This window comes from Sutterella massiliensis, from assembly GCF_016899755.1.
GTDB lineage: Bacteria > Pseudomonadota > Gammaproteobacteria > Burkholderiales > Burkholderiaceae_F > Sutterella > Sutterella massiliensis.
In genome coordinates this window covers 57,672-115,342 of the sequence record NZ_JACJJC010000002.1, presented here as the reverse complement: position 1 = coordinate 115,342, position 57,671 = coordinate 57,672, and the positions used below count along the sequence as shown (strand labels likewise).

The following is a 57,671-nucleotide window of genomic DNA, read 5'->3' as shown; positions in this document are numbered from 1 at the left end:
GCAAGAGCGCTTGAAGATCTGATGTCGCCCGAAGCACTCGGGGCGCTTGCCGCGCAGCGTGCGGTGAGGCGTCTGAATGCGGGCGCCGTGTCGCCCGGGCGCTACAACGTGCTCTTTGAGCCGCAGGCTGCCGTGGGGCTACTCGATATTCTCGAAGCGCTCCTTTCCGGTTCGGCTCTCTACAGAAAGGCGTCGTGCCTCGGCGACAAGTTCGGCGAGCGAATTCTGCCCGAGCATGTTTCGGTGGAAGAAAATCCCTTCGTCGCCCGCGCAATCGGGTCCGGCGCCTTTGACGACGAGGGCTGTGCCGGCCGCAGGCGCCTCATCGTCGATTCGGGGCGCCTTGAAGGCCGCTTCCTTTCGAGCTACAGCGCGCGAAAGCTTGGGCTGCGAACGACGGGCAACGCCGGCGGCGCTTACAACCTGACGCTTTCAAGTTCGCAAACGCGAACCTCGGACGACTTCACCGCGATGTTGAAAAAGCTCGACCGAGGCATTCTCGTTACGGAATTGATCGGGCAGGGCTTTAACCCTGTGACGGGCGACTATTCGCGCGGTGCATTCGGTTTCTGGGTGGAAAACGGCCGGATCGATCATGCGATCGAAGGGTTTTCGATTGCGGGAAACATTCTCGAAATGATGATGCAGCTCGAGGCGGTGGGTGCGGACCGCTTGACGGCAAGCGAGCGCTCGTGCGGAAGTCTGCTCTTTTCCGACTTGTGTGCGGCAGGCGTCGACTTTGACGACGAAGCGGCGGCGGACGAATAAGTCGAACGTTTTTCTGGGGTACGGTCTTTCTGCAGCCCGCTCGACGAAACGGTAGAATGCCGTTCTTTTTCATACAGATTGGCCGGTCAAGCCATGCAGGAACAGTACCTTTCCGATTTCGATTTCGAACTGCCGCAGGAACTCATTGCGCAGTATCCCCTCGCAGACCGCACCGCTTCGCGTCTGCTTCACATCACCGACACCGTTCTTGAGGACGGTCACTTCACCGATATCGAGCGTTTTCTTCGTCCGGGCGACCTTTTGGTGGCCAACAACACGCGCGTGATCAAGGCGCGTCTTTTGGGCAAGAAGGAAACGGGCGGCGCCATTGAAGCGCTCATCGAGCGCGTGACGGGGGAAGACAGCGCCATCGCCATGGTGCGCGCGAGCAAGTCCCCGAAACCCGGCACGAAGCTCTACTTCGAGGCCGAGGGCCGCACGGCCGCGGCGACCGTTGAAGGCCGCGAGGGTGAATTTTTTGTGCTTCGCTTTGAGGCGCCCGTTCTCGATGTGCTCGAGGCGTTCGGCAAAGTGCCGCTGCCGCCCTACATCGAACACGCGGCGGACAAAACCGACGAAGGACGCTACCAGACGGTCTACGCGAAGTACCCGGGCGCCGTGGCGGCGCCGACGGCAGGACTGCACTTCAACGAAGCGCTCCTGAAGCGCTTGGCCGAGAAGGGCGTCGACATCGAATATGTGACGCTGCACGTGGGCGCGGGGACGTTCCAGCCCGTTCGCGTTGAAAAGCTCTCCGAGCACCACATGCACTCGGAGTGGTACTCCATGCCCGAAGACGTGGCCCGCCGCATCAACGCCGCGAAGGCCGAAGGCCGCCGCGTGATTGCCGTCGGCACGACGTCGCTGCGCACCATCGAGTCTGCGGCCGATCGTCCCGGTCACGTTCAGGCGGGCGCGCGCGACACGTCGCTCTTCATCATGCCGGGCTACGAATTCCGCATCATCGACGCGCTCATCACGAACTTCCATCTGCCGAAGTCGACACTCGTGATGCTCGTCTCCGCGCTTGTCGGTCGCGAACGCATTCTCGAAGCCTATGCGCACGCCGTTCAGGAACGCTACCGCTTCTTCAGCTACGGCGACGCGTGCTTCATCGAGCGCAAGCCCGGCGTGACGCCCTGAGCCGCGCGAGAACGCGCCCCAGCAACAGAACATCAGGATTAAACAGCAATGGCGTTTTCCTTCAAAGTCAAAGCAACCTGCGGCAAAGCGCGCCGCGGCGAGCTTACGCTCAATCACGGCGTTGTTCAGACGCCGATCTTCATGCCGGTCGGCACTTACGGCGCCGTCAAGTCGATGGCGCCCTACGAGCTCGAAGAAGTGGGCTCGCAGATCATTCTCGGCAACACTTTCCATCTGTGGCTGCGCCCCGGGCTTGACGTGATCGGTGCGCACGGCGGCCTTCACGGGTTCGGTCAGTGGCATAAGCCCATCCTGACCGACTCGGGCGGCTTTCAGGTTTTCAGCCTCGGAGAACTCAGAAAGATCACCGAAGAGGGCGTTCGCTTCAGCAACCCCATCAACGGCGACAAGCTTTTTCTGACGCCCGAGATCTCGATGCAGATTCAGAAGACGCTCAATTCCGACATCACGATGGTGCTCGATGAGTGCACGCCCTACAAGATCAACGGGCGTCCTGCGACAGAAGTCGAAGCCGCGAAGTCGATGCGCATGAGTCTGCGCTGGGCCAAGCGCTCGAAGGACGAGTTCGATCGACTCGAAAATCCTAATACGCTTTTCGGGATTGTTCAGGGCGGCATGTTCAAGCACCTGCGTGAAGAGTCGCTCGCGGGCCTCAAGGAAATCGGCTTCCACGGCTATGCGCTCGGCGGCCTCTCGGTGGGCGAACCCAAGGAAGAGATGCTTCGCGTGCTCGACGAAATTGCCTATCAGCTCCCCGAAGATCGTCCGCGCTATCTGATGGGTGTTGGTACGCCCGAGGATCTGGTTGACGGCGTCTCGAACGGCATCGATATGTTCGACTGCGTCATGCCGACGCGAAATGCCCGAAACGGTTGGCTCTTTACGCGCTTTGGCGACATCAAGCTTAAGAACAGCCGCTACCGCAACGACCTGCGCCCGCTCGATCCGACGTGCAACTGCTATACGTGCCGCAACTTCAGCCGCTCGTACCTGCATCACCTGCACAAGGTCGGTGAAATCTTGGGCGCCCGCCTCAATACGATTCACAACCTGCACTACTACCTCACGCTCATGCAGGAAATCCGCGATTCGCTCGAAGCGGGTACCTTCGAAGCGTGGAAGCAGACCTTTAAGGAAAATCGGGCCCGAGGCATTGAATAATTGGTAAAAGCGGTGAAGTCTCGACGGGCTTCCCTCTTTTATAATGATCCGATTGTCCCGCACGGCCTCGCTTAAGCCGAGGAACGGACCGTTCGGGCCGGTCGAACATTTTTTCCAGTACGGAGTTCACATGTTTTTTATCAATGACGCCTGGGCGGCCGGCGAAGCTGCCGCGCCCGGCGGAATGGAAGGCTTTCTCATCCAGGTCGTGCCGCTGATCGTCATTTTCGCGGTCTTCTGGTTCTTCCTGATTCGTCCGCAGCAGAAGCGCCAGAAGGAACACATGAAGATGTGTGACGCGCTTGCCAAGGGCGACGAAGTGATGACGCTCGGCGGTCTCAACGGGCGCATCGACTTTGTGGAAGATCAGACGATCGGCCTGCAGGTTGCGTCCGTCGACGGCAAGCCCGTCGTTGTCCGCATGCAGCGCAACGCCGTTCAGATGGTTCTCCCGAAGGGCTCCATCAAGTTCTGATCCGAACTCGAATAAAGGGATGCGAAGTGCCCCAACAGGCCTCGCATCCCTTCCTTCGCTTATGCGTCCGACAGGGCTTCGAAAGGCTTCGACTACGCTTTTCGAAGCCCTTGTCCGACCGAAACAACCGGGAAAAAAGGGCTTGATCGCCCTTTTTTCGCTCGTTTGAAAACGGAGAGAGCGATGAATCGCTATCCTCTTTGGAAGTACATTCTGATCGGCATCGTGCTCCTTATCGGGGTGATCTACACGCTGCCGAATTTTTACGGGGAATCGCCCGCGGTACAGATTTCGGCCGCCAAGGCGACTGCGAAAGTCACGCAGGAGACCCTCGAAAAGGTTCAGAAGGCGCTCGCCGATGCGAACCTCAGCCCCAACGGCGTCTTCTTCGAGCAGGGGGCTCAGCAGAACACGATCCGCGTTCGCTTTGACCCGACACAGACCGAAGAGCAGCTCGAAGCACGCGAAGTCGTCGACCGCGCACTCAATGCCGATCCGAAGGATCCGAGCTACATTGCAGCGCTCAACCTGACGCCCAATACTCCCAATTGGCTCTTGGCGCTCCACGGTCAGCCGATGTATCTCGGACTTGACCTTCGCGGCGGCGTTCACTTCCTGCTGCAGGTTGATATGCGTGCTGCAATCACCAAGCGCGCAGAAGCGACCGCTTCCGACCTGCGCTCGCAGTTCCGCGACAAGCGCATTCGCCACACGGGCATCAATCGTGTCGGCAACGACATCGAAATCAGCTTTGCGACCGAAGAGGAACGTGCGCGCGCGAACGACTTGATGCGAAACACGCAGCCCGACCTCGTCCTCGAGCTGCCCGAAACGACCGCTGCGCCCTACATGATTCGCGCTACGCTCTCGCAGAAGGCGATTCAGAATGTCCAGAACAACGCGCTCAAGCAGAACATCTCGACGCTGCACAACCGAATCAACGAACTCGGCGTTGCCGAACCGGTGATCGCGCAGCAGGGTGCGGACCGCATCGTCGTGCAGCTGCCGGGCGTGCAGGATACGGCCAAGGCGAAGGACATTCTCGGCCGTACGGCTACGCTTGAAGTGCGCCTTGTCGACGACAGTCCCGAAGCGCTTGCGCAGCTCGCGCAGGGCAACGTTCCCTTCGGCGACGAGAAGTTCACCGATCGCGACGGCCGTCCGATTTTGGTCAAGCGCCGCGTGATCCTCACGGGCGACAACCTCAACGACGCGCAGCCGGGCTTCGACAGCCAGACGCAGGAGCCGACCGTCAACCTCGAGCTTGACAATCGCGGCGCACGCCTCTTCCAGGAAGTGACGCGCGAAAACGTCGGTAAGCGCATGGCGATCCTGCTCTTTGAAAAGGGCAAGGGCGAGGTCGTGACTGCGCCGGTAATCCGTCAGGAGATCGGCGGCGGCCGCGTTCAGATTTCGGGCAACATGACGACCGTCGAAGCGACCGATACCGCGCTCGTGCTGCGTGCGGGTTCTCTCGCTGCGCCGATGGAAATCGTCGAAGAACGCCTGATTGGCCCGAGCTTGGGTGAAGCGAATATTGAAGCGGGCTTCCGCTCGACGCTCTACGGCTTTGTCGTGATTGCCATCTTTATGGCGGTTTACTACCAAGTCTTCGGCGTTGTGTCGGCTATCTCGCTTATCTGCAACGTGATGATGCTCTGCGCGATTCTCTCGCTCCTGCAGGCGACGCTCACGCTGCCGGGCATTGCCGCTATCGCTCTCACGCTTGGTATGGCCGTTGACTCGAACGTGCTGATCAACGAACGCGTACGTGAAGAGCTTCGCATCGGACGTCCCCCGCAGACGGCCATCAGCGAGGGTTACGAACACGCGTTTGCGACGATTCTTGACTCGAATGTCACGAGCTTGATCGCAGGTCTCGCGCTGCTCATCTTCGGTTCCGGTCCCGTGCGCGGCTTTGCTGTTGTTCACTGTATCGGCATCGGTACCTCGATCTTTACCTCCGTCGTGGTTTCTCGCGGCCTCATCAACCTCATCTACGGTCGTCAGAAGAAGCTCACGAGCGTTCATATCGGGCAGATCTGGCGTCCGGATCCTCAGAAGGCTGCCGGCAAGTGAGATCAAGGGAGTAAGAAAAAATGGAGTTTTTCCGAATTCATCGCACCATCCCGTTCATGCACTACCGTCATGTGCTGAACGCGATCTCGCTGGCTAGCTTTATCGTTGCGGTTTATTGGATCTTCACCCACGGGCTGTCGCTCTCGATTGAGTTCACGGGCGGCACGCAGATGGAAGTGGCTTACCCGACGGCGGCCAACACCGAGCAGATTCGTGAGGATCTCTCGACCGTCTCGAAGGAAGTGCTCGTACAGAACTTCGGCACGTCGCGCGACGTCGTGATCCGTGTTCCGACGAAGGAAGGCCAGACTTCCGGTCAGGTGGCAGCCGAGGTCATGAAGGTCCTTCAGGCCAAAGACCCCGATGTGACCTTGAAGAGTACGGAGTTTGTGGGGCCGCAGGTCGGTGACGAACTCGCTCGAGACGGCGGTACGGCGCTTGCGCTCGTTGTCTTCGGCATCATGGTCTACCTCGCGCTTCGCTTCGAATGGAAGTTCGCGGTTTCGGCCATCATCGCCAACCTGCACGACGTGGTGATCGTGATCGGCATCTTCTCGGTGATGAAGTGGGAGTTCACGCTCCCGGTGCTCGCCGCCATTCTCGCCGTGCTCGGGTATTCCGTGAACGAATCGGTGATTATTTTCGACCGCGTACGCGAACACTTCCGCAAGATGCGCCGCGTCGACACGATCGAAATCATCAATTCGGCCATTACCGCGACGATTTCGAGAACGGTGATCACGCATACGTCGACGCTCTGCATGACGCTCTCGATGTTCTTCTTCGGTGGTCCGGCGCTGCATTACTTCTCGCTCGCGCTCACGATCGGCATTCTCTTGAGCGTGTACTCGTCCGTCTTCGTGGCGGCTGCAATCGCGATCTATCTGCACGTCAAGCGTGAAGACCTCGTGAAGCCCATGAAGAAGGAAGAAATCGGCGATATGGTGCCGTAAAACCGAGTGGTCGGCGCGCGCACGTACCACACATGTGATGCGCGCCGTTGTCGGCTTGCTTCAGAAAAGGAAGGGCTGTCCGTTGCAGCGGTGCAACGGACAGCCCTTCCCTTATTTGTGTTTATCGCGATTGGCTCGCGAGACGGGGACAGCTGTCTCAGCAGTGGACCGCCTCAAACGGATAGACCGTAGAGGCGCACGAAAATCGTTCGAATGAGCGAATCGATGGTGAGAACGAGCCGGCCCTCCATGGCGTCCTGATCGAGGAGCCGGATTTTTTTGAGATCGTCCGAACGCTCTTTGAGCGCCTCGAGTGCCGCTTCCTTCCAGAAGGCGGGGCTTTCGCTTTCGGCCCATTCGCCGCGGCCGCGGCCGAAATGCGCGACAGCGAGATAGAGGAGTACGGCTTCAAGAATGAAGCTCGAGACAGCCTTGTCGCTCCAAGCGAGTTCCGTACCCTTCTTGTCGGAACGGAGGTTGTAAGCGGCAGCCGCACCGAGCCCGCCGATGGCGCCGATAAGGCCGCCCAGAAGCGTGCCGAGTCCGAGCGACAGGCCGCCCGTAGCTGCATCGACCGTGAGGCCCGCAGCGGCGGCACCCGATGCGGCGCCCAGTCCCGTGCCGATTGCGGCAGCGCTTGCTGCATCGACCGAATAGGTCGCGAGATGCCAGTCGGTCTTCATGCGTCGCAGGATCTCCTTGGAGACGCCTTTGCCTTTGAGGCCGTTGATGTCGATGAGCTTATTCGTGAGCGCACAAAAGCTGTCGGCCGCTTCGGAAGCGAGCGCAGTCTGCGCATCGGCCAAGGCATCGCGTGCGTCGCGTTCGGGGGTTTTAAGACCAAGGCGCTTGGCGACAGTAAGCGCTCGCTCTTTTAGTGAAACGGCCGGGAGCGTTTCCGCGGCGGTCACGAGAAGTCGTATGTGGCGCGCGATGGCTTCGACCGAACTCGCATAGATGGCGCGACGTCCGCGCAGCCAAACGGTACGAAGTTCGGAAAAGGCTGCCTGCAGTTCGTTCGGGATGGCGCGGCCGATCGAATCGAAGAGCTTAGACTCCTGCACCCAGCAACGTGCAAAAGCGTCCATCGGCAGAACGTCGACAACGAAGCTGTAGGGGGCAAGCGAACGTTTCCAGCCGGCAATTTCAGCCTCTTCGAGATGCGCTTCCCGGGGCGGCCCCATCTGATTGAGGAGCACGATGACGGGCTTGCCGATCCACGAGAGAATCTTCATTTCTGCCGGCACGTAGGGCGAGCGTTCGGGTACCTCTTCAGCGTTGACTAGGTAGAGCACGACGCTCGACGTATCGCGGATATGGCGCACGGCCCGCTGGTCGAGCCAAAAGGCCTTGTTGGTGAGCCGATCCCAGACTTCCGAGAGGAACCAGCCGACGGGATTCGCACGGCCTTCGAGGCGCTTGGCAAGCTGAACGGAATTGCCGAAGCCCGGAGTATCCCATAGCACGAGTTCGCTGCCGTCAACGGCACGTGCGAGCACGTAATCGTCCGTCGTTTCGGTGACGTGCGCGCGGTCGGCAATTTCGCCCACATCCCGCATGAGAAGCGTGCGGGCAAGCGTGGTCTTGCCGATATTGGTGTGGCTCACAAGGCTCAGGTGAATGCGAAGCGGGTCCGTCATGAAGGATCGGCCGATAGAGTGAATGGGTTTCAGATGCCGAGAACGACGACATCAACGCCGAACGATTCGGCAAAACGCGTCCAAAGCGCGCGGCGCATCCCTACATTATCCGCCGTCGGACCAAAGCGCTGTGCGAGCGAGGAGAGGTCGAGCAGCAAAATCGCCTTGTCGGGTGCGCACGCCTGCGCGAGACGGCGCAGCGCTTCGCCATGCACTTCCGTCTCGGGGGTGGCAGCAGCATCGAGCCAAAGACAGGCAGGCATGCCGGCGAGCTTCCCGAAACGTTCGGCCGGATCGTCTTCCCAAATGCTGAAGCGCTCGACGCGTGCACTGCGAAGGCCCTCCCTCAGAACGGCAGGCGCTTTCGATCCGCGCAAGCGCTCGAAAAGCAGATCGAGGTCGGCATCTTGCTGTGGGCGGCCCGTACCGCCGAGCCCGAGGCTTGCATCTGCGTAGAGAACGACTTCGCGTCGTGCAGGTACGAGTGCTTCAAAAAGCGCGTCATAGTAATCGTCATCGAGCGCGAGTCGAACGCTGCGGCGCGCGGCGGCAATTCGCCAAGAAAGGAAGCCCGCCAGGAGGAGTCTCGGTACGATGACGACGATAAGAAGCAGACTCATAAGCGCAATGAGCCAGGGCGAAGCATTCTGCGCACCGCCCGCCGTGAGATTCATGGCGGCGACACTTTCGGGCGTGAGCGCTGGGAGCGGCGCGAGCGCGGCAGGGAGCCAGCCGTAAATGGCTTCGAGAATCTGCGCTACGCGTCCCGGGTCGTTTGCAAACCACGTACTTTCCCAGCCGACCAGGTAGGCCGTGCCGACTCCGCGTACGGCGATGCTCGCAAGGATCCCAGCAGCAAATGCGGCGGCGGCGAGATGTAAGGCGCGTGCGGCCATGGCACAAATTTGCGGCTCTAGCAGCACGAGCATCTGCGCGACAAAGGTACGGCGTTCGCGCGTGAGCTTCAAGCCAGCAGTTTTGCGAATAATTGCTTCAAGGAGCGATCGGGCGCCGCTCGTACGCTCAGCGTCGGCAGACTTTTTCGACGCAAAGGGGCGCAGTGCGCTGCGCACGACAAGCAGCGCATAAATCATTAGGTTCCAGAGGAGGATGCCGAGAAACGGTGCGGCAAGCAAGTTGACGATGCGCCCGTCCGAGGTCCAGCGGTCGGCAGCCGTACCGGCAAGGTAGGCAAGCACCGCGAGTAAGAGCGTGAGCGTGCCCGAGCGCAGTTTGGGAATCGGAAAGCGCTTCAGCTGTGCTTCTTCGCAAGTGCGAAGCGCTTTTCCGGACGCTTGCGCGTCTGCCTGCGCAAAGCGCTCGCGCACGCGCTCGGCGCGCACGCTCAAAAAGCGCGCGGCTGTCGGCTTCTCACCGAGTTCACGCGCTGCGGCGAGTGTTTCTCGCCGCGCAGCGTCAATCGGCCAAGCCTCCTCGTCGGCTGACGTTTCCAACGTTTTGGCGACAAGCACACGGTGCGCCTCGTCGAGAGGCATTCGGACAAAGTCGGGTTTCAGAAGCGAAGTCATGCGTAGTCGGAAGCCGTTGCGTTCAAATCATTTTAATTTTCTCGATAGGCTTCCAGTTCCGGATCCCGCATGGGGAGCTTGGGTGCATCGAAGTCGTACTGCTGCGAAGCGATGTCTTCTTTAGGCATTTCGTCTTTGCACTCAATGCCAGCGGCCGAGAGCATCCAGGAGTCAAGCAGATCGGCGCGGAAGGGTTTGTCTTCAATCGGCTTCTTGAAGCGCCCGTCGGATGACCAGACGACAAAGGGCACGCGATAACCGTCGGGTGTCGTTTGCGAGTGGCCGGTGCGGTTTTCTGCTTCGCCGAGCTCCTGACCGTGGTCGGAGATGTAGCTCCAAATGACCGGTTTTTCACTTCGGGCAGCGGCTTCAGCCAAGTCGAGCGTCTGCGCGATCACCTGGTCCTGATAACGCATGGCCGTATCGTAGGTGTCGATGGCCTTGATGACCCACGGAGAGCGGTCGAGCGACTTCAATTTCTCGTCAACGGCGTCGTCGGGCCAGTCCGACTCCCAGTCCGCAGGGTAGCGCAGGCTGTAGTGCGGGTGCGCGCCAATGAGGTGCACAACAATAAGGTGTCGGGGCGCATTGTCTGCCAATGCTTTCTCAAGCGGCTCAAGCACGCGTTCGTCAAGCGAGACGCTCGAGCGGCCGCCGACGCGATTCAAAAAGATCTGTTCGTCGGCCCAGTGAGCGTACTGATTGCGGATTGCGAGGTCTTCTTGATTGCTGATCCAGGTGATCTTCCAACCGGCCTGCCGGAAAAGCGCAAAGAGATTTTCCCGTGACGCATTCGGATCGGTCTTGGGCACGAGGAACATGGAGTTGAAAGCGGCCACGGTGCTGCCGTCGACAGACCAGACGTCGCGAACGGTGATGAAGCGGTCGTCGCTTTCAGCACGCGCCTCGAGTTTTGGGGTCGTTTTGCGGCTGTAGCCGTAAAGCGACCAGTGGTCGCGCGCCGTGCTTTCGCCGATGACGAGAACGAAGGTCTTGGGGGCGTCGTCGGCCGAAATGAAGCTCGCGGCTGCGAGCTCGGCTTCCTTTTGCCACTGAACTTCCAAGTTGGCCCACTTTTCCTGCATGGAGGCGACGCGTCCAGCCCAGTTCGTCCAGTAGACGGGAGGAAGCTGGTTGCGCCAAGGACGCAGACTCCAGCTCACGATTGTGAGAGTGGCAAGGAGCGCCACGACGGGAAGCGCAATCCACTTTCTGGTGTAGCCGCCGTGCGAACGCGGCAGGCGTGCAAACATGAGTGCGCCGACAATCGCAAGCGTGCCGAAGCCGTATGCGCACCAAAGAAGTGCGTCGGGCAGAATTGTTCCGAGAAATTCGAGACTCTCGCTCGGGTTGGTGTTGGCGATCGATTCGAGAACAAAGCCCGACATGGGATCGGCCGCGTAGACCTCGCGAATGAAGCCTCGTATGCCGCCGTCGAGCACACTCAAAAGAAAGCCGACAAACGCGACGCCTCTGAGAAGCGAAGCCGTGCCCGAGCGACGCTCGGCCTGCGAGAGCCACAAAAGGGCGAAGGGCACGACGAAGCTCCAGAGCTGAAATGCACGCCGGGGAGCGGCAGCAAAGCCAAGGAACACCGCGCAGACGGCAAGCATGAGGACGAAGCGAATGAGGAGCGACGTCTGCGGCGTAAAAAGGCGAGCCGAGAGTTTGCGGTCGGCCGCGAAGCTCAAATCGTGCATGGGAGATGCCTATCGATTGGGTGGTCCCGAAGAATCAAACACCTGTGGCTTTGAGCGCCGTTCGTAGCGCTCGGGCCGCTGCTTCCGGATTGGGTGCGCCACAGACAGCAGAGACAATGGCGACGCCGTCGACGCCGGTGGTCATCACGTCGGCGACATGCTCGAGCTTGATGCCGCCGATCGCAACTGAGGGCATGCCTGCCGCCCGGACGATGGCCTTTAGGCCCGTCGCACCGAGGGCGGCACCTGCATCCTTCTTCGTGGCCGTAGCGCGGTAGGGGCCGATGCCGATGTAGTCGACGAGACCCTTTTCGATGACAAGTGCCTCTTCAACGCAGTTGATCGAGAGACCGAGGATACGGTCGTGTCCGATGACGGCTCGTGCGTCGGCGGGCGAAAGATCCTTCTGACCGACGTGGAGGCCGTCGGCGTCAACGGCGAGCGCTACGTCCGCGTGATCGTCGATTACGAGCGGAATGCCTGCCGCGCGCGTGATTTGCAAAAGCGCTCGCGCGCATTCGCACATTTCGCGCTTTTTCCACTCGGGCGCTCGAAGCTGCACGATCGATGCGCCGCCGGCAATGGCGGCGCGCGTCGTTTCGACCATGCCAAGCGCACCTCCGCAGAGCTGCGGGTCAAGGACGAGATAAAGCGGCAGATGTTTCTTGGGATCGAAGGCTTGTCGCGGCGTCATGGCGTCAGAATCGGAAAAAAGATCGAAGGCGAAAGAGCGGCGATACCGTCAGTTATTCGAGAAACGACTCGGGCTCGATGAGGTAGAGCGCATCGAGGTAGGCGGCGTGAAAGCTTCCCGGAGCAGGCGCGACCGCATAAGCGCGCTCGGATGCGCGTTTGGCAAGCGCGCAGGCTGCGGCAGTCGCTTCCAGACGGTCGTTCGATGCAGCGCAAAAGGCTGCAACGAGCGCCGAAAGCGAGCAGCCCGTGCCGACGACGAGCGTTGTCATGACGTGTCCGCCCGATACGCTCAGTGTTCGCTCGCCGTCCGTAATGAAATCGGTTTCGCCTGTAACGCAGACGATGGCGCCAGACGCTTTGGCAAGATGCTGAGCCGGCACGATCGCCGCACTCGAGGCGTCCGTGCTGTCGACACCTTTGCCGCCAGCCCCCGCTCCCGCGAGTGCAAGAATTTCGCTCGCGTTGCCGCGAACAACCGTCGGGCGCTTTGCCAGAAGCTTTCGGATTTCGCCGTCGCGCCAGGGAATACCGCCGGCCGCGACAGGGTCGAGGACCCATGGGCGGGCGTTGGCGGCAGCACTTTCGGCAGAGGCGTGCATGGCGCGAAGCCGTGCCGGATAGGGCGTGCCGACATTGACGAGAAGTGCGTCAGCCGCGGCGGCGAAGTACGCCGCTTCTTCTTCGGCGACAACCATGGCGGGCGAGGCACCCGCCGCGAGGAGTACGTTCGCCGTAATCTCCTGCACGACTTCATTCGTGAGGCAATGCACAAGCGGGCGTTTCTCGCGCATGGCGCGAAGCATTTGAGCCGCAGCGGCTCCGGACAGGGGTTCGATCGACATGGTCGGTACTCTCGATAAAAATAGGGCGCAGAAAACATAGCACAAGCGTTCAACGAAAAAGCGCCCCACGAGCGCATGAAATGCTCAAAGCCTGCGCCGCTACAATGAACGTCCGCAAAATTTCAATAGGAAGCCTGCGTCATGCTTGTGCACCCGGAATTCGACCCCGTAGCCGTTCATCTCGGACCGCTTGCCGTGCGCTGGTACGGTTTGATGTACTTGGCCGGGTTTGCGCTCTTTTGGCTGCTCGGGCGCAAGCGCGCAGCCGATGCCTGGCGAGGGATTACCAAAGAGAACGTCGAGGATCTTCTCTTTTACGGTGTCTTCGGCATCATTCTCGGCGGCCGTCTCGGATATTGCCTTTTTTATCAGCCGAGCTTTTATTTGGCGCATCCGCTCGCTGTTTTCGAGATTTGGCAAGGCGGCATGAGTGCGCACGGCGGCCTCGTCGGGGCGCTCGTCGTTATGTGGATCTACAGCGCGCGGCGCAAGCTCGGCTTCTGGAACACCGTCGACTTCGTGGCGCCTCTTGTGCCGCTCGGTCTCATGGCGGGGCGCATCGGCAACTTCATCAACGGTGAACTTTGGGGGCGGCCGGCATCGAGCGAGTTGCCTTGGGCAATGGTCTTCCCGCAGGCTGCCGATGGCGGCGTTCCCCGGCACCCCTCGCAGCTTTATGAGGCCGGGCTCGAAGGACTAGCGCTCTTTTTGCTTCTTTGGATTTATTCCCGCAAGCCGCGCCCTTGCGGGCGTGTCGCCGCGCTCTTTGGGATCGGCTACGGCGTCGCACGCTTCATGAGTGAGTTTTTTAGAGAGCCCGATGCGTTCCTCGGACTGCAGGCGCTCGGTTTCTCGCGTGGACAGTGGCTCACGCTCCCCCTTGCGCTAGCCGGGATCGGTCTTTGGATTCGGGCGGGGCACCGCGCGAAGAAGGATGCAGCCCGCAGCTAAAAGTGGAAAATTCGACTGCCGAGCTACGCGCTGGCTTCGGGGTTCCAAGCAGCAAAACGGCCGCCGGTGCGCAGAGGCAACTGCGCTCGAGCGGCCGCTTCTTTATCGGGATAGAGGTGCGATTCCTTTTCCCGTCAGCTTCAGAATGCGGATACGGCTTTCCAAAGCATGTAGGTGGCGAGAACGAAGAGAACGCTGCCGAAGATGCGCTTAAGTGGCTTTGTGTCGATCGAGTGCGCGACCTTGGCGCCGATCGGAGCGGTCAGGATACTCATGACCGCTACGGAAAGAAGAGCCGGTACGTGAATGAAGCCGAGTGTGTAGGGCCAGCCCGGAAGTGCCGGATTGCCCCAGCCGCTGATGATGTAGCCGATCGTACCCGCAAAAGCAATCGGAAAGCCGAGCGCAGAGGACGTACCGATGGCGTTATGCATGCGCACGTTGCAGTACGTCATGAAGGGCACCGAGATGAAGCCGCCCCCCGCGCCCACGAGCGAAGAAATGACGCCGATCACGGTGCCGGCGCCGAACATGCCGCCCGCGCCCGGCAGCGTGCGGGTAGCGACGGTTTTCGAGCCGATGAACATTTTCGTTGCCGAGGTGTAGACGAAAATGCTGAAAAAGAGCGCCACCCAGAAGGTCGAGAGCGCACCGGAAATCTGAGCGCCGATCAGTGCGCCCACGAGAATGCCGGGCGCCATCGAGGCGACTACTTTCCAGAGTACGGCGCCGCGCGAAGCGTGCGCTCGCACCGATGAGAGCGACGTGAAGAGAATCGTGCCCATGGACGTTGCAATTGCGCAGTGCACGATGTGCTCGGGCGGTATGCCCGCGTGAGCCAGAAGCATCGTTAAAAAGGGCGTCAGCACCATGCCGCCACCGATGCCGAGGAGACCGGCCAGAAAGCCCGTGCAGCTGCCGAGAAGCGCCAGGCAAAAGACGATTTGCAAGTCCATGATCGTGCGTCCGAGAGAGAGTTTTTGTTATTCCATCAATTTTTCGAGGATGTGGAAGAAATCCTCTTTTTCAACCGGCGTGATGGAAAGGCGGTTGCCGCGCTGCAGAATTCGAAGCTCTGCAAGCGCCGGATCTGCGCGCAGTCGATCAAGGCCGATCAGAGGTGATTTATAGACCGCTTTGACGTCGAGCGCGAGCCAGCGGGGTTTTTCTGCCGTGCTTTTGGGGTCGTAGTAGTGGCTTTCTGAGTCAAACTGGCATGCGTCGGGGTAGCTCGTCGAGGCGATCACGGCTAAACCGACAATGCCGGGCTTGGCGCAGCTCGAGTGGTAGAAAAGCACGCCGTCGCCGATCTTCATGTCGTCGCGCATGAAATTGCGCGCCTGATAGTTGCGGATACCGAACCACGAAACCGTCTGTTCGGGCGCAGCCAGTACGTCGTCAATCGAACACTCGCCGGGCTCCGTTTTCATGAGCCAGAAACGGGCGGCGGTGGCAAAGGCGGATGCGGAGGGTTTCTGCATGGCGTTTAAGGAGAGGCGTGAGGGTTATCTGTTGTGCCGCGCTACGGCGGGGGTGTGCACCGCAAATGAAAAAAGGGCAGTCTCGGGACTGCCCTTGAAAGGGGACCTGCAGTGGGCCTGGGCTACGTATCCTGAACCGGGAGTTCAGGGCGGTCGGCTCCGGAGCGGAACGGGCTGGACATCGCGTGACCTGCGCTCTATCGGCTCTCGAGAATGCCAACCTAATGGCTTTGGCATTGGTTCTAGGTACTTTGGAGCCCACGTGCTGACCACTGCAGGACTGAGGTCATTTTATCCGAAAGCGCGGCAGACTCAAGTCTGCGGCGGCTTTTTGCGCGCTTTCGGAATGTAAAGGAAGCTTTCGAAGCCGCCTTTTGTGCAATCTCTAGAGGCGAAGTCCGAGCGTGGCGTCCTTGTAGAGCGTCTCCTCACAGAGCCGGCAGAGCGCACGAATTTCTTCGAGCGCAGCTGCTTCGTCCGCGATCGGCGCTGCCGGAATCGGAGCTTCAGGTGCTTGGTCTTCTTGAGCATTGGGTTCAGCTGCTGGCAATGCCGCGGCGGCAGCTTCTGCCTGAGCCTGTGCTTCGGCGGCGGCTGCCTGAGCGGCCTCGGCCGCTTCGGACTGTTGCGCGGCAAATGCTTCGAGTTCGGCCGCGCGCTTTGCGGCCTCCTCTTCCTTTTTCTGCGCGTCATACGCGATTTCGAGCGCAGAGAGGACGGCAATCTGATCGAGTGCGATCACTTTGCCGCCCGCCCGAACGTTCGTCATCTGGTCGTCGACGAGCTTGGCGCAGTTCTTGAGGAGTTCTTCTTCACCCGTACTGACGGCAAGTCGGTAGTTGTGGTTGAAGATCGTGACGGTGACTTCGGACATCGCAAAACGCTCCCGGTCGGTCAAAGCAGAGAATCGCCGCTGTTCTGAAACTGCGCAAAGAGGTTGTCGACCTTGCGCTTCATGTCTTTGAGCTGCGTCTGCGTGCGCACAAGCTCGGCCTCGCGCAAAGCGAGCTGATTCTGCAGTTTCGCGTTGACTTCGCGCTCAGTGTTGAGGCGCGCCACCAGTTGATTCACGAGCGTCTTCAGGCGCTTCAGTTCTTCCATCAGCATTTGAACTCTCCTCTGAGGACGTCATGCTCTGCGGCTCCATCTTGGGGGAGCGCGGCTCGAACGTCTTGATGTTGCCGAGGATCAATTGGTCGGCTTGTTCTTCGTCGGGCAGGGGATCCGATACCCAATGGTCGACACGGCGGTTTTCGTCGAAGAAAACCGTGAGCTTGCGAAGCTGTCGCTCGCCGTCGCCGCGCATGAGGAAGTAAACGTAATCCCAGCGGTCGGCATGGAACTGATCTCGGACAAGCGGCACGCCGAGCAGGAACTGCACCTGCGCGTCCGTCATCCCTTTTTCTAGCTGGAGAACCATTTCATTCGTGACGAGGTTGCCCTGGTGAACGTCGTCGCGATAGGGTTTCAGAAAGTACGGAACATAATCCGTTGCGTTGTCCCAAACGTCGGCCACAGTGTTGCAGCCGCTCAGCAAAATAGCGGCAGCCACGCCAGACGCAGCGAGCAAAGGATGTCGACTGAACATAAAAGCTTATAAAATAGAAAAACTCGGTCGAGGATCTGGCCCTCGGGCCGCATCCCCGCTTTCCCCCGTATGATAGCGGCTTAATGAACTCAAACAGGGTGCTCTGCCGTGCAGGAAACTTTGAATAAGCAGCAATCCGCCGATCTCAACACGGATCTGAATGCAGACCTGAGGACGATGGGCCTCAAGGTGACGGTTCCCCGTCTCAAGATTTTGGATCTCTTCCAAAAGCTCGCGCAGACCAACGAACCCGGCAAGCGTCATCTTTCGGCTGAAGAAGTGTACAAGCTTCTGCTCAATGAGAACAGCGACATCGGTCTTGCGACGGTTTATCGCGTGCTCACGCAGTTCGAAACGGCCGGCATCCTTGTGCGACATCACTTTGATGAGGGCCGCGCCACGTACGAGCTGCAGGAAGGGCGTCATCACGACCACATTGTCTGCATGCGCTGCGGGAAGGTTGAAGAGTTTGTCGACCCGGCCATTGAAAAAGCGCAGCGCGAGGTCGCCGAACGCTTCGGCTACGAGATGACCGATCATTCGCTCGTTCTTTACGGCGTCTGCGAAGACTGCCGCAATGCGGAGGCGAGAAGGAAGATGCAGGACTAAGTTCGCTTCGAGGACGAGGCGGCTAGCGGAGGCACGGTTTTCGGATCGTGCCTTTTTTGTCACACTCGCGTCGTACACGTGGGACAGGAACGTTCTCTCGGTACGGCGGCAAGCGGCTTCGATCGCGGTAATTGACGGAAAAGGAAAAGGCCCGCAATGTCGATTGCGAGCCTTCGGAATTCTGGTGCGCGATACTGGGTTCGAACCAGTGACCCCTGCCGTGTGAAGGCAGTGCTCTACCACTGAGCTAATCGCGCAAAGTAGAGAAGACGTATTGTATGCAAAGAATTGATAAAAGCAAGGGCGATAATCTAAAATACCGTAAATACGGTATTTTCGGGTTGGTTGTGTTAGGGCTTTACCGGTGCAGGCCGCTTGCCGAGCGCAACTTCAACGCCCCAATTGGCAAGTTCGTCGGCCTTTTCGTTGCCTGGGTCGCCGTTGTGGCCTTTCACCCATCGCCATTCGATCTCGTAGCGTTCGGCAAGTTCGTCAAGGCGTTGCCAAAGTTCGGCGTTCTTTACTTCCTTTTTATCCGCCGTACGCCAGCCGTTGCGCTTCCAATTGCGGATCCACTTCGTGATGCCGTCGCGCACGTAGGTGCTGTCCGTGTGGATGATGATGGGACAGGGGCGCTTTAAAACCGAAAGCGCCGAGATGACGGCGGTCAGTTCCATCTGGTTGTTGGTCGTGAGCTTTTCGCCCCCGTAAAGTTCGAGCTTGTGTTCGCCCCAGACGAGATATGCGCCCCAGCCGCCGACGCCGGGATTTTGCTTGCAGGCGCCGTCGGTCCAGATTTCAAGTGCGCGTTCGTTAGTCGTCATCGTTCGATCTGTGCAAAAGATTCAGTTTTCGGGAAGAGAGGAAGATGATGCCGCAGGAAGGGAACCCGCCGGCAATTGTTTGTGCTTTTTAACGCTCGAAAAATGGATGAGGCGCGTGCCCGGTCGACGCTTGACGGCCGATAAGAGGTAAAGGTTCGAAAATTGGGGCGCCCATCGGTCGCCCGCTTTGTCGAGCCATGCCCATCGGCGAAGGCGCTTTTCCGCACGCAGTCCCGGCGAATAAATGCCAAAGCGCCCGATGTCGATTTCGAGCCCGAGGAGCGCAAACCAGTCTCGCAGTCTAAAGACCGAAATGGGCATGGTTCGCGTCGGCAAGTAGGGACGTGCGCCGAGGGAAACGAAGCGTTGGCGCAGCCACCAAAGACCGAGCGGGTTGAAAGCCGTGAGAACGAGCCGCCCTTCGGGTTCGAGAACGCGTGCCGCTTCGCGCAAAACGAGCTGCGGCGACGCGGAAAAGTCGAGTACGTGCGCGAGGATAACGAGATCGATGCTCTCCGCAGCAATCGGGAGTGCATCGGCTTCGGCAAGTATGCGGTGTCGATCGTCCTTTTCACTATTCGCTGCGGCGCTCTCATCGTCCGTCACTAGCCACTTTGACTGCATGCGGTTTGCCGCAAGCGCATTGAATTTCGGACAGCCGACCTGAAGCGCCGTATGGCCGAACACGTCTTCAACGATGCGCGAAACGGCTTCGTTTTCCCAAGCGAGAAGCTGTTTGCCGGGAGCGGATTCCAGAAAATCAGCAAAAGATAGGCGAGCGGACATGGCGGCTTTTTGCAGGTACTGCGGCAGGAAACAATTCGTTTCGCTAAATCAATGCGGCCGGTGAAATTTCAAGGGGCGCGGCATCAATGCCGCGCCCGAGACATTTAAGATTATCCATTTAAACGCTTCGGGTCACTCGTTCTCTTCGGCAACTTCGTTATGGTTCGTTTCAAACTCCGGACGCTGGTCTGGGCGGCAGCGGCCGCCTGCGTGAGCGCAATTTCTTATGGTGAAGAGCTCGCATCGGATGCGGTGACGGAGGAAACGCCCGAAATTGTTGAGGCGACAACCGAATCCGCCGCCGTCGATATGACGGTCGATCCGAGTGCGCAGCCGATTCCCAACAGCGTCTGGGACCGCATTCGTGCCGGCTTTGCCATCCCGAATCTTGACTCGGCGGCTGTCGACCGTTGGACGGAGCGCTACAGCAAGGATCCTGCCTATTTGCTGCGAATGGCCAATCGCGCGAGTCAGTACCTCTACAACATCGTTGAAGAGGTCGAGGCGCGAAACATGCCGATGGAACTTGCGCTTCTGCCTTTTGTTGAGAGTGCATTTCAGCCCGAAGCGCTTTCACGCGCAAAGGCTGCGGGGCTCTGGCAATTCATGCCCGCTACAGGCAAAGACTACGAGCTCGAGCAGAACCTCTGGCGCGACGACCGACGCGATGTCCTGGAAAGCACGCGTGCGGCGCTCGACTATTTCGAATATCTGCACGGCCTCTTCGGCGATTGGCAGCTTACGCTCGCAGCCTACAACTGGGGTGAGGGCAGCGTACAGCGAGCCATTTCGCGCGCCAAAAGAAGAAAGCAGCCGACCGACTATGCTCATCTGAGAATGCCTCGGGAGACGGCCAATTACGTGCCGAAACTCGAAGCCATCAAGCGCATCGTGTCTGATCCTGCGAAATACGGCATCGAGCTTCCCGATGTCGGCAACGAGCCCTATTTCGTCCAAGTGACGAAGCCGCGCGACATCGACGTCAAGACGGCCGCCGAACTCGCCGGAATGCCGCTCGACGAATTCCGCCGACTCAATCCGAGCTACAAGCTCCCCGTGATCGTCGCTTCGCACAACAACATCATGCTGCTGCCGGCCGATCGTGTTGATTTCTTCCTTGACAATCTCGCGAGCTGGATGGACAGCGGGCAGCCGCTTTCTCGCTGGTCGACTTATAAGCTCAAGCAGGGTGAGAGCCTTGCGCTCGTTGCCGCGCGTGCCGGGATGACGGAAGACTACCTGCGTGAAGTGAACGGTATCCCGAAGGGACGCCGTGTGCTGCCCAATTCAACGCTTCTCATTCTTGCGGAAGGCGACGATCAGATCGACATTTCCGCTGAAGAGGCGGATGCAAAGCTGCGTCTTTCGCCTCTCACAACGTGGCGCCGTGTGACCTACCGCGTTCGCAGCGGCGATACGATATCGGGCATTGCGCGGCGCTGGCACATTACCAGCCGCTCGATCATCACGGCCAATCGCCTCCGCTCCGACCGACTTCGCATCGGACAGCGCCTTATCCTGACGGTGCCCAATGTCGAACGCTCGCCGATCATCGAGCCCACTTCCGCGCCCAAGGGTAAGCATGTCATTTACACGGTGAAGTCGGGCGATACACTCGGTCGTATTGCGTCGCGCTACGGCGTTTCCACCGCTTCGCTGCGCATGACGAACCGCATCCGCGGCAACATGATTCGTCCGGGACAGCGTCTTCGTATTCCGGGTACGGGCGACGCGGAAGCGGCCGATACGGTGATTCACACCGTTTCGGCGGGCGAAACGCTCTCGAGCATTGCGAACCGCTATGGCGTAACGGTGACGCGCTTAAAGCGCAGCAATCGACTGACATCCAATACGCTTCACATCGGCGACAAGCTTGAAATTCCTGCGCGCGAGCAACCGCGCGCGTCCTCGAGCGGCGTTCGTGCGCCGCAGTCGAAAATCCACGTCGTTCGCTCAGGTGAGACGCTCTCTGAAATTGCCGAAAGCTACGGTATCGGTCTCTCCAAGGTGCGCGCAGCAAACGGTCTTCGGTCGAACAATCTGCGCGTCGGTCAGCGGCTGGTTATTCCGGCAACGGCGAAAAACCTTGGTGGTGCTGTCGCCAATGCGTCGAACGCCTCGGACTCGAACGATGCCAGGATGCACACCGTTCGCGCGGGCGATACGCTCTCGGCCATTGCGAGGCGCTACGGCACGTCGGTCGCCAAGCTCAAGGCAGTCAATAATTTGAAGAACAACAATCTGCGTATCGGCGAGCGGCTGCGATTGCCCTGAGGGCGAAAATCGCAGGGGAGCAAGTACGGTTCCACAAAGCTTTCCCGCGGGTTCATACCGACGTCAAACGGGTTCGACTTTGCAATGATGAGTAGAATCAGGCGATCCGCTCAGATTTGATTTTCCTCTTTTTTTCTCTAAGGAACAACCGAATGGTAGGCAAACTGCTCCCTGCCGCAGCTCTCTCGGCGGCGTTGTTTTTCGGGGTTACCGGCGCTCAGGCGGCCGAAACCGTCCGCTTGGCGCATACGGCGAACATTTCTCACGTGCACCATGAAGCTGCGCAGCAGTTTGCGAAGAATGTGGCGGCCCGCACCAACGGCAAATACGAAATTCAGGTGTATCCGGCGGGTGAACTCGGCGATCAGCCTGCGCTCGCGGAACAGATCACGCTTGGCGCGCTCGACATGGCTGTCGTTTCGCTCGGGAACATGGCTATGTACGACCGGCGCCTCAATGCCATGACGGCACCTTTCCTCTTCGAAAGCTACGATCACGCACACAAAGTGATCGACAGCTTTGTAATGAAGTGGATGAACGAGGGCCTCGCAGAACACGATGCCGTGGGCCTCTCGATGTTCGACTACGGGTTCCGCCAAACGACGACCCAGAACATCGTGGTCAACTCTGCTGACGACCTCAAGGGTGTTCGCATCCGCGTTCCGCCTGCTACGGGCCTCTTGGCCGCGTTTGACGCGATCGGCGCCAATACGCAGAAGATCGCCTATTCGGAACTCTATACGTCCTTGAAGCAGGGTGTGGTTGACGCCGAAGAAAATCCGGTCTTTACGATTCTTGCCGATTCGCTCTTCGAAACGCAGAATCAGCTTGCGCTTACGAATCACTACTTCGACTGTCAGGTGTTCCTCGCGAACAAGACGTTTTTCGAGAATCTGCCCGAAGAAGATCGAAAAATTTTTGAAGAAGAAGCGCTGAAGGCGCAAAACCTGACGCGAGAAAAAATCGCTAACGGTGAAGCGGATGTTGTCAAGGAACTCCAGGCAAAGGGCATGAACGTCACGACGCCCGATCGGAACTCGTTCGTCGAGAAGATGCAGCTCGCCTATGAAAAGGTGAGCGAGCTTTCCGGCAAAGAAGCGATGGACGCTGTTCTTGACGCCGTCAAGCAAGCGAAATAATCTCCGCATCTCCTCGGCCCCGGCGATTCGATCGTTGCCGGGGCCTGTTCTTCTCCGGAAATTCTGAAGATCGGGCCTCGCTCATGACAATGTTCCTCATCTTCTCGGCTGTGTTGGTGCTGATGTTTATCGGCGTCACAACAGCAGTCACGATGGGCTTTGCCTCCATCGCGACGTTTCTTTTTGCGGGCGGCGACATTTCGCGGCTTTTCCTCGTGCCGCAGCGAATGTTCGCCCAGGTTTCGGGCATCACGCTCATGTCCATTCCGTTCTTTCTTCTCATGGGGAATCTCATGTCGGTGGGCGGAATTTCGAAAAGCCTTTTCGGCTTTGGGCGCGTGTGCCTCGGGCATCGATGGGGAGGCCTTTCCAACGCGGCCATTGCCGCGAGCATTGTCATGGCTGCGATGTCGGGGTCCGCTGCCGCTTGTGCGGCCGGGATCGGCATGATCGCCATTTCCGAAATGACAAGAGCGGGCTACAGCCGCTCCTTCAGTTGTGCAACGATCGCTGCGGGTGGGGCGCTCGGTCCCATCATTCCGCCGAGCATCACGCTCATTCTCTACGCAGGTCTCACGCAGACAAGCGTCAATGCGCTTTTTGAGGCGGGTGCCGTTCCGGGGCTGCTGCTCGGCTTCGCCTTCATGGCCTGGTCTTCATTCGTGAGTTACAAGAACAACTACGCCAAAGAAGCCCCTTCGCCCTATAGCGCTCGCTGGCAGGCTTTTAAGGAAGCCTTTTTTGCGCTTCTGACGCCCGTCATCGTGATCGGCGGCATGTTTGCAGGCTTTTTCACAGCAACGGAGGCGGCGGCCATTGCATCGCTCTACGTCATGTTGCTCGGTTTCTTCGTAACAAAGACCCTCAAGGTGAAGGATCTGCCGCGCATCTTTTGGGAGACGGTGGAGCAGACCGCTAAGGTCATGTTCATCATCGCGACGGCTGGCTTCTTCCAATTTGTGCTTCTCTACACGCGCATTCCGCAGGAAACCATTGCGTTTATCACGACGAATTTCAGCTCCGTTACGCCCGTGCTCCTTCTCATCATCGCGCTCCTGGTGCTGATGGGGTGCTTCATGGAAGGCACGGCCATTTTGCTGATTTCGGTACCGATTTTCGTGCCGCTTGCCAAAAGCTTCGGCTACGACGTCATTCAGCTGGGTATTGTGATGTGCATTTCGCTTGCGGTCGGCGTTTTGACGCCGCCCGTGGGGCTCAATCTCTATGTCATGGCGTCCATCACGGGGGAAAAGGTGCTTGAGATTGCCAAAGACTGCACGGGCTACGTTCTCATCATGATTGCTATGGCGATCGCCGTTGCATTTATCCCCGAGCTCTCGCTCACGCTTTCGACGCTTTTCTGAGGTGGATCGTGATTGATTTCCTGAAAAAACTCGACGAGGGCTTCAGCAAGGCGGTGCGCATCATCTGCACCATTCTGATGGCCATGATCTTCATCATGTTCATCCTGAATGTCTTCGTTCGTTTCGTGCCGGTTTACAACTTCACGCAGACGGACGATTGGATACAGATCTGTCTTATCTGGATGATTTTCTTGGGTGCGCAGGAGCTTGTTCGCACACGCAACCACTTTGTGGTCGACTTTCTCGCCGACCGAATCAAAAATCGGCAGGTTAAGCTTGCGCTGCAGATCGTCGTCTGTCTGATTGAACTGGCTACTTACGCGGTCATTGCCTGGTTCGGCTTTGTGTGGGTGATCAAGTCCAACTCTTACATGCAGTCGATTCCCTGGATGCAGGTTCGCTGGATGTATCTCGCCATTCCGGTGAGCGCAACCTTCATGACGCTCTACGCCGTTCGGGACTTGATTTTGACATTTCAGGGCAAGCGCCTCTAAAAATGGGACGGGGAGAGGGCGCCTTTCTGGGGCATCGGTTTTAGGCCTAGCTTTCTCAGGCGATCGCTGCTCTTTTCTGCGGCGCGCCGATTTCCTACAATTACGCCATCGAAAGAGAGCGAGACCGTGCGCCAGAGACCCGCGCTCGCTCACAGATTTATTCCTTGCGAGCCCTGAGATCTCAGGGCTCTCGCTTTTCTTCAACGAGGTACAACCATGGGATTCCTGAGCGGCAAGAAGCTTCTCATCACCGGCGTCATCTCCAATCGTTCCATCGCTTACGGCATTGCTCAGGCCTGCCATCGCGAAGGTGCAGAGCTCGCCTTCACCTATGTGGGCGAACGCTTCCGTGATCGCGTCGGCGAATTTGCCAAAGAGTTCGGCAGCGACATCTGCCTGCCGATGGACGTGAGCAGCGATGAGGAAATCGCCGCTGTCGTTGACGCGCTCAAGGAAAAGTGGGGCGGGCTCGACGGTGTCGTGCACTCGATCGGTTTCGCGCCTCGCGAAGCGATTTCGGGCGACTTCCTTGACGGCATTTCGCGCGATGCGTTTAAGACCGCCATGGACATTTCCGCCTACTCCTTCCCCGCGCTCGCCAAGGCCTGCCTGCCGCTGATGGAAGGCCGTCAGGCGTCCGTGCTGACGCTCACCTATCTCGGCAGCGAACGCGTCGTGCCGAACTACAACACGATGGGTCTTGCGAAGGCCGCGCTGGAGGCTTCGACGCGCTATCTCGCTGCGAGCCTCGGCCCGAAGGGCATTCGCGCCAATGCGATCTCGGCCGGTCCCATCAAGACGCTCGCCGCGTCGGGCATCAAGGACTTCTCGAAGCTCCTCAGCATCATGGAGCAGACGGCGCCGCTCGGCCGCACCGTGACGATCCAGGAAGTCGGCAATACGGCTGCGTTCCTGCTTTCCGATCTCGCAAGCGGCATCACGGGCGATATCGTCTATGTTGATGCGGGTTTCCATGCGGTTGCCGTTGGCGCGCAGGCTGCCTAAAGATTTAATAAATCTGTAGATTTCAAAGAGATGGCTCTGCCAAACGAAACGGCAGGGCCATTTTTTTGACGGACTATACTTCGTTGGTGCCCGAAGTGGCGCAAGAAAAGAGATGCGTGTACCCCGCTGGTTGATTCGGCGGAATACCGCAGGCGAAGCGACGCCGTCGCAGCGAATTATGGAAAAACACAACATGCAGATGGAAAAAATAGCCGTCTTCGTCAAGCCCACGCAAAGCTTGCCGCATGCTTTGACGCATTTGGTCGAGGTGCTTGAACGTGAGGGCTTTGAGGTGTATCTCGACGAGCGTGCTGCGCCCGTGCTGGGCAGAAAGGGCTACGGCAGGCCGGCGCTTGGTCAACTCTGCGATGCGGCCGTTGTGCTTGGCGGTGACGGCACGATGCTCGGTGTTGCGAGAGCTATCGGCGCGTTCGGGAAACCCATTGTCGGCGTCAATGCCGGACGTCTCGGCTTCATCACCGACATACTCCTTGAAGATATGGAAACGGTGTTGCCGGCTGTTTTGCGAGGCAGCTGCTCGCGCGACAAGCGTCGTCTTCTTGAGGGAACGGTGCTGCGTCGAGGTGAGCCCGTTTTCACGTCGCTCGCCGTGAACGATCTCGGCCTCAGTCACGGGCGTGCGGGCGGCATGGTGGACTTCATTATTTACGTGGACGGCAAGCAGATTTGCTCGCAGTCGGCCGACGGAATCATCTGCGCGACCCCGACAGGTTCGACTGCCTATTCGTTAGCTGCCGGCGGCCCCATTCTTCATCCGTCGCTCGCCGGCATCACGCTAGTGCCGGTTGCGCCCCATACACTCTCGAATCGGCCGATCGTGCTTCCGGCAGATCTGCCGATCGAAATCGAACTCACCGATGCGCGCGATGCCGTTGCCTACTTCGACATGCAGGAATTTTGCGATGTCGAGCCCGGTGACATTCTGAGCGTACGTCTTTCCGAGGCCACGATCGAAATGCTGCATCCCGTCGGCTACGACTATTTCGACCTTCTCAGACGCAAGCTCAAGTGGAATTTCATGCCTAAGGGCGACGAGCAGAAAGATACCGTCCAATGACAGATGCCCTGGGAAAGCCATGCTGACTTCTCTGAGCCTACGAAATTTCGTCATCGTCGATGCGCTCGACTTGGAGGTGCTGCCGGGGCTCACCGTTTTGACCGGTGAGACGGGGGCAGGCAAATCCATCCTGATTGATGCGCTCAAACTCATCCTCGGCGGCCGCGCCGACATTTCGACCATCCGTACCGGGTGCGACAAAGCGGAGTTCTCCGCAACCTTTCGGCCCGATGCGCGCGCTTTGGCGTGGCTTAAAAACCAGGATTGGCTGATTGAACCAGAGGGCGAACTCATCGTTCGGCGAACGATCGACCGAAGCGGCCGCTCGAGAGGCTGGATCAACGGCCTGCCGGCAACGATTCATCAACTTAAGGCGCTTGGGGACACGCTTGTCGAAATCAACGGTCAGCACGCATATCACGAGCTTTTGGACGGCGCCAAGCAGCTTTCGCTCATTGATGCGTACGGAAAGCTCGACGCCGAACGTGAAGCCGTTGCGCGCAGCTTTGACGTGTGGAAGCGTGCGAAAAAGACGCTCGACGATGCTAAAGAGAATCAGGAGGTACTTCGTGCCCGCGAAGAGCGCCTCATGTGGGTGCTCGACGACATCGGTCTCCTGGAGCCCAAAAAGGACGAGTGGCAAACACTCAATGCCGAACATGTTCGGCTCTCCAACCGCTCCAATATTCTTGAGGGCCTTACCGAGGTCGTGAATAGCCTCTCTGCCGGCCGCGAGAGCGCGACCGATCTCGTTTCGCACGCGCAGGGGAAGCTCGAAGGGCTCGCGCGCTACGACGAGCGATTTGCCGAGTACGCAGAGACGCTCGGCGCGGCGCTCGATCTGCTCGAAGAAGCCGCGCGCAGCGCGGACGGGTATCTGAGCCGCATGGATTACGACGCGCGTGCTTTTGAGAAGCTCGATGAGCGCGTTTCGCTCTACTTCAACCTCTCGCTCAAGTACAAGGTCAATCCGGAAGATTTGTTCGACTACTACGAGCGCGTTCGCGACGAGCTTCGTGCGATCGAAGCCTCGCGCGACCTTGAGGAACTCGAATCGCGAGCTGCCGCGGCGTACAGTGCGTTTGCCGAAGCGGCGGCCGTGCTGCGAGCAAAGCGCGAGCAAGCGGCATCGGCTTTTTCCGAAGCCGTTACGGCTTCCGTGAAGGCGCTCTCCCTCGAGCATGCCGTCTTTGAGGCCGTCATTCTTGATGCGGAGCCCTCGGCAAACGGTTCGGATCGATGCGAATTCCGGTTTTCGAGCCACCCCTCCATTGCAAGAGAAGCGCTCGCGAAGTCCGCTTCCGGCGGCGAACTCTCCCGCATCAGTTTGGCCGCTGCCGTCGTCAATCCGTCGGCGATGCCTTCGACGATCATTTTTGACGAAGCCGATGTCGGCATCGGCGGCGCTGTTGCTGCACGCGTCGGTGAGAAATTCAGTGAGCTTGCAGTCGAGCACCAGGTGCTTTGCATTACGCATCTCGCGCAGATTGCCGGTTACGCGGATCATCAGTGGAAGGTTTCGAAAACCGCTTCCGCAGACTCGGTATCTTCATCCGTTCGTGCGCTGACGCACGAAGAGCGTGTGAGGGAAATTGCGCGAATGCTCGGCGGCAATAAAATCGCCGAAGCCGAAGAAATGCTGGCGAGAAAGCTTTTGAAGAGGTAACGGATGCAAAACACGGATTTCATCAACGTGCTCATCTGCTGCGACGAAAACTTCGTTCAGCATGCGGGCGTCTTCATGAATTCGGTTCTCGCCAACACGGCGTCGCCCGAGCGCATGCGCTTTTTCTGGATCGCCGATCAAAGCGTGACGGCGTCGAGTCGCGAAAAGCTGCGGCAGATTGTGGAGGCACGTCACGGTCGGCTGGAAGTCATCACGCCGGACCTGGAGCGTCTGAAGTCCGCGTACATTTCGAATCAATACAGCGTTGCGACCTACTACCGTCTGATGATCGGCGAAATCCTTCCCGCTGACGTCGAGAAGTGCATTTATTGCGACTGCGACATGATTGCGCTCGGCGACCTCGCGGAGCTCTGGGCGGAAGATATCTCGCCAAATCCGATCGGCGCCGTGACGGACCACGCCATGGTTCTTTCGCAAAAAAACTTTGCTACTCGCCGAGAGCAGCTTGGTATGGGCGAGAAGGATCACTATTTCAATGCGGGGCTTCTCGTCATTGATTTGAAGGCTTGGCGTGAAGGACGGTTCGGCGAAAAAACGCTGCAGCTCGCGACAACGCGACAATTCCGCAGCCATGATCAAGACGTGCTCAACATGGTCTTTTGCGGCAACTGGCACGTGCTTCCGAGCCGCTGGAACTGCATGCCCGCGATTTACGGTTTCCACGCCAAACTTTTCATGAATCTCGGCCGTTTTCCGGACGTTGTCGACGCAAGAAAGCGGCCGGGCATCGTTCACTATGCCGGCCGCTACAAGCCCTGGGAGTTCCCCGAGACAAAGGGCTTCAATGATGCCTATTACCGCTATCTCGCACAAACGCCTTTTGCTGCGACATTCGTTCCGAAGAAGAGCCCTCAGAACGAAAAGAAAACGCTCAGAGGGGAACTTACGCGAATCGGTATCGGCAACGTGCTTTATGGCCTGCGGGGCTGATTAACGCAACGCGAGATCAGTTTTCGCTCAGCAATCCGTCGATGGCGTCGAGTACGGCATTGACGGAAGGCCAGCCCGCTTCAATGCTCCCGAGAACGCGTGCGCGCTCATTCCACGGGCCGGTTCGTTCAACGGTCGTGACGCCGATGAGCGTAATCTGCTTGGCACCGACCGCCGCAGCAATGTGACTGATGCCGGAGTCGTTCGCAATAACAAGTTCGGCGCGTTTGGCAAGTGCCGCATAGTTGCCGAGCGTGGTCGGCGGGCAAATCCGGGCATCCGGGCAGGCTTTTTTGCAATCGTCCTCTTCGTGGGGCGATGGGAAGACGACGGGCTCGATGCCTTTCGCGCGAAGCGGGGCACAGAGCTCGTTGAAGTGCTTCCAATGCTTTTCCTGCCCGTTGTGGATGCCGCGTGCAACTGGCGCGAGAAGTGCAAAGCGTTCGGGCAGATTCAGGCTTTCAATCAAATTGCGAGCAGCAGCTTCGTGACGCGCGAGCAACTTGAGACCAAGCGTTTTTTCTGGCTCGTTCCAGGCAGGCGTGCCGCCCCAGGCGCGAATAGCGCCCTCCGTGAGTCGGAAGAAGCGCTCAACTTCGTGAATGTTTTTTTCGGGCTCAGGCACCTTTTTATCTAGGAGAAGCGAGCGCGCGTCCGTCGGAAATCCCGCAGAGCGAATGCCGCCGACCTTAAAGAGCAGTGCCGAACTGAACGAATTGGGGTAGAGCAGGCCCAAAGGATTGCCGCCCGCAAGCTGCGCGAGATTGCGGATGCGCGAGAGGTCTTCGGTAACGTGACCCTCGATCGGGTCGAAGCGCCAGCCCATGCCGGCCATGAGGTCTTCGGCCCAGCGTTTGCCGGTCAAAATGGGGGTGAAACCGCTTGCTTCTAAAAGACGCAGAGCAGGCAGTGCCATGCAGCAGTCGCCGACATGATTGGGCAGACGGCAAAGAACGTTGGGCATGAGAAATTCCTTTACGGAAAGAGTGGGCGTCTGTAAATTCTATCGGGAGATGCCTGTAAGATGATTGTCCTTTACGGACTGCCTCAATAAAACTGATGCTCAAACACCTCCCGATTTTCGGCAACGAACAGTTGCTGCGACTTTTCCGCTATCTGCCGCCCTACAAGTGGTATTTGATCGGTGCGGGTCTCGCCATGGTGGCGGGCGGCGGCGCTTCGTCTCTCATTGCGCTCATCCTGGGAAAGCTCACCGACATGGGCTTCTATCAAAAGGATTCGGTGGTTCTTTATTTGGCGCCGCTCGCGCTCGTCGGTATTTCGATTCTGCACGGCGGTTCTCAGTATTTGAGCTCGTTTCTGCTTGTCCGCGTTTCGCAGGGCATTCTGCTCGAAGTCCGCACACTGATGTTCAGTCGAATGGTCCGCTGGAGCGACGAACTCTTCATGAAGCACCGCTGTGCGGAAATTCAGGCGAAATTCATCAATGAAGCTTCTACGGCGCTCGTGCAGGCTGCCAAAGTCATGACGACGATGATCCGAGACTCGATCCAGATCATCTGTCTCATTGGTGTTTTGATTTACCACAACTGGATGCTGACCCTTGTCACCTTTGTTGTGGCGCCGCTCCTGGCGCTTGTCCTTCGCTGGGTCAATAAGCGGATCAAGAGCCTTACGCGTCAAACGCAGAATACGTTCGGTAAGCTCATCGGTTCCATCCAAGAGACTTACCAAGGCGAACGTGTCGTCAAGATATACGACGGCTACGCTTTTGAAACGCAGCGGTTTCGTGCCATCAACGAACACCTGAAAAATCTCCTTCTTCGTGCGCAGCGTGTCTCTGCTGCTGCGACGCCGCTTACGCAGCTGATCGCGATGAGCGGCGTCTCCGTCGTCGTTGTTTTTGCGCTCACGCAGGCGCAGATGGGACTTCTCACAATCGGGGAGTTCACGACCTTCTTGGCTGCGCTGCTGTTGTTGATGCCGCCGATTCGCCACCTTTCAACCTTGAACGGCTCGACAGCAGCCATGACGGCCGCAGCTGAAAGCCTCTTCCGAATGATCGATGAAGAGCCGGAAAAGGATCCCGGCACGAAAACGCTTGAGAACTATCGGGGCGGCGTTCGCTTTGAGAATGTCAGCTTTACTTATCCTGAGAAAGAGAAGCCAGCCGTGAGCAATTTCACGCTTGACGTGAAACCAGGCGAAATGATTGCGCTTGTCGGTTCCTCGGGTTCGGGTAAGTCAACGCTCATCAACCTCATTCCGCGATTCTGGGCGCCGACCAAGGGAGAAATTTATTTCGACGGGGTTCCGCAGAGCGAAATTACGCTCGCAAGCCTGCGTGAACAAATCGCCCTCGTAAGTCAGGAAGTTGTGATATTTGACGACACCATTGCGGCCAATATTGCTTACGGCTGTCAGGACAAGGTTTCGAAGGAAGATATCGAGCGCGCGGCTCATGCAGCTGCGCTCACCGACTTCATTAAGGGATTGCCCGAAGGCTTTGAGTCGCCTGTTGGTGCCAATGGCAGTCAGCTTTCGGGCGGGCAGCGTCAGCGTATCTCGATCGCGCGGGCATTTTTAAAAAATGCACCCATCATTTTGCTTGACGAAGCGACAAGTGCGCTTGACACGGAAAGCGAGCGCCATATTCAGGAGTCGCTCGACTCGCTTCTTGAAGGCCGTACGGCTTTCGTTGTAGCGCACCGACTGTCGACCATCGTCAATGCCGATCGCATTGTCGTTATGAAGGACGGTGAGATTGTGGAAGTCGGCACGCACGCAGAACTCCTCGCGAAGAAAGGACTCTACGAGCACCTTTATTCCATCCAGTTCGCATCCTCAAAAATGTAACTCATCCACGCAGGAATCAGATCATGGCTGTAGGCGTCTTCGATATGTTCCGGGTCGGCATCGGGCCGTCCTCTTCTCATACCGTCGGTCCGATGCGGGCGGCCAACGCCTTTTTGGCGATTCTGAAGAAGAAATCGCTTGTTGAACGTGTTGCCCGCATCCGCATCGAATTGATGGGAAGCCTCGCGGCAACAGGTCATGGGCACGGGACGGATACGGCGTGCCAGCTCGGTCTCATGGGAGAGGTGCCCGAGACGTTTGATCCGGATGCTCTGAGCGAAACTATTTACCGCATTGCCGCCGAAAAGCGTCTGTTGCTTGGAGGCGTGAAGTCCATTGCTTTCGATCCTGCGGCAGACATTCAATTTCATGCACAAAAGGTGCCGGCGTTTCACACGAACGCTTTGACGTTCACGGCTTTGGACGAATCCAATGCAGTGCTCTATGAGCGTCGTTTTTATTCGGTGGGCGGCGGCTTTGTCGTCGCCGCACGTGAGGATGATCCTGAGCGTCCGGTGACGCCGGCTTCTCTTCAGACGGAAGTGACGCGGCCGTATCCCTTCAAGACCGGCAGCGACCTGCTTGCCATGGCGGGTGCCGCCCGCAAGAGTATTGCTGAACTCATGATGGCAAACGAGTGTGCGCTTCATACGAAAGAAGAGGTGGAAGCCAAGCTCGACGAGATCTGGTCGGTGATGTCTCAGGGAATTGAGCGCGGTCTGCGCCAGGAGGCGCCCTTGCCCGGTCCCTTTGCCATTGCTCGCAGAGCTAAGCGTCTGGCCGAAGACCTGAAGCGTCGTGAGGGTTTGGGCGATCCGTTGATCGTTTTGGATTGGGTGAACGCTTACGCTATTGCGGTGAGTGAAGAAAATGCGGCGGGCGGCCGCGTTGTGACGGCGCCTACCAACGGGGCGGCCGGCGTTATTCCGGCGGTGATCCAGTATTACCTGAAGCACACGCCGAATCCAACGAAGCAAGGTGTTCGTGATTTCCTGCTGACGGCAGGCGCTATCGGCATTCTCTATAAAGAAAATGCATCTATCTCCGGCGCCGAAGTTGGCTGTCAGGGGGAAGTGGGCGTTGCCTGTTCCATGGCGGCGGCGGGGCTGGCTGCCGTTCTCGGTGCGGACATTCATCAGATCGAAAACGCTGCTGAAATTGGCATGGAGCACAACTTGGGTCTCACGTGCGATCCGGTTGCGGGGCAGGTTCAGATTCCGTGCATCGAGCGCAATGCCATTGCGGCTGTAAAGGCGATTAATGCCGCAAGAATGGCGCTTAACGGTGACGGTTCGCACTATGTGAGTTTGGATAAAGTGATCCGAACGATGCTTGAGACTGGCCGCGATATGCAGAGCAAATACAAAGAGACGAGTCAGGGTGGGTTGGCTGTCAATATAGTGGAATGCTAATGTAATGGTGGTTAAATGTTTTGGCAAAGAAGTTTAGCAAGAGCAGGGATGGTGATTCCTAGATTTTTGCTAGGATCGAAAAACCGCACAAAAATTAAATACTTGGCGGCCACTATTCCTCCGTGGGAACGAGATTTATACAAAAACAATCCTCGTGTTGATCCTTGGGCATTTATTCGTGTACATAATGAGGCGCGAACAATATTGCAAAGTTTGAATAGTATCAAGGGGATAATTCACAAGGGAGTTATTGCATTTCACGGAAGTACTGATGGAACGGAAGAAATTGTTTACGATTTCTGCAAAGAAAATAAAGGATTTATTCCATATAGATATCCCCACGAGGTAGTACCTTGTGGAGATCCTCGGTATGAGGGAAATGTACCTTATGAAAACACGTTAGCGGCCTACTACAACGCTACCCTAGATTTAATCCCGAAAGGGGAGTGGTTTATAAAGGTCGATGGTGACCTACTCTGCTTCCCAGATATCTTGGAAAAAAGTTTCCATATCCCAACCTCGGAAAAGGATTGCGTCATTTATTCGAGACTTGATTTGCTATTTACTGAAAATAAGTTGATGGCACATGTCTATAAGCGACCTGGTGATCATTGGTTGATCCGGAAAGACGATGAAACCCGATTTGAAAATATTAAAGTTATTCGAGACGGGAAATTGTATGGATATGAAATTTTAAATAAAGGAAAGCGAAGAATTATTTGTACAGAGTGTTCTTGGTTGCATTTTCCATTCGAAAAGCAATGGCGGAGCTCTCTAAATGCTGTTGATCGCTATAATTTAGGTGATTTTTTAAAACAATTGCCTGATTATGAAATAGATAAGTCTAGATTTACTGTCGAAAATCTTGAGGCAATTTATAGGCAAATAATTGGTGTTCAGAAGTGAGTGAGATACTAATTAATTGTGCCCTTCGGGAAAGAAGAATAGCTCTCATTGAAAATGGAGCTATGCAGGAAATTTTTGTAGAGAGGGTGTGTGCGTCGGGATTCGTCGGTAATGTTTATTTGGGGAAGGTCGTTCGAGTGTTACCTGGCATGCAAAGTGCGTTCGTCGACATCGGGCTTGAGCGAACGGCTTTCTTACATGTTGCTGACGTCGAAACTGCGCGACTAGCCGACGGAACAACATTGCCGATCGAAAAGGTGCTTCATGAAGGCAAGCACCTGATGGTGCAGGTGGCCAAGGACCCCATCGGCACGAAGGGCGCTCGCCTTACGACCACGATTTCGCTCGCCGGCCGCAAGCTGGTTTACCTGCCGAGGGATTCGCATATCGGCGTCTCGCAGCGCATTGAAAGCGAGGAGCGGCGCGAAGCGCTGCGCGCTTGGGTGACGTCCTTGCGCTCTCCGGAGGAAAAGGGCGGATACATCGTTCGCACCTGCGCAGAAGAAGAGGCGACGGAGGAGGAATTCCTCAACGACATGGCATACCTGAGCCTTCTTTGGTCAGAGGTCAATAAGAAGGCACAGACAGCCAAGGTTCCTGCGCTGCTCTACAAAGATCTGTCGCTCGCTCAACGTGTTTTGCGCGACATGGTCCATCAGGAAACCGCTTCGATTGAAGTCGACAATCGAGAGGTCTACGAATCGTTGTGTGCCTTCGCCGACAGATTTGTGCCGTCGGTGAGAGAGCGACTGCACTTATACGAGGGCGATCGCCCGCTTTTTGAGCTTTACGGTGTTGAGGAAGAAATTGAGCGGGCGCTCAGTCGCCGCGTAGATCTCAAAAGCGGCGGCTATCTCGTTTTCGATCAAACAGAGGCGATGACGACGATCGACGTCAATACGGGCGCCTTTGTCGGGAAGCGAGACTTCAGCGATACGGTCTTCAAGACCAATCTCGAAGCCGCTCAAGCAATCGCAAAACAGCTTCGTCTGAGAAATCTGGGCGGCATAATCATCGTCGACTTCATCGACATGCAGAAATCCGAGCACCGGGAAGCTGTGCTTGCGGAACTGCGTCGCGCCGTTTCGACGGACCGCACGCGCATGACAGTGAGCAACTTTACGGATCTCGGCCTTGTCGCCATGACGAGAAAACGTACGCGCGACTCGCTGGCCCACGTACTTTGCGAGCCCTGTCCGGTCTGCGGCGGACGAGGTCAGATCAAGACGGCACGCACGGTTTGCTACGACATCATGCGTGAGATCGTTCGGCTCTCGAAGCAGTACGTGGACATGAAGGAATTTCGAATCCAAGCAAGTCAGACGGTCGTGGACCTGTTGCTGGAAGAAGAGTCCCAGGCGCTGGAGCTCCTTCAGACTGCGGTCGAAAAACCCGTACTGCTCGAAGTCGAGTCGAGCTACAACCAGGAACAGTGGGACGTCGTGCTCGCTTGAGCACGATTCCGGAAATGCATAAGGAGGCGTCATGGCTTTTGACGACGAGCCTACGTTTTATTGGTACGACTACGAAACATTCGGCGTGAGAAGCCGCTCGGATCGCCCCGCGCAGTTTGCGGGGATTCGAACGAATCTTGACCTCAATACGGTCGGCAGAGGCGAGGTCTTCTACGCCAAGCCCGCAGCGGACTATCTGCCGAGTCCGGAAAGCTGTCTCCTTACCGGCATTACGCCGCAGCTCTGTGACGAGAAGGGCATGGTCGAGAGCGATTTTGCGCAGGCTGTCTGGTCGCGCCTCAATGAGCCCGGGACCGTGAGCATCGGCTACAACTCGCTCGGCTTTGACGATGAGGTCAACCGCTTTCTTTTCTGGCGCAATTTCCTGGATCCCTATGCGCACGGCTATGCGAACGGGTGCGGTCGCTGGGACCTCTTTCCGCTCGTTTGTGCAACCTGGGCGCTGCGCGGCAACGGCATTCGCTGGCCGCACTGGGAAGAGATTGATCCTGCGACGTATCCGAAGGCGGCAGGCCGCAAGGGTGTTTGCTTCAAACTCGAATTTCTGACGAAATTCAACGGCATTCGCCACAGCCACGCACACGATGCATTGAGCGACGTCGAGGCGACGATCGGCTTGGCACGGCTTATCCGCGAAAAGGAACCGAGACTGTGGACGTGGGCCTATAGAAACCGAACCAAAGAAGCTGTTGAAGCGGCAGTGAACGACGCCAAACCCGTCGTGTGGGTGACGCCGAAGTTCGGCATTCAGAACGGCTGTACGCGAATCGTCGCCTGTATCTATGGCCATGGCAACGACCGGTACATGTGGGACCTCATGCACGATCCGGCGGAGCTCCGTTCCATTTCGATCGACGATTTCAGACTTCGCCTTTTCCCGACGCGTGCCGACCGACTCGCGGGCGTTCAGGCGCTGCCGATTCAGAAGCTCAAGACCAACGCTTCGCCCTTTGTGTGCGGCAGCCTGAAGGTGCTTTCTCCCGATCGTGCCGAGAAGTACGGCATCGATTTCAACGTCGTTCTGGAAAATCATCGAAAACTTGCCGACGTTCTGCCGTTCGTCGGACCGCTCATGGAAGCGGCGCTGATTCGTGATGAGGCGGGAGAGAGCGGGGATGTGGATCTCGATCTCTATAGCGGCGGTTTCCCGCATCCCGCCGACAAGGCGCTCTTTCGGGAAATCCGCTCGAAGTCGCCGCAGGAACTCGCCAAGCTTGTCGCTTCGGGGACGATCGAATTTCGGGACGCTCGCTTTGAGGAACTGCTCTTACGCTTCCGTGCGCGCAATTGGCCCGAGACGCTTTCTGGTGAAGAAGCGACGCGCTGGCAGCAGTTTTGCGCCAAGCGTCTCCTTGAGGGCGAGCCGCCGTTCCTCACCATTGCGCAGTACTTTGAAGAAATCGATCGACTCGGTGAGGAAACGGATTTCACGGATGAAGCGCTTCAGGATCGGCTCGCGGCGCTATACGAGTGGGGCGAGCGGCTCGGCGAGGCGTGCGGCGAATGACGAGTGTTAAAGTGAAATCTGTCTAAAGCAACGCTTTATCTCAGAAAAAAGGACCACAAAGAGGCAACAAATGAAGACGATGAAAATCGGTTTGTCTTCGGGCATCAATCCGCTGCCCGCCATGCAGTGCAAAGCGGCGGTTTTTGCGGCTGCTGCGGCGCGCCAGGCAGACGTGGAACTCGTTGAGGATCATTTGGAAATGCGAGCGGATGCGCCGTGCGCGCGTGTCGGGCTTGCCGATCGTAAGATTGCGTCGCTTTTGAGCGTGCAGGCGCTTGAGGCGGCGGGCTGCGACAAGGCGGTTCTGCCCGACGTCAAGATTCAGCCCTACCTCGCCGAGGTGCAGCGCGAAGTCGCTGTTCCCATCGTTCCGCTTTTTGCGGGGGTTGCCGACTACGTTAAAGCGCAGGGCGTCTCCCGTGTCGCTCTGCTCGGTACGGCGGCCGCTGCCGGCTTTTTCAAGTCGCTGCTGGGTAATGCGGTCGAGTGGGTGGATCTCACGGCACAAGAGGCCGAAGCGTTCGAAGCCATTCAGAATCCGGAAACGGGTTTGCGCAAGCTCGGTTTGACGGATGCTTTTAAGGCGCAGCTCGTCGAAATCGGAAATGCGCTTGTTGCGCGCGGCGCACAGTGCCTCCTTCCCAATTGCACGCAGGTGGCACGCTACGCACGTGAACTTCAGGAAGCAGGTCTTCCTCTCTTTGACATTCTTCGCGACACGGCCGAGCGTGCTGTGGCCGAGCCGTGCGAACGCAATCCGATCGGCTTCAAGATCGGCATGATCGGTGGCCTCGGGCCTGCCGCAACCGTCGACCTTTACGACAAGATCGTCAAGGCGACGCCCGCAAAGGTCGACCAGGCACACATCAAGCTCGTCGTCGAACAAAATCCCCAGATTCCGGATCGAACCGCTGCACTGCTCGAAGGCGGTGAAGATCCGACGCTTGCGCTCTACAACTGCGCCGAACGCCTTGAGCGCGACGGCTGCGACGTGATCATCGTGCCCTGCAATACGGCGCACGCGTTTGTGCCCTATCTTGAGCGCTACCTCAAGACGCCTTTTGTCAACATGCAGCAGACGGCTTTGGATGAAATCAAAGCCAAGCTCGGCGACGCGGCGCGCGTGGGGCTTCTCGCTACGTCGGGCACGATTCGCACCGGCATCTACGGCGACAAGGCCAAAGCGATGGGGTTGCCGATCTTTGTGCCCGACGAAACGCATCAGGCGCGCGTCATGGCTGCCATCTACGGTCCGCAGGGTGCCAAAGCGGGCTTCACGGACGGCGTCTGCCGAGAGGATCTTCTGAGCGCGGCCGAGTACCTCGTGAAAACCTATGACTGCAACTGTCTCATTCTCGGCTGCACGGAGCTTCCCCTCATTCTTGACGAGTCGGACGCCTTCGACGTAGCCGGCAAGTCGGTTGTCGTTGTCGACCCGACGGCAGCGCTTGCGCGCCGTGTTGTCGGACTGGCAGAAAAGGCGACCGAGGAGCGCGGCGTTCGTTAAGGTGCGTCTCTTTTCCAGAGTAATTAAGACAAGGAGGCGAATTCCTTGCGGATTCGCCTCTTCGAGCGCTTGGACGAGCGTAAAAAGGAGAGATTCCCATGATGAGCAAAGCGTATGCGCCGATTGTGCCCGCGAAAGTGGCTTTCATCGGTCTTGGCGTAATGGGCTATCCGATGGCCGGGCACCTCGCCCGAGCCGGTCATCAGGTGACGGTTTATAACCGCACCGCCGCCAAGGCGGAAAAGTGGGCCGCAGAATTCGGCGGCAGTACTGCGGCAACGCCTCGCGAAGCGGCGGAGGGCGCCAAGTTTGTCTTTGCCTGCGTCGGCAACGATGACGATCTGCGAAGCGTCGTGCTCGGCAAAGACGGTGCGCTCGCCGGCATGGCGCCGGGGGCAATTTTCTGCGACCACACGACCGTCAGCGCGAAGGTTGAGAAAGAGCTGGCTGAAGCGGCGCACGCTCTGCAGGTCGACTACATCGATGCCCCCGTTTCGGGCGGCCAGGCCGGTGCGGAAAACGGTGTTCTGACGGTCCTTTTGGGGGGTGACGAGTTGCCCTGTTCGCTTCTTCGCCCGATCATCGACTGCTACGCGCAGCAGGTGACCCGTTTCGGACCGGTCGGCGCCGGGCAGCTCGCCAAGATGGTGAACCAGATTTGCATTGCGGGCTGCGTACAGGGGCTCGCCGAAGGGATCGCGTTCGGCATGAATGCGGGGCTCGACGTGTCTCTTCTCGTCAATGCACTCGGCGGCGGCGCCGCTTCTTCGTGGCAGATGATCAACCGCGGTGAAACGATGGCCGAGGGCAAGTTCGACTTTGGGTTTGCGGTCGACTGGATGCGCAAAGATCTCGGTATCGCCATGGCGGAAGCCAAGGAAAACGGTTCCGAGCTTCCTGTGGCGGCACTCGTCGACACCTTCTACGAAGAAATTCAACGAGCGGGCGGCAATCGTCTCGATACCTCCAGCCTCATTGCTCGACTGCCCCGAAAAGGATTCGAACCGCTTAAATAAATACGCCGAAACCAGCTTGCCCGCTGCGCAGCCCTCGTTCTGACGAAGGCTCGGAAAGTGCGGGCATGTCGGCTTTGCTAAAATTTCACAATCAAATTCATGGCGCCGTGCCCTGTGTCACCTTTCGGCATAAGCGGAAACCGGCGCTTTTTTCAGCCCTCTTTTTGGAAGAACGCGATGAGCGACAATCTGGATACGGCTACCGGCCGTCCGACCAATTTCATTCGCAACATCATTGAGGAAGATCTTGCGCAGGGTGCGAATCTTCCCCGCTACTGGTGCGGTCATCCCGCCCCGTACAGCGAGCAGCTTCAAAAAGGGGCGCCGGATGTGGCGAAGATCCGCACGCGTTTCCCGCCGGAGCCGAACGGCTATCTGCACATCGGCCATGCAAAGAGCATTTGCCTCAACTTTGGGCTTGCCCGCGACTACGGCGGCTATTGCCACATGCGCTTTGACGATACGAACCCCGTGAAGGAGGATCAGGAGTACGTCGACGGCATTCTCGACAGTGTTCGCTGGCTCGGTTTCGACTGGAAGCACGAAAAGGAGACCAATCTCTATTTCGCGAGCAGCTACTTCGAGTACATGTATCTTTTTGCCGAGCATCTCATCAAGACGGGCTACGCTTACGTGGACGAACAGTCCGCCGACGAGATGCGCGAAAACCGCGGTACGTTGAAGGAACCGGGCAAAAACTCGCCCTACCGCAATCGTTCAGTTGAAGAAAATCTGCGTCTTTTCCGCGAAATGCGAGACGGCAAGCATGCGGAAGGCTCTATGGTGTTGCGCGCCAAGATCGACATGGCGAGCCCCAACATTAACCTGCGCGACCCGGCGATTTATCGCATTCGCTTCGCTGAACACCACGCAACGGGCGACAAGTGGTGCATCTATCCGATGTACACGTTTGCGCATCCGATCGAAGATTCGCTCGAAAACATCACGCACTCGATTTGCACGCTCGAATTTGAAGATCAGCGCGCGTTCTACGACTGGGCGCTCGAGCGCATCATTCCAGTGCTGCGTACGCCGCAGTTTGAAGAAGCCAAGGCGCTGATTGCGGCCATGGCGGAAGGAAAGGACGAACGTGCGATGCGCTTTGTCGAAGAAGCGTACGCTGCACGCGCGAAGCTCGGCCAGAGCGAACCCGAAACCAAGCTCAAGGCGCTCTTTGAAGGCTGGTCGCAGGCGCGTCCGGCTTCGCTCGAAGACGCCGATGCGAAGGCTTTCTTTGCGCTGCTGACGGCGCACCCGGAAAACTTCACGCCGCTCATGCAGGCTGCGCTCGGTTTCGTGCGCAAGAATTTCTTCCTGCTGTCGCATCAGTACGAATTCAATCGTCTGAGCCTCACGTATGTCGTTGTGAGCAAGCGTAAGCTCATCCAGCTCGTTAAGGACGGCTATGTGGACGGCTGGGACGATCCCCGCATGCCGACCATTGTCGGTCTGCGTCGCAGAGGCTATACGCCCGAAAGCCTGCAGCACTTTGCCGAGCGTTGCGGCGTCTCGAAGGTTTCGGGCGGCTGGATCGACTACTCTGTCCTGGAAGCAAGCCTGCGCGAAGATCTCGAATCCCGTGCCGAGCGTCGCATGACGGTGATGAAGCCGTTAAAGCTCATCATCGACAATTATCCGGAAGGGGCTTCCGAAGAGCTCGTCGCAGACAATCATCCGCAAAAGCCTGAAATGGGTACGCGCAAGATCACGTTCTCGCGCGAACTCTGGATCGAGGAAACCGACTTTGCCGAAGTGCCGCCGAAGGGCTTCCGCCGCCTGACGATTCCGGCGGACGGCTCGCCTGCGAAGCCCGTTCGTCTGCGCTACGCGTACGTTATCGTGCCGACCTCGGTCGACAAGGATGAGAACGGCAAGGTTGTCGCAGTGCACGCGCAGTATCTCCCGGAAACAAAGTCCGGCACTGAGGGTTCCGTCTCTGTGAAAACGAAGGCGACGATTCACTGGCTCGATGCGAAGACGGCTGTTCCCGCGGAGATTCGTGTTTATGACCGCCTCTTCTGCAAGCCCAATCCCGAAGAGGGTGAGGGGAGCTTCCTCGAGAACCTCACGCCGAACTCCAAGGTCGTTCTGCGTTCGTACGTCGAGCCTTCAACTGCGGCAGCCGCGCCTGACACGAAGTTCCAGTTCGAGCGCACGGGCTACTTCGTGGCCGACCGTGAGGACCACTCGTCCGAACACCCTGTCTTCAATCTCTCTGTCGGGTTGAAGGACTCCTGGGGCAAATAAGCATTTGTAAACTCTTTATTTCCGATTGAAAGAAAGCGGGAATCGTTCTTAATTGAAGGGTTCCCGCTATGCTATGATCATTCGTCGGTCGGGGCCGAGTGTGCACCGACCGCCTTGGCAAGGGTCTGTTGATCGGTCCTCGAAAGGTCGCAGGTTTTTGTCGCTAGTTAGTCAATATGCCCGATAAGACGGGGACGCAGAAACTGTTTGTGCGCGTGCTTCGTCGAATTGGGTCGGTTCACAAGGAAAATCATCATCATGAAGAAGATCATTGTTGCCGCTGCTGCTGCGCTCCTCGCTGCCGGTGCCGCTCAGGCTGCTTACAAGGACGGTTCCTACACGGGCGAAGGCAAGGGCCGTGAATCCATGATTCAGGTTCAGGTCGACGTCAAGGGCGGCAAGATTGCCGACATCAAGGTTCTCAAGCATGGCGAAACGGAAATGATCATGGCCGCTCCGGTCGAAACGATGATTCCGGAAATCGTCAAGAAGAACGGCGTTGAAGGTGTTGACAGCGTTGGCGGTGCCACGCTCTCGTCCGAAGGCATCAAGGCTGCCGTTAAGGACGCGCTCTCGAAGGCTCAGTAATCTGACCTGACCGATGCGGGTTCGTTTCGAACGAAGCCCGTTTTAGGCGCAAAGGGGATCCTGCATATCGGGTCCCCTTTTTTATTCCGTGACCGAGATTTTTTAGGGACTATTCATGCGTTTTTCCGCTGCAGTTTTATCGGCGTGTTTGTCGCTCGCGTTTATGGGCGGTATTCAGGCGACTTGGGCTCAGGACAATGCATCCGCACAAACAACGGCGCCCACTGCCCAGGCGACCGAGTACGAAGCAAGCTGGCAGAGCCTGCACATGGGAACGCTCGTAACGGCCAAAGTTTTCGGGCAGACGCCTGACGAGGTCAAGCGTCTCGGTGCAATCGTCGAATCGGAAATCGTGCGATTTGACGACATGATGAGCGTACACAAAGAAACGGCTCTCAACGAAGTGAATCGAAGTGCGGGCGAGTGGGTGGAAGTGACCCCGGAAATCGCTGAAATGACGCGCGAAGCCCTCGAAGTGGCCGATCTCACCGACAGCGCCTTTGAGCCGACAATCGGTCCGATCGTGAATCTCTGGAAGATTGGTTTCGGCGGGCACAGCGTACCGAGCGACGCGGCCATTGCCGAAGCGCTTAAGCATGTGAACCATCGAACGGTCGCGCTTAAGGAAGAGGACGGCCGGCATTTCCTTCGCATCGAGAAGGGCCAGAACATCGATATGGGTGCCATTGCCAAAGGTTATATCGGCCAAAAGCTTGCCGATCGCCTGAAGAAAGAGGGTGCCAAACACGCGCTCCTCGACCTTGGCGGCAATGTTGTTGCTGTGGGCGAGAAGTATGAAAACCACCCCTGGCGAGTCGGCCTTCAGCGGCCGGATCAAACCCGCGGGGCGTATTTTGCCGTTGTCTCCGCCAATGACGAAAGCGTGATCACGTCCGGTGCTTACGAAAGAAACTTTGAAAAGGACGGCAAGAAGTACGGTCACATTTTGAGCGCTAAAACGGGGCGTCCCGTCGCAACGGATCTCTCATCCGTGACGATTCTTGACAAGAACGGCGCAAGGGCGGATGCGCTTTGCACCGCACTTTTCGGCATGGGGGTTTCGGCGGCGGAGCGCTTTCTTGAGGAACACCCGGATGTGCATGCCGTGCTTCTTTCGTCCGATATGAAGACGGCTCTCGTGAGCGACGCAATCAAAGACCGCGTTCGGGTGACCGATCCTGAGATCGTCGTTAAGATCATCAAGCACTGAAGTTTTTAAATACCGCGCTTAATGGAGCTCTCATGCAAGCCCCCAAGTTCATTCATCTGCGCTTTCACTCCGAATACTCCGTCACCGACGGGATCGTTCGTATCGATCCCATTCTGCATGCCGTGATGGAGCGCGGCGGCGTTGCCATCGGGATTGCCGACTTGATGAATATTTTCGGGGGATTGCGTTTCTATACGCATGCGCTTGCCGCCGGCATCAAGCCGATTCTTGGATGCGACCTCAAGGTTCGGAATCCAAAGGATGCGAAGCTGCCGTTCCGCATGGGCGTGATCTGCATGGATCATGAGGGCTACCATTCGCTTTGTGTTCTGCTTACCAAAGCCTATTTGACGGATTCGGATCCTTACAGAGGTCAAGTGGACCCGGCGTGGTTTGACGAAGACGGTGCCAAAGGGTTGATCGGTCTCACGGGGGGCGCCGACGGCGAGCTCGCTTCGCTGCTCATCAAAGGCCGCACGAAAGAGGCGGATGCACTCGTTGAGCGTTTGAAGCGTCAGTTCGGCGATGCGCTCTATATCGAACTCCAGCGAGCAGGTCGTCGAAATGACGAGCTCACGACCGCGCATTGCGCGAATTTTGCCGTGAAGCACAATCTGCCGGTTGTGGCGACGCACCCCATCCAATTCCTCAATAAGGAGGATTTTGAAGCGCATGAAGTGCGCTGCGCGATCGCCGAAGGTTTTACGCTGCAGGACCCGCGCCGCTCGAAGCTCTATACGCCCGAGCAGTACATGAAAAGCGAAGCGGAAATGTGCGAACTCTTCGCCGACATCCCTGCCGCGCTGGAGAATACGGTCGAAATCGCCAAGCGCTGCAATTTGGACAACGTCCTCTCAAAGCCGCAACTGCCGCTCTTCCCCACGCCCGAAGGGATGACGCTCGATGACTACATCGATCATCTCTCGAAAGAGGGGCTGCAAAAGCGTTTGGATTTCCTCTATCCGGACCCCAAGGAGCAGGAGGAAAAGCGTCCTGCCTACGATAAGCGCTTGGAGTACGAGCTCGGCATTATCAAGGGGATGAAGTTCCCCGGGTACTTCCTCATCGTTCAGGACTTTATCAATTGGTCCAAGAACAATGGCATTCCTGTGGGCCCTGGTCGTGGGTCTGGTGCAGGTTCGCTTGTTGCCTATTCGCTCGGTATTACGGACTTGGACCCGCTCAAGTTCGACTTGCTGTTTGAACGATTCCTCAACCCCGAGCGCGTGTCGATGCCTGACTTCGACGTGGACTTCTGCCAGTACAACCGCGACAGAACGATCGACTACGTGAAGCGGACGTACGGTGTCGACGCTGTGAGCCAGATTGCAACGTTCGGCACCTTGGGGGCCAAGGCCGTCGTGCGCGACGTCGGTCGTGCGCTCGACGTGCCCTACATGAAGACGGATGCGCTCTCCAAGCTCATCCCGCAGCAGCCCGGAAAGAACATCTCTTTGGATGACGCGCTTGCCGAAGTGCCTGAATTCCGCGAAGCGGTCGAGAAGGACGAGGAATATAAAGAAATCCTTCGACTGGCCAAGCCGCTCGAAGGCTTGACGCGCAACCTCGGCATGCACGCAGGGGGCGTCTTGATTGCGCCGGGAAAGCTCACCGATTTCTGTCCGCTCTACAACCCGGATGGCCACCCCGAAAATACGGTCAGTCAATTCGACAAAAAGGACGTTGAAAACGTCGGCCTTGTCAAGTTCGACTTTCTTGGGCTGACGACGCTTTCTATTCTTGCAAAAGCGGTTGAGTACATCGACAAGCTCAATCCCGGCACACACTTCGATTTGAGCAGAATCCCCATCGATGACGAACCGACTTATAAGCTCTTCCAGGAAGCCAAAACCGTAGCCATCTTTCAGTTTGAATCGGACGGCATGCGTTCGCTGCTGAAGCAGGCTAAACCCGACCGCCTGGAAGACCTGGTGGCTTTGAATGCGCTCTATCGTCCGGGTCCGATGGACCTGATTCCGTCCTTCATTGCGCGTAAGTTCGGACGAGAAAAGGTCGAGTATCTGGACCCGCGCATGGAACCTGTTCTGAAAGAAACCTACGGCATCATGGTTTATCAGGAACAGGTGATGCGTGTGGCGCAGGTTGTGGGCGGCTATTCGCTTGGTGGCGCCGACCTGTTGCGTCGAGCCATGGGAAAAAAGAATGTCGAGGAGATGAAGCGTCAGCGTGCGGTATTCGTTAAGGGGGCTGCAGAGCGCAACGTCAAGGAGTCCGTTGCAACAGAAATCTTCGACTTGATGGAAAAGTTCGCGGGCTACGGCTTCAATAAGTCGCATGCGGCTGCGTATTCCTACGTGGCATATCAGACAGCCTACCTCAAGGTCCATCACACGGCTGCCTTTATGGCTGCCAACTTGTGCATGGTGATGGACGACGGCGAGAAGATGAAGAACTTCATTGATGATGCGCGTGAGAACGGCGTGGAGCTGCTCATGCCCGATATCAATAAGAGCGAATGGTTCTTCTCCGTACCGGACGACAAACACATCCGCTTTGGGCTCGGCGGCATCAAGGGCATCAGTCAAAGCGTTGTCAATGAGCTCGTCAAAGCACGCGAAGAGGGCGGTCCTTTTATCGATCTATTCGACTTTGCAGCACGCGTTCCCGGACTCAATGCAAAGTTCTTGGAGGGCTTTATCAAGGCCGGCGCCTTCGATTCACTTGATCCCGACAGAGGCAAGCTTTACGGCAACATCGGTCAAGCACTAGGGGCAGCACAGGCCCTTCGTGCTAGTGCTGGTCAGGCGAGCCTTTTTGCCGATCCCGGAGAGGAACAGGAGCGAATTGTGAGCTGGCTCCCTGCTCCCGCGTGGTCTGAACGTCAGAAGCTCATTGAAGAAAAAAATGTACTCGGTTACTGGCTTACAGGGCACATGTTCGATCAGTACCGGGAGGAACTCAAGCATTTCGCTCCCACGAGACTTTGTGATCTCCAGCCTACGCGAGACGTTGCGAAACTGGCGGGAATTGTGACCAACATTCGACAGGTACAAGGTAAACGAGGCCGAATGGGGATTGTTACTCTAGATGATGGTACGGAATCGGTTGAGGTTTTATGCTTCAGCGAAGCGTGGGAGCGGTATCGCAAACGGATACAAATGGACGAGGTGCTTTGCGTCAATGGCAAGATTAGATACGATGATTTTTCTAAACGACTTTCTGTGACTGTAGAGAGCTGTAATTCTCTCGATGAATTCAGATGTCAAACTGCTCGTTTTTTGAATATCTATTTGAATAGTTGTGATGCTAGAAAAATAAGTGATCTTCAAGAGATTTTGAGAAATTATTTATGCACTGATGGTGTCACTATAGTGATTAGTATTCAAAAAAATGGATTAATGGGAAGAATTGTCACAAGTAATAAAGTAAAAAAAATAGAAGATTTTCTTCAAGAATCTTCTATTAAATTAACTCATCGATTAACTCTGGAGTATTGATGAATAAAACAAATGCGATACTTGTAAGTATAGCTTCGCATTTTTCTTATTTTTTAGTTCCTTAAAATGTTTTTTATGAGTTTATCCCATTGATCCCAGATCTTATCAGGTGCAAAAGCCTCCATGTCGACCTTGCTTTGAGTACCAAGCTTTTTACGTAAGTCGAAATCGCTCATAAGCTTAGCTAAAGCTTCGGCATATTTTTCTGGTGTTGGCTCAACAAGAAGACCATTGCTCTTATTCCTTATAAGAGAATTGACGGATGAGCAATCGGTACATCCAACAGGAGGTAGACCTGTAGCCATAGCTTCAGCAAGAGCTAAACAAAAACCTTCGTAAGCAGATGGTATGGCAAAAATTGAAGATCGTCGAAACTCTTCTGATATCCGAGTTGTTGATCCATTGAGAAAAAACTGATTTTGTAGTTTTTTCCCCTGGATCAAATTCATGATTTGTTTTGTTTGAGGAGAATAGCTTCCCCAATGATGAACGGTCCAGTCAGGAAAGTCGGATGCAATCAAAGCAAAGGCCTCTACTAGTAGATCAATTCTTTTTTGCTCATCAAAGCGCGACACATTAATGATGCGTTTTTCATGTAAAGAGGCACTTTCTTGAATTTGTGGCGCAGAGTTAGGGATGTAGATAATGGGGACTTTATCTAAGACGGAGCGAGCCTCATCTACATACTCAGGCATTAGAACTTGTAAGGCTTCACAGGAATTGATAGCCTCATTGCAAAAACTAAATTGCGGATTTTTAATGAAGACCTCCGGGTTGTTATGGCACATTGTTATGACCGGAGTGTCGCATTTTAAAATATTTTTTAATATATAGGTTGACTCTGATTGCGTACAAATAAATAAATCAATGGGATCTATATTGGATAATACGCTCTGAATGCTTTTGGCTTTCCATTGGCAGTCAATGATTCTCCTATTCTCTTTCCGTTTAAATTTGTCTATGTTTAATGATCTAAGGTTTTTTATTATGCCTCTTGATAATAAGGGGACTCCGTTAAATGCATTAATAAATCTAACGCGAGAGTCTAATTCAAAAAAAGGTGCTCCTTTTTCTGCATCGCAACAGATGGCAGTAACTTTATAGCCTTTTGTTGCGAGTGCATTGGCCATTTCACAGAATACTTTTTCTGACCCACCTGGGCTATTAATAACTTTCCAAATATTAAGAAGGCAGATATGGTAGGAGGTATGCATTTTCAATAACTGAAGGAGGTTATTTCAAACCGTCAAGATTGTCGACGCCTTTCTCTGTCTCAACAATGAGATTTTCTTCTGCACGTCCCGTCCTCCAGTAAGTTGCATTTTTAATGCCGAGCGTGTCAGGGAAGAAGACCGGATTAATGCCGAGATTGCGCTGTTTTTCATAATCCTTCAGCGCCGTAAAAGCAGGCTTCTGGAGAAGCAAAATGGCAATGAGGTTGAGCCAAGTCATCGTACCGACACCAACGTCAGCCATCGTCCAGATGAGCGTCGAAGCCTTGAGCGTACCGAAGGCAACCGTGCAAAGGAAAATCACCTTCAGCACGACCATGATGAAAGGCTTGCGAATGGTTCGATTGATGTAGGCCGCATTCGTTTCGGCCATGTAGTAGTAGCCGAGAATCGTCGTAAAGGCGAAGAAGAAAATTGTGATGGCGATGAACGGACCGCCGAGGCCAGGCATCACCTGATCGATGGCCGCTTGCGTATAAACGGGTCCTGCTTCAACACCCTTTAAGCCTTCGTAGATGAAGCCGCCGTTCGGATCGGCAATGTTGTAGCAGCCCGTCATGAGAACCATGAAGCCCGTGGCAGAGCACACGAAAAGCGTATCGATATAGACGGAGAACGCTTGGACGAGGCCTTGCTTAGCGGGGTGAGAAACCGCTGCGGCCGAAGAAGCGTGCGGACCGGTACCCTGGCCGGCTTCGTTCGAGTAGATGCCGCGCTTGACGCCCCAGGAGATGGCGGCGCCGAGCAAACCGCCCATGACGGAATCGGTACCGAGTGCGCTGTGAATGATCAAGGAGAAGATATCGGGGATCTGTTGCCAGTTGACGCCAACGACAATGACGGCGACAACAATGTAGGCCTGTGCCATGAAGGGCACGACGATACTCGTGAACTGAGCGATACGCTTCAGACCACCGAAGATGATGAAGCTCAGTACCGACGTGATGATGGCCGCACTGATGGCTTCATCAATGCCGAAGGCTTCTTGCCAAGCGGCAGCAATCGTGTTGCTCTGTACGCCGGGACAGAAGATGCACGAGGCCAGAATTGTTACGATGGCGAAAGCCCAAGCATAGGGCTTGCACTGCAGTCCTTTTTCAATGTAAAAGGCGGGACCGCCGCGGTATTGGTCCTCAATCTTTTCTTTGTATATCTGACCGAGCGTAGATTCGACAAATGCGGACGAGGCGCCGAGGAATGTCATCACCCACATCCAGAAAAGTGCGCCTGGGCCACCGTAGCAGATGGCGGTGGCAACGCCAGCAATAGCGCCGGTACCTACGCGACCGGCAAGGGTCATCGTCAAAGCCTGAAAGCTGGAAAGTCCGATCTCGCCTTCGCGGCGCTGAAAGATTAGGCGCCACATTTCCGGAACCATTCGCAGCTGAACGAATCGGGAACGGACGGAGAAGAAAAGGCCCGCGATCAGACACAGGCCGACGAGCGGCGGCGCCCAAATAATGTCGTTTAGTGTGTGGACAATGTTTTCCATGACTTTCCTGCGTGCGTTGTTTTAATTGAGGTACACCGAGGGAGATGCAAAAAGCCGCCCGGCGAGTGCCGGACGGCTTCGGGAATGATCAAGCGCGATCGGCGAACTTGATCAGCTTACCTCACTTAGAGGCATTATTTGTTGGCAGAACGCTCGGCAAAAATCTTTTCCCAGCGTTCAACCTGCTTGCGCACCTGTTCAGGCGCGGTGCCGCCCAAGTGATTGCGGGCCTGCACGGAGCCTTCGAGTCGCAGCACGTCGTAGACGTCTTCTTCGATGACGGGCGAGAAGCTCTTGAGCGTTTCGAGCGGGAGCTCTTCAAGACCGCAGCCGCGATCGGACGCTTCACGAACCGTCTGACCGACGATGTCGTGGGCCGTACGGAACGGCACGCCGTGACGCACGAGGTAGTCGGCAAGGTCCGTGGCGGTCGGGAAGCCCATCTGGGCCGCACGATGCATCGTTTCGGCCTGCGGCTCGATGCCGGCCATCATGTCGCAGAAGGCGCGCAGCGTGTCCTTGACGGTGTCGATCGCGTCGAAGACGGGTTCCTTGTCTTCCTGGAAGTCCTTGTTGTAGGCGAGCGGCGTGCCCTTCATGAGCGTGAGCATGGCGATGAGGTCGCCGTAGACACGGCCGGACTTGCCGCGAGCCGTTTCGGGAACGTCGGGGTTCTTCTTCTGCGGCATGATCGAGGAGCCCGTCGTAAAGCGGTCCGGCAGCTTGATGAAGCCGAAACGCTGGCTCATCCACACCACGAGCTCTTCGGAGAGGCGCGAGATGTGCATCATGATGATCGAAGCGGCCGAGCAGAACTCGATGGCGAAATCGCGATCCGAGACGGCGTCGAGCGAATTCTGCGCAACGGCTTCAAAGCCGAGCAGCTTGGCGGAGTATTCGCGATCGATCGGGTAGGTCGTGCCGGCGAGCGCAGCGGCGCCGAGCGGGCTCGTATTGACGCGGCGGCGCAGATCGAGGAAGCGCTGGCGGTCGCGCTCGAGCATTTCCGTGTAGGCGAGCATGTGGTGGCCGAACGTTACGGGCTGGGCAACCTGCATGTGGGTAAAGCCCGGCATGATCGTGTTCCAGTGCTTGCCGGCCTGCGCAACGAGCACTTCCTGCAGGTGCTCGATGCGATTGACGATTTCGTCGATTTCGCCGCGCAGGTAGAGGCGAATGTCGGTTGCAACCTGGTCGTTGCGCGAACGGCCCGTATGCAGGCGCTTGCCGGCGTCGCCGATAAGCGCGGTGAGACGCGCTTCGATGTTGAGATGCACGTCTTCGAGTTCAAGCTGCCACTCGAACGTGCCGGCAAGGATTTCTTCGCGAATCTGCGTCATGCCGCGGCGGATGTCCTCCAGGTCCTTTTCGGAGATCACGCCGATCTTGGTCAGCATGGCAGCGTGAGCGAGAGAACCTTCGATGTCGACGAGCGCCATGCGCTTGTCGAAGTCAACGCTCGCGGTATAGCGAAGGACGAAAGCATCGACGGGTTCGGAGAAGCGGCCCGACCAGGCCTTTTTCTTGGCATGCAGGGGGTCGTTGGAGTTGTCTTGCGCTTGGCTCATTGCGCGCCTCTTGGGAATAAGGATTGAAGGGAAGGGTATTGTACTGTCATCTCTTTCCTTTTCCTTCCCTCTCGAGAATATTTGACTTTCCCTTAAGAGAGGTCTTGCATTTTTGGATTCATTAAGATATACTCCGCATTCCTCGGGGTGTGGCGCAGTCTGGTAGCGCGCCTGCTTTGGGAGCAGGATGTCGGGAGTTCGAATCTCTTCACCCCGACCATCAAAATTAAAAAGCCTTGCAGCGTCAGTTTTTTCGAACTGCCCGTAGCTCAGTTGGATAGAGCATCTGCCTTCTAAGCAGGTGGTCGCGGGTTCGATTCCTGCCGGGCAGGCCACGAATTCTGGTGGGAATAGCTCAGTTGGTAGAGTCCCGGATTGTGATTCCGGTTGTCGTGGGTTCGAGTCCCATTTCCCACCCCACATAACACAAGCCCGCATCGAACTTCTTCGATGCGGGCTTTGTCGCAAGTAGCCTCCGTAATCCGGCTCAAAGCGTCAGCGTGACGCACGGATGCCAGAAATCAGCACTTGGCGTAGAACTTCATGAATTCCTTGAGGGCCGGTTCGATTTCTTCCGTAGCAGCTTCGTAGGGTTCGGCGCTTTCGGCAGGAGCAAGCATGTCGGCAACGGTGAAGAAGCGAAGCTTGTGCACCACACCAGAGGTGCTGCCGCCGCCCGTCTGCATGGCAAGGAGCTTGATTTCGTTGTTATTGTTAAGGCCGCAGGCGTAGGGTGAGACGATACGTTCGTATCCGTGATAGCCGAAGTCAATAGACTTATGTTCTTCAATCGCTTTCACGATCAGGTCAACGGTAGTCATTTTTCTTCTCCTTGGTTTGGTGGCTTGTTTGCGGCCGTCGGTAAAGCTGCTCCTGCAGGGATTTCACCCACTTGGCCTCTTTCAAAGGCTTGAAATCAAACCCTCTTTCCATTAATTTTACACGCTTCCCTCAAAATGGCATCCTCTTTTTTTGTCAAGGGGCCTCGGATGACTAGCTTACGGCTTGCAATTAGAAATACAGCTTGGAATAGCGTCATTGCCGCAATTATTGGCGGATTTATTGCATTAAGATTTTTCAGTACCAATCCGGATTTTGTTTGGTGGCAGTATTTATATGCTTTTTTTGCCGCATCCGGTTTGAGTTTTCTTGTTCTCTTTCTTTTGCAGAGCCTATTCAGTGTTTCTGCGTCATGTTTCAGCAAAAAAGCCGGAAGTTTCGTCTCTTTTTTAATACTTTCGCTTTATTTCATCGCCCTGGTATCCGATACGTTTGTTTATCAGCAGTACCGGTTTCATATCAACTGGGCAATGATTGATCTTGCAATCAATACGGATGGTCAAGTCATTTCCTTCTCAACGGGCATGATCATTCAGATTGCGTTGATCGTGACGACATTGATGCTTTTATCCGCAATCTGCGTGAAAATATGCGGAAAGATTTCCGAAAAGAAAGGGGCCTTATGGCCTTCGCTTCTGCTGATTTTTGGATATATAGTTGTTAACTGTGTTTATGCATTTTCTTTTGCGCAAAATATCCGTGCAATTACAACGTTGACCGAGCGTATTCCGCTTTACAGACCCGTTCGGGCAAATTCCTTTTTTGCCAAGTACGGTCTCGTGGTGAAGACGGAAAAGGTGGATATGCAGGAGGCTGCAAGCTCAACCTTCGACTACCCGAAGGCGCCGCTTCGCTTTGGTGAGGGGCAGGAAAAACTCAATGTTTTAATTGTCGCCGTCGATTGCTTGAGAGGCGATGTTGTCGATCCGATCACGACGCCCAATCTGTACGCGATCGCCCAGAAATCCATCGTTTTCAAGGATCACTATTCAACGGGTAACGCAACGCGAGCCGGCGTTTTCGGACTCTTCTACAGTATTCCGCCGCTTTATTGGAAGTATGCCCTGACAAGCAATATTCCGGCCGTATTGATCGAAAGTTTCATGCAGGAGGGCTATGCCGTATCGCCCTTCACATCGTCGACACTCAACCGGCCGGAGTTTTATGCAACCGTCTTTTCCAATATTCGTCCGTTGCGCATGGGGTCGGCAGGAAAAAACGACCTTGAACGGGATCCGAATGCTTTGAAAGACTTCAAGGCTTGGACCAAGGACAAGGCGGGCAAACCCTTCTTCGGCTTTCTTTTCTTTGACGGCGTCCATTCCTACGCAGTGCCTGACGATGATCCGACTCTCCCGTACAAAAATTATTGGGAAGAGGTCAATCATCTAAAACTCGGTCCCGATTTTGATCCTGAGCCGTACTTCAATCGTTATAAGAATGCACTTTATACGGTCGATAAGCTTATCGGCGAAACTTATAAATTCTTGGAAAAGGAAGGCTATCTAAAGAATACGGTTGTCATTTTCACGTCCGACCACGGTGAGGAATTCAATGACAGTCGATTGAACTATTGGGGCCACAACAGCAACTTCTCGAAGGCGCAAATCAAGATTCCGCTCATTATTCATTGGCCGGGCATGACACCGCACACAATTGACTACAGAACGACGGCATACGACATTGCGCCGACGCTCATGAAGCGCCTTCTCAAGGTGCAGAATCCGCTTCCGGACTTCAGTGTCGGGGTTGATCTCTTTGCGTCGGGCGGGCGAGATGTGTTTATCTCAAGCAGCTACTTGGAGGACGCCTTGGTGTCGGGCGACGACGTGCTTCTTATCAAGGGAACGGGCATGATGGAAGGGCATCGGCTGTCGGACTGGGGGGATATGCCCGAAGGTCCGATGAAGAAGTGGCTTCCTTACTACCTGGACATGCGCGGCAAGTACCTTGACTAAAATCTGACTGTTGCAAAACCGCCCTGTGAACCGATGATTCACAGGGCGTTCTTCATAGGGCGGAAAAGCGATTACGCAGCGGGAAGCTTTGCGAGCTGTTCCGACACCTTGGCAAGCAGTGCCTTGAAGTCCTCAAGACGCTTACGCTCGGCAGCCACGACAGCTTCGGGCGCCTTCGAGACAAAGCGCTCGTTGGAGAGCTTGCCTTCGCACTTGGCCACTTCGCCGGTGAGTCTTGCCACTTCCTTCGAGAGGCGATCGCGTTCGGCGGCAACGTCAATCTCAACCTTGAGCATGAGCTTAAAGTCGCCGACGATTGCTACAGGCGCGACGGTGCCCTTGGCCTGATCGTCGAGATTCTCTGCGTGCTCGACGGACTGCAGGCGAGCGAGGAACTGAAGGTAGGGGGCGTATTCCGCACAGGCGTCCGCCGAACCCGACATCAGTAGCGGAACCTTCTGCGAGGGCGAGAGCTTCATTTCGCCGCGAAGGTTGCGAACCGAGTCGATGATGGCCTTGACATCCTTCATCTGTTCGCAGGCGGCGGTGTCCACACGATCGGCTTCGTAGGTCGGATAAGCCTGAATCATGATGGAGGTTTCTTCCGCTTCGGCGCGGACGCCGGCCGCAACCGACACCGTCTGCCAGAGCTCTTCGGTGATGAACGGAATGATCGGGTGCGCGAGACGCAGCACCGTCTCAAGAACGGTGACCAGGGTGTGGCGCGTCGCACGAGCCTGCGCTTCGTTGCCCTTGAGCTGAACCTTGGCGAGTTCCAGGTACCAGTCGCAGTACTCGTTCCAGACGAACGAGTAAATGGCGTTGGCGGCATTGTCGAGGCGGTAGTCGGCGTAGGCACGAATCACCGTATCGATCGTCTGCTCGAGTTCGCTCTGAATCCAGCGATCGACGAACGAGAATTCCATCGGCGCACCGGCCGTCGCACCCACACCGCAATCGGCACCTTCAACGTTCATGAGAACGAAGCGCGTGGCGTTCCAAAGCTTCGTGCAGAAGTTGCGATAGCCTTCGGCGCGCTTGATGTCGAAGTTCACATTGCGCCCGAGCGTAGCGTAGGCGGCCATCGTGAAGCGCAGCGCATCGGCGCCGTGCGCGGCAATGCCGTTCGGGTAGTTCTTGCGCAGCTTCTTTTCGACGATCGGCGCCTTTTCAGGCTGACGCAGGCCCTTCGTGTTCTTGACGACGAGGGACTCAAGGTCGATGCCCTGAATGATGTCGAGCGGATCGAGGGTGTTGCCTTCGCTCTTAGACATCTTCTTGCCTTCGGCGTCGCGCACGAGACCGTGGATGTACACGTTCTTGAAGGGGACGCGGCCCGTGAAGTGGCGCGTCATCATGACCATGCGGGCCACCCAGAAGAAGAGAATGTCGTAACCCGTAACGAGCACCGTGCTCGGCAGATAGAGGTCGAGTGCCGTGCGGTCGTCCCCCTGGGGCTTGGGCCAGCCAAGCGTGGAGAAGGGCACGAGCGCGGACGAGAACCACGTGTCGAGCACGTCCTCATCCCGGCGAAGCGAAACGCCTTCGCCCGCTTTCTGCTGAGCTTCTTCTTCCGTCCGAGCGACGTAGACGTTGCCCTTGTCGTCGTACCAAGCGGGAATCTGATGGCCCCACCAGAGCTGGCGCGAGAGACACCAGTCCTGAATGTTTTCGAGCCACTGGCGATAGACGCCGCGCCATTCGGCCGGGAAGATGTTCACGTCGCCCGTTTCGACCGCTTCGAGCCCTTCTTCGGCAAGCGACTTGCCCGGGTGGAGCACGCCTTCGGGCGCGGGCTTGCTCATTGCGAGATACCACTGCTCGGAAAGCATCGGTTCGACGACTTCGCCCGTGCGCGCAACGAACGGCACCATGTGCTTGATAGGCTTAATGCCGACCAGGAGACCGGCGGCTTCAAGGTCCTTCAGAGCGGCCTTTCGGCACTCGTAACGGTCCATGCCGCGATACTTTTCGGGCACGTTCTCATTCATGTGCGCGGTCTTCGTGAGCACATTGAGAAGCGGGAGATTGTGGCGGCGACCGACTTCAAAGTCGTTGAAGTCGTGCGCCGGCGTGATCTTGACGCAGCCCGAGCCGAATTCGCGGTCGACATATTCGTCGGCGATGACGGGAATCTCGCGGTCGGTGAGCGGGAGCTTGAGCGTCTTGCCGATGAGCGCCTTGTAGCGTTCGTCTTCGGGGTGCACGGCCACGGCCTGGTCGCCGAAGAGCGTTTCCGGACGCGTGGTTGCCACCACGACGCCTTCGGAGCCGTCGGCGCCCGGGTAGCGGATTTCCCAGAGGTGGCCGTCGGTTTCCTTGCTTTCAACTTCGAGGTCGGAAACGGCGCTCTGCAGCTTCGGATCCCAGTTCACGAGACGGTTGCCGCGGTAGATGAGGCCCTGCTCGTAGAGCGACACGAAGCATTCGACCACGACCTTCGAGAGCTTTTCGTCCATCGTGAAGTAGAGACGGTCCCAATCGACGCTGTCACCCAAACGGCGCATCTGCTGAAGGATGGTGCCGCCCGAGTACTTCTGCCACTCCCAAATTTTTTCGTTGAAGGCTTCTCGACCGATGTCGCGACGGTCAATACCCTGCGCTTCGAGCTTGCGTTCGACCACGATCTGCGTGGCAATGCCCGCATGGTCCGTACCCGGGAGCCAGAGCGTGTTGTAGCCCGCCATACGGTGATAGCGCGTGAGCGTATCCATCACGGTCTGATTGAAGGCGTGCCCCATGTGCAGAATGCCCGTGATGTTGGGCGGCGGCAGCTGGATGGAGAAGCTGGGCTTTTTCGGGTCGAGGCCGGCTCGGAAGTAGCCGCGCGACTCCCAAGTCGGATACCAGCGGGCTTCAATTTCCGCCGGTTCAAAGCTCTTGGCAAGTTCGGTCTTTTTGTCCGTCATCTTGAGGTCTTGAATAAGAGAGGAGGGTCAAAAGACGTCGAAGCAGGCGGAATGCATTCCTCCCGCTTAGTCGACGCCCGCCCAACAGAAAAAGTGATTTATTTTCTCACGATCGCTCACGCGTGAGATGCGGCACTGCGCGTAGGTGAAGTGTATTGATGTCGAAAATCAGCGCTTGAGGATCTTCGAGAGATCGAGGCTTTCGAGCTCCTTGGCAACGGTCTGCGAAACGAGCGTGCCGATCGAGCGTTCGACATCGCTTCGTACGCGCGTAAACGCATTGGCAAGCGCCATCTCCAGTGCGTCGCGAAG

General features: G+C 56.9%; 47 protein-coding genes and 4 tRNA genes (2 of these 51 cut by a window edge). 31 read left to right on the top strand and 20 right to left on the bottom strand.

The features are described 5' to 3' along the window. The 6 genes from H6A60_RS01895 to secF all read left to right on the top strand — a co-directional run. A protein-coding gene (locus H6A60_RS01895) for a metallopeptidase TldD-related protein (RefSeq protein ID WP_205101708.1) crosses the window boundary here: on the top strand, nt 1-768 show its 3' portion. The gene continues 666 nt to the left of window position 1, outside the view; 768 of the gene's 1,434 nt are visible here — the last part of the coding sequence; its start codon lies off the left edge, out of view; the stop codon is at nt 766-768. A gap of 93 nt (nt 769-861) precedes the next feature. Next, a complete protein-coding gene (queA, locus tag H6A60_RS01890; RefSeq protein ID WP_205101706.1) occupies nt 862-1,911 on the top strand; it encodes a tRNA preQ1(34) S-adenosylmethionine ribosyltransferase-isomerase QueA in 1,050 nt (349 codons plus the stop codon). Between the two features lie 48 nt (nt 1,912-1,959). Beyond that, nucleotides 1,960-3,093, top strand: a complete 1,134-nt coding sequence (gene tgt / locus H6A60_RS01885) for a tRNA guanosine(34) transglycosylase Tgt (RefSeq protein ID WP_205101704.1) — start codon at nt 1,960-1,962, stop codon at nt 3,091-3,093. 130 nt (nt 3,094-3,223) lie between these two features. Next, the gene (gene yajC, locus H6A60_RS01880; RefSeq protein ID WP_205101703.1) at nt 3,224-3,568 is read left to right on the top strand and encodes a preprotein translocase subunit YajC; all 345 of its coding nucleotides are present in this window, start codon (nt 3,224-3,226) and stop codon (nt 3,566-3,568) included. A 183-nt stretch (nt 3,569-3,751) separates the two neighbouring features. Beyond that, nucleotides 3,752-5,647 (top strand): protein translocase subunit SecD, encoded by a 1,896-nt coding sequence (gene secD, locus H6A60_RS01875; protein WP_205101701.1) that lies wholly within the window; start codon nt 3,752-3,754, stop codon nt 5,645-5,647. A gap of 20 nt (nt 5,648-5,667) precedes the next feature. Beyond that, the gene (gene secF / locus H6A60_RS01870) at nt 5,668-6,600 is read left to right on the top strand and encodes a protein translocase subunit SecF (protein ID WP_205101699.1); all 933 of its coding nucleotides are present in this window, start codon (nt 5,668-5,670) and stop codon (nt 6,598-6,600) included. A 173-nt stretch (nt 6,601-6,773) separates the two neighbouring features. Here the strand turns inward: secF and H6A60_RS01865 are convergent, their stop codons facing one another. Genes H6A60_RS01865 through thiM form a run of 5 tightly spaced genes read right to left on the bottom strand, consistent with a single transcriptional unit; the run spans nt 6,774 to nt 13,007 of the window. Continuing rightward, the gene (locus tag H6A60_RS01865; RefSeq protein WP_205101697.1) at nt 6,774-8,240 is read right to left on the bottom strand and encodes a DUF3482 domain-containing protein; all 1,467 of its coding nucleotides are present in this window, start codon (nt 8,238-8,240) and stop codon (nt 6,774-6,776) included. Between the two features lie 29 nt (nt 8,241-8,269). Then, the gene (locus tag H6A60_RS01860; RefSeq protein ID WP_205101696.1) at nt 8,270-9,769 is read right to left on the bottom strand and encodes a DUF2868 domain-containing protein; all 1,500 of its coding nucleotides are present in this window, start codon (nt 9,767-9,769) and stop codon (nt 8,270-8,272) included. A 32-nt stretch (nt 9,770-9,801) separates the two neighbouring features. Beyond that, nucleotides 9,802-11,469, bottom strand: coding sequence for a phosphoethanolamine transferase (locus H6A60_RS01855; RefSeq protein ID WP_205101695.1), 1,668 nt, complete (start codon nt 11,467-11,469; stop codon nt 9,802-9,804). Between the two features lie 34 nt (nt 11,470-11,503). Continuing rightward, a complete protein-coding gene (gene thiE, locus H6A60_RS01850) occupies nt 11,504-12,163 on the bottom strand; it encodes a thiamine phosphate synthase (RefSeq protein ID WP_205101694.1) in 660 nt (219 codons plus the stop codon). A 52-nt stretch (nt 12,164-12,215) separates the two neighbouring features. After that, nucleotides 12,216-13,007: a hydroxyethylthiazole kinase gene (gene thiM / locus H6A60_RS01845; RefSeq protein ID WP_205101693.1), complete on the bottom strand. Its 792-nt coding sequence runs from the start codon at nt 13,005-13,007 to the stop codon at nt 12,216-12,218. Nucleotides 13,008-13,148: 141 nt separating this feature from the next. Here thiM and lgt point away from each other — a divergent pair, with 141 nt between their 5' ends. Next, nucleotides 13,149-13,958 (top strand): prolipoprotein diacylglyceryl transferase, encoded by an 810-nt coding sequence (lgt, locus tag H6A60_RS01840; RefSeq protein ID WP_205101691.1) that lies wholly within the window; start codon nt 13,149-13,151, stop codon nt 13,956-13,958. A gap of 140 nt (nt 13,959-14,098) precedes the next feature. Here the strand turns inward: lgt and H6A60_RS01835 are convergent, their stop codons facing one another. The 5 genes from H6A60_RS01835 to H6A60_RS01815 all read right to left on the bottom strand — a co-directional run bounded on the left by H6A60_RS01835 (nt 14,099) and on the right by H6A60_RS01815 (nt 17,027). Further along, nucleotides 14,099-14,914: a sulfite exporter TauE/SafE family protein gene (locus H6A60_RS01835; protein WP_205101689.1), complete on the bottom strand. Its 816-nt coding sequence runs from the start codon at nt 14,912-14,914 to the stop codon at nt 14,099-14,101. A gap of 27 nt (nt 14,915-14,941) precedes the next feature. Further along, complete coding sequence (locus H6A60_RS01830) at nt 14,942-15,439, bottom strand: EVE domain-containing protein (protein ID WP_205101688.1); 498 nt, start codon at nt 15,437-15,439, stop codon at nt 14,942-14,944. 385 nt (nt 15,440-15,824) lie between these two features. Further along, a complete protein-coding gene (locus H6A60_RS01825; RefSeq protein ID WP_205101681.1) occupies nt 15,825-16,313 on the bottom strand; it encodes a cell division protein ZapA in 489 nt (162 codons plus the stop codon). Between the two features lie 20 nt (nt 16,314-16,333). After that, complete coding sequence (locus H6A60_RS01820; protein ID WP_205101679.1) at nt 16,334-16,546, bottom strand: hypothetical protein; 213 nt, start codon at nt 16,544-16,546, stop codon at nt 16,334-16,336. Continuing rightward, nucleotides 16,479-17,027: an outer membrane protein assembly factor BamE gene (locus tag H6A60_RS01815; protein ID WP_205101677.1), complete on the bottom strand. Its 549-nt coding sequence runs from the start codon at nt 17,025-17,027 to the stop codon at nt 16,479-16,481. The genes H6A60_RS01820 and H6A60_RS01815 overlap by 68 nt, the downstream gene beginning before the upstream one ends. Before the next feature lie 108 nt (nt 17,028-17,135). On the opposite strand from H6A60_RS01815, the gene fur reads away from it, so the two are divergent. Continuing rightward, entirely contained in the window at nt 17,136-17,636 is a 501-nt protein-coding gene (gene fur, locus H6A60_RS01810; RefSeq protein ID WP_338054825.1) for a ferric iron uptake transcriptional regulator, read from the top strand. A 182-nt stretch (nt 17,637-17,818) separates the two neighbouring features. Here the strand turns inward: fur and H6A60_RS01805 are convergent. The 3 genes from H6A60_RS01805 to H6A60_RS01795 all read right to left on the bottom strand — a co-directional run bounded on the left by H6A60_RS01805 (nt 17,819) and on the right by H6A60_RS01795 (nt 19,246). Beyond that, nucleotides 17,819-17,893 (bottom strand) — tRNA-Val (locus H6A60_RS01805). 93 nt (nt 17,894-17,986) lie between these two features. Continuing rightward, on the bottom strand, nt 17,987-18,460 hold the full coding sequence (gene rnhA, locus H6A60_RS01800; protein ID WP_205101675.1) for a ribonuclease HI: 474 nt from the start codon (nt 18,458-18,460) through the stop codon (nt 17,987-17,989). 21 nt (nt 18,461-18,481) lie between these two features. After that, complete coding sequence (locus tag H6A60_RS01795; protein WP_205101674.1) at nt 18,482-19,246, bottom strand: class I SAM-dependent methyltransferase; 765 nt, start codon at nt 19,244-19,246, stop codon at nt 18,482-18,484. 159 nt (nt 19,247-19,405) lie between these two features. On the opposite strand from H6A60_RS01795, the gene H6A60_RS01790 reads away from it, so the two are divergent. The 8 genes from H6A60_RS01790 (at nt 19,406) to H6A60_RS01755 (ending at nt 29,217) form a co-directional block, all read left to right on the top strand. Further along, the gene (locus H6A60_RS01790) at nt 19,406-21,520 is read left to right on the top strand and encodes a LysM peptidoglycan-binding domain-containing protein (RefSeq protein WP_205101673.1); all 2,115 of its coding nucleotides are present in this window, start codon (nt 19,406-19,408) and stop codon (nt 21,518-21,520) included. A gap of 152 nt (nt 21,521-21,672) precedes the next feature. After that, nucleotides 21,673-22,659 carry a TRAP transporter substrate-binding protein gene (locus H6A60_RS01785; protein ID WP_205101672.1) on the top strand — a complete coding sequence of 329 codons (987 nt, stop codon included), beginning with the start codon at nt 21,673-21,675 and terminating at the stop codon, nt 22,657-22,659. An 83-nt stretch (nt 22,660-22,742) separates the two neighbouring features. Then, nucleotides 22,743-24,023 (top strand): TRAP transporter large permease, encoded by a 1,281-nt coding sequence (locus H6A60_RS01780; protein ID WP_205101671.1) that lies wholly within the window; start codon nt 22,743-22,745, stop codon nt 24,021-24,023. An 8-nt stretch (nt 24,024-24,031) separates the two neighbouring features. Further along, the gene (locus H6A60_RS01775) at nt 24,032-24,517 is read left to right on the top strand and encodes a TRAP transporter small permease (protein WP_338054824.1); all 486 of its coding nucleotides are present in this window, start codon (nt 24,032-24,034) and stop codon (nt 24,515-24,517) included. 216 nt (nt 24,518-24,733) lie between these two features. Next, nucleotides 24,734-25,522, top strand: a complete 789-nt coding sequence (fabI, locus tag H6A60_RS01770) for an enoyl-ACP reductase FabI (protein ID WP_205101669.1) — start codon at nt 24,734-24,736, stop codon at nt 25,520-25,522. Nucleotides 25,523-25,715: 193 nt separating this feature from the next. Next, nucleotides 25,716-26,600 carry an NAD(+)/NADH kinase gene (locus tag H6A60_RS01765; RefSeq protein WP_239477525.1) on the top strand — a complete coding sequence of 295 codons (885 nt, stop codon included), beginning with the start codon at nt 25,716-25,718 and terminating at the stop codon, nt 26,598-26,600. A 19-nt stretch (nt 26,601-26,619) separates the two neighbouring features. Further along, complete coding sequence (gene recN / locus H6A60_RS01760; RefSeq protein ID WP_205101665.1) at nt 26,620-28,266, top strand: DNA repair protein RecN; 1,647 nt, start codon at nt 26,620-26,622, stop codon at nt 28,264-28,266. A 3-nt stretch (nt 28,267-28,269) separates the two neighbouring features. After that, nucleotides 28,270-29,217 (top strand): glycosyltransferase family 8 protein, encoded by a 948-nt coding sequence (locus H6A60_RS01755; protein ID WP_205101663.1) that lies wholly within the window; start codon nt 28,270-28,272, stop codon nt 29,215-29,217. A 16-nt stretch (nt 29,218-29,233) separates the two neighbouring features. Here H6A60_RS01755 and H6A60_RS01750 read toward each other — a convergent pair whose 3' ends face one another. Then, the gene (locus tag H6A60_RS01750; RefSeq protein ID WP_205101662.1) at nt 29,234-30,181 is read right to left on the bottom strand and encodes a glycosyltransferase family 9 protein; all 948 of its coding nucleotides are present in this window, start codon (nt 30,179-30,181) and stop codon (nt 29,234-29,236) included. Nucleotides 30,182-30,276: 95 nt separating this feature from the next. Between H6A60_RS01750 and msbA the strand changes: the two genes are divergently transcribed. From msbA to dnaE, 11 genes are all read left to right on the top strand, one after another. Then, the gene (gene msbA / locus H6A60_RS01745) at nt 30,277-32,034 is read left to right on the top strand and encodes a lipid A export permease/ATP-binding protein MsbA (protein ID WP_205101661.1); all 1,758 of its coding nucleotides are present in this window, start codon (nt 30,277-30,279) and stop codon (nt 32,032-32,034) included. A 23-nt stretch (nt 32,035-32,057) separates the two neighbouring features. Beyond that, nucleotides 32,058-33,446 carry an L-serine ammonia-lyase gene (locus H6A60_RS01740; protein WP_205101660.1) on the top strand — a complete coding sequence of 463 codons (1,389 nt, stop codon included), beginning with the start codon at nt 32,058-32,060 and terminating at the stop codon, nt 33,444-33,446. 15 nt (nt 33,447-33,461) lie between these two features. After that, nucleotides 33,462-34,352 (top strand): hypothetical protein, encoded by an 891-nt coding sequence (locus tag H6A60_RS01735; protein ID WP_205101659.1) that lies wholly within the window; start codon nt 33,462-33,464, stop codon nt 34,350-34,352. After that, nucleotides 34,349-35,806: a ribonuclease G gene (gene rng, locus H6A60_RS01730; RefSeq protein WP_205101657.1), complete on the top strand. Its 1,458-nt coding sequence runs from the start codon at nt 34,349-34,351 to the stop codon at nt 35,804-35,806. The genes H6A60_RS01735 and rng overlap by 4 nt, the downstream gene beginning before the upstream one ends. A 31-nt stretch (nt 35,807-35,837) precedes the next feature. Then, nucleotides 35,838-37,334, top strand: coding sequence for an exodeoxyribonuclease I (gene sbcB / locus H6A60_RS01725; RefSeq protein ID WP_205101655.1), 1,497 nt, complete (start codon nt 35,838-35,840; stop codon nt 37,332-37,334). Nucleotides 37,335-37,404: 70 nt separating this feature from the next. After that, nucleotides 37,405-38,841, top strand: a complete 1,437-nt coding sequence (cuyB, locus tag H6A60_RS01720) for a cysteate racemase (RefSeq protein WP_205101653.1) — start codon at nt 37,405-37,407, stop codon at nt 38,839-38,841. A 98-nt stretch (nt 38,842-38,939) separates the two neighbouring features. Continuing rightward, nucleotides 38,940-39,857, top strand: coding sequence for an NAD(P)-dependent oxidoreductase (locus tag H6A60_RS01715; protein WP_205101651.1), 918 nt, complete (start codon nt 38,940-38,942; stop codon nt 39,855-39,857). Between the two features lie 177 nt (nt 39,858-40,034). Further along, a complete protein-coding gene (locus H6A60_RS01710; RefSeq protein WP_205101650.1) occupies nt 40,035-42,104 on the top strand; it encodes a glutamine--tRNA ligase in 2,070 nt (689 codons plus the stop codon). Between the two features lie 258 nt (nt 42,105-42,362). Then, nucleotides 42,363-42,692, top strand: a complete 330-nt coding sequence (locus tag H6A60_RS01705; RefSeq protein ID WP_205101647.1) for an FMN-binding protein — start codon at nt 42,363-42,365, stop codon at nt 42,690-42,692. Between the two features lie 115 nt (nt 42,693-42,807). Then, complete coding sequence (locus tag H6A60_RS01700) at nt 42,808-43,902, top strand: FAD:protein FMN transferase (protein WP_205101645.1); 1,095 nt, start codon at nt 42,808-42,810, stop codon at nt 43,900-43,902. Between the two features lie 32 nt (nt 43,903-43,934). Next, nucleotides 43,935-47,360, top strand: a complete 3,426-nt coding sequence (dnaE, locus tag H6A60_RS01695; protein WP_205101644.1) for a DNA polymerase III subunit alpha — start codon at nt 43,935-43,937, stop codon at nt 47,358-47,360. A gap of 53 nt (nt 47,361-47,413) precedes the next feature. Here dnaE and H6A60_RS01690 read toward each other — a convergent pair whose 3' ends face one another. The 3 genes from H6A60_RS01690 to argH all read right to left on the bottom strand — a co-directional run bounded on the left by H6A60_RS01690 (nt 47,414) and on the right by argH (nt 51,652). Continuing rightward, complete coding sequence (locus H6A60_RS01690) at nt 47,414-48,574, bottom strand: glycosyltransferase (RefSeq protein ID WP_205101642.1); 1,161 nt, start codon at nt 48,572-48,574, stop codon at nt 47,414-47,416. A gap of 19 nt (nt 48,575-48,593) precedes the next feature. After that, complete coding sequence (locus H6A60_RS01685) at nt 48,594-50,084, bottom strand: alanine/glycine:cation symporter family protein (RefSeq protein WP_205101640.1); 1,491 nt, start codon at nt 50,082-50,084, stop codon at nt 48,594-48,596. 134 nt (nt 50,085-50,218) lie between these two features. Continuing rightward, nucleotides 50,219-51,652: an argininosuccinate lyase gene (gene argH / locus H6A60_RS01680; protein WP_205101638.1), complete on the bottom strand. Its 1,434-nt coding sequence runs from the start codon at nt 51,650-51,652 to the stop codon at nt 50,219-50,221. 143 nt (nt 51,653-51,795) lie between these two features. On the opposite strand from argH, the gene H6A60_RS01675 reads away from it, so the two are divergent. The 3 genes from H6A60_RS01675 to H6A60_RS01665 all read left to right on the top strand — a co-directional run bounded on the left by H6A60_RS01675 (nt 51,796) and on the right by H6A60_RS01665 (nt 52,072). After that, nucleotides 51,796-51,872 (top strand) — tRNA-Pro (locus H6A60_RS01675). Between the two features lie 38 nt (nt 51,873-51,910). After that, a tRNA-Arg gene (locus H6A60_RS01670) sits at nt 51,911-51,987 on the top strand. 9 nt (nt 51,988-51,996) lie between these two features. Beyond that, nucleotides 51,997-52,072 (top strand) — tRNA-His (locus H6A60_RS01665). A gap of 101 nt (nt 52,073-52,173) precedes the next feature. Here the strand turns inward: H6A60_RS01665 and H6A60_RS01660 are convergent. Further along, nucleotides 52,174-52,473, bottom strand: a complete 300-nt coding sequence (locus H6A60_RS01660; protein ID WP_205101636.1) for a hypothetical protein — start codon at nt 52,471-52,473, stop codon at nt 52,174-52,176. Between the two features lie 135 nt (nt 52,474-52,608). Here H6A60_RS01660 and H6A60_RS01655 point away from each other — a divergent pair, with 135 nt between their 5' ends. Further along, entirely contained in the window at nt 52,609-54,450 is a 1,842-nt protein-coding gene (locus H6A60_RS01655) for a sulfatase-like hydrolase/transferase (RefSeq protein WP_205101635.1), read from the top strand. Nucleotides 54,451-54,521: 71 nt separating this feature from the next. On the opposite strand, the gene H6A60_RS01650 is transcribed toward H6A60_RS01655, so the two are convergent. Together H6A60_RS01650 and H6A60_RS01645 are read right to left on the bottom strand one after the other, a co-directional pair. Next, the gene (locus H6A60_RS01650; RefSeq protein WP_205101634.1) at nt 54,522-57,359 is read right to left on the bottom strand and encodes a valine--tRNA ligase; all 2,838 of its coding nucleotides are present in this window, start codon (nt 57,357-57,359) and stop codon (nt 54,522-54,524) included. Nucleotides 57,360-57,527: 168 nt separating this feature from the next. Beyond that, nucleotides 57,528-57,671, bottom strand: partial view of a hypothetical protein gene (locus H6A60_RS01645; protein WP_205101626.1) — the 3' end only. The gene runs 300 nt beyond the window's last position; 144 of the gene's 444 nt are visible here — the last part of the coding sequence; its start codon lies off the right edge, out of view — the gene reads right to left on this strand; it ends in the stop codon at nt 57,528-57,530.

What these genes read in the sequence shown, in the direction of transcription:
- msbA (WP_205101661.1), top strand. Translation starts at nt 30,277, where the DNA reads ATGCTCAAACACCTCCCGATTTTCGGCAACGAACAGTTGCTGCGACTT.
- tgt (WP_205101704.1), top strand. Translation starts at nt 1,960, where the DNA reads ATGGCGTTTTCCTTCAAAGTCAAAGCAACCTGCGGCAAAGCGCGCCGC.
- H6A60_RS01855 (WP_205101695.1), bottom strand. Translation starts at nt 11,469, where the DNA reads ATGCACGATTTGAGCTTCGCGGCCGACCGCAAACTCTCGGCTCGCCTT.
- H6A60_RS01700 (WP_205101645.1), top strand. Translation starts at nt 42,808, where the DNA reads ATGCGTTTTTCCGCTGCAGTTTTATCGGCGTGTTTGTCGCTCGCGTTT.
- H6A60_RS01865 (WP_205101697.1), bottom strand. Translation starts at nt 8,240, where the DNA reads ATGACGGACCCGCTTCGCATTCACCTGAGCCTTGTGAGCCACACCAAT.
- yajC (WP_205101703.1), top strand. Translation starts at nt 3,224, where the DNA reads ATGTTTTTTATCAATGACGCCTGGGCGGCCGGCGAAGCTGCCGCGCCC.
- thiE (WP_205101694.1), bottom strand. Translation starts at nt 12,163, where the DNA reads ATGACGCCGCGACAAGCCTTCGATCCCAAGAAACATCTGCCGCTTTAT.
- H6A60_RS01825 (WP_205101681.1), bottom strand. Translation starts at nt 16,313, where the DNA reads ATGTCCGAAGTCACCGTCACGATCTTCAACCACAACTACCGACTTGCC.
- H6A60_RS01750 (WP_205101662.1), bottom strand. Translation starts at nt 30,181, where the DNA reads ATGCCCAACGTTCTTTGCCGTCTGCCCAATCATGTCGGCGACTGCTGC.
- H6A60_RS01860 (WP_205101696.1), bottom strand. Translation starts at nt 9,769, where the DNA reads ATGACTTCGCTTCTGAAACCCGACTTTGTCCGAATGCCTCTCGACGAG.
- H6A60_RS01740 (WP_205101660.1), top strand. Translation starts at nt 32,058, where the DNA reads ATGGCTGTAGGCGTCTTCGATATGTTCCGGGTCGGCATCGGGCCGTCC.
- H6A60_RS01685 (WP_205101640.1), bottom strand. Translation starts at nt 50,084, where the DNA reads ATGGAAAACATTGTCCACACACTAAACGACATTATTTGGGCGCCGCCG.
- H6A60_RS01660 (WP_205101636.1), bottom strand. Translation starts at nt 52,473, where the DNA reads ATGACTACCGTTGACCTGATCGTGAAAGCGATTGAAGAACATAAGTCT.
- H6A60_RS01735 (WP_205101659.1), top strand. Translation starts at nt 33,462, where the DNA reads ATGTTTTGGCAAAGAAGTTTAGCAAGAGCAGGGATGGTGATTCCTAGA.
- cuyB (WP_205101653.1), top strand. Translation starts at nt 37,405, where the DNA reads ATGAAGACGATGAAAATCGGTTTGTCTTCGGGCATCAATCCGCTGCCC.
- queA (WP_205101706.1), top strand. Translation starts at nt 862, where the DNA reads ATGCAGGAACAGTACCTTTCCGATTTCGATTTCGAACTGCCGCAGGAA.
- sbcB (WP_205101655.1), top strand. Translation starts at nt 35,838, where the DNA reads ATGGCTTTTGACGACGAGCCTACGTTTTATTGGTACGACTACGAAACA.
- H6A60_RS01790 (WP_205101673.1), top strand. Translation starts at nt 19,406, where the DNA reads ATGGTTCGTTTCAAACTCCGGACGCTGGTCTGGGCGGCAGCGGCCGCC.
- H6A60_RS01820 (WP_205101679.1), bottom strand. Translation starts at nt 16,546, where the DNA reads ATGCTGATGGAAGAACTGAAGCGCCTGAAGACGCTCGTGAATCAACTG.
- H6A60_RS01795 (WP_205101674.1), bottom strand. Translation starts at nt 19,246, where the DNA reads ATGTCCGCTCGCCTATCTTTTGCTGATTTTCTGGAATCCGCTCCCGGC.
- thiM (WP_205101693.1), bottom strand. Translation starts at nt 13,007, where the DNA reads ATGTCGATCGAACCCCTGTCCGGAGCCGCTGCGGCTCAAATGCTTCGC.
- recN (WP_205101665.1), top strand. Translation starts at nt 26,620, where the DNA reads ATGCTGACTTCTCTGAGCCTACGAAATTTCGTCATCGTCGATGCGCTC.
- fabI (WP_205101669.1), top strand. Translation starts at nt 24,734, where the DNA reads ATGGGATTCCTGAGCGGCAAGAAGCTTCTCATCACCGGCGTCATCTCC.
- H6A60_RS01650 (WP_205101634.1), bottom strand. Translation starts at nt 57,359, where the DNA reads ATGACGGACAAAAAGACCGAACTTGCCAAGAGCTTTGAACCGGCGGAA.
- H6A60_RS01755 (WP_205101663.1), top strand. Translation starts at nt 28,270, where the DNA reads ATGCAAAACACGGATTTCATCAACGTGCTCATCTGCTGCGACGAAAAC.
- H6A60_RS01655 (WP_205101635.1), top strand. Translation starts at nt 52,609, where the DNA reads ATGGCATCCTCTTTTTTTGTCAAGGGGCCTCGGATGACTAGCTTACGG.
- H6A60_RS01835 (WP_205101689.1), bottom strand. Translation starts at nt 14,914, where the DNA reads ATGGACTTGCAAATCGTCTTTTGCCTGGCGCTTCTCGGCAGCTGCACG.
- dnaE (WP_205101644.1), top strand. Translation starts at nt 43,935, where the DNA reads ATGCAAGCCCCCAAGTTCATTCATCTGCGCTTTCACTCCGAATACTCC.
- lgt (WP_205101691.1), top strand. Translation starts at nt 13,149, where the DNA reads ATGCTTGTGCACCCGGAATTCGACCCCGTAGCCGTTCATCTCGGACCG.
- secD (WP_205101701.1), top strand. Translation starts at nt 3,752, where the DNA reads ATGAATCGCTATCCTCTTTGGAAGTACATTCTGATCGGCATCGTGCTC.
- H6A60_RS01710 (WP_205101650.1), top strand. Translation starts at nt 40,035, where the DNA reads ATGAGCGACAATCTGGATACGGCTACCGGCCGTCCGACCAATTTCATT.
- H6A60_RS01780 (WP_205101671.1), top strand. Translation starts at nt 22,743, where the DNA reads ATGACAATGTTCCTCATCTTCTCGGCTGTGTTGGTGCTGATGTTTATC.
- H6A60_RS01785 (WP_205101672.1), top strand. Translation starts at nt 21,673, where the DNA reads ATGGTAGGCAAACTGCTCCCTGCCGCAGCTCTCTCGGCGGCGTTGTTT.
- H6A60_RS01690 (WP_205101642.1), bottom strand. Translation starts at nt 48,574, where the DNA reads ATGCATACCTCCTACCATATCTGCCTTCTTAATATTTGGAAAGTTATT.
- H6A60_RS01830 (WP_205101688.1), bottom strand. Translation starts at nt 15,439, where the DNA reads ATGCAGAAACCCTCCGCATCCGCCTTTGCCACCGCCGCCCGTTTCTGG.
- H6A60_RS01765 (WP_239477525.1), top strand. Translation starts at nt 25,716, where the DNA reads ATGCAGATGGAAAAAATAGCCGTCTTCGTCAAGCCCACGCAAAGCTTG.
- secF (WP_205101699.1), top strand. Translation starts at nt 5,668, where the DNA reads ATGGAGTTTTTCCGAATTCATCGCACCATCCCGTTCATGCACTACCGT.
- argH (WP_205101638.1), bottom strand. Translation starts at nt 51,652, where the DNA reads ATGAGCCAAGCGCAAGACAACTCCAACGACCCCCTGCATGCCAAGAAA.
- H6A60_RS01715 (WP_205101651.1), top strand. Translation starts at nt 38,940, where the DNA reads ATGATGAGCAAAGCGTATGCGCCGATTGTGCCCGCGAAAGTGGCTTTC.
- rnhA (WP_205101675.1), bottom strand. Translation starts at nt 18,460, where the DNA reads ATGACGACTAACGAACGCGCACTTGAAATCTGGACCGACGGCGCCTGC.
- H6A60_RS01705 (WP_205101647.1), top strand. Translation starts at nt 42,363, where the DNA reads ATGAAGAAGATCATTGTTGCCGCTGCTGCTGCGCTCCTCGCTGCCGGT.
- H6A60_RS01815 (WP_205101677.1), bottom strand. Translation starts at nt 17,027, where the DNA reads ATGTTCAGTCGACATCCTTTGCTCGCTGCGTCTGGCGTGGCTGCCGCT.